This window comes from Streptomyces sp. NBC_00459 (assembly GCF_036013955.1).
GTDB lineage: Bacteria > Actinomycetota > Actinomycetes > Streptomycetales > Streptomycetaceae > Streptomyces.
The window spans coordinates 5,894,530-5,950,436 of the sequence record NZ_CP107903.1; the positions used below are offsets into that span (position 1 = coordinate 5,894,530).

Annotated in this window: 54 protein-coding genes (2 of these 54 only partly in view); 29 read left to right on the plus strand and 25 right to left on the minus strand. The window is 70.5% G+C overall.

Annotated elements, in window-relative coordinates:
• Positions 1–79 carry the end of a Bax inhibitor-1/YccA family protein gene (locus OHN74_RS26130; RefSeq protein ID WP_327697031.1) on the plus strand. It extends 824 nt beyond the left edge of the window, so the window shows 79 of its 903 coding nt (coding positions 825–903); the start codon falls outside the window, past its left edge; its stop codon occupies positions 77–79.
• Between the two features lie 121 nt (positions 80–200).
• On the opposite strand, the gene OHN74_RS26135 is transcribed toward OHN74_RS26130, so the two are convergent.
• Positions 201–431 carry a DUF4287 domain-containing protein gene (locus tag OHN74_RS26135; protein ID WP_189145577.1) on the minus strand — a complete coding sequence of 77 codons (231 nt, stop codon included), beginning with the start codon at positions 429–431 and terminating at the stop codon, positions 201–203.
• Positions 432–535: 104 nt separating this feature from the next.
• Between OHN74_RS26135 and OHN74_RS26140 the strand changes: the two genes are divergently transcribed.
• Positions 536–847, plus strand: a complete 312-nt coding sequence (locus OHN74_RS26140) for a hypothetical protein (protein WP_327697032.1) — start codon at positions 536–538, stop codon at positions 845–847.
• A gap of 93 nt (positions 848–940) precedes the next feature.
• Here OHN74_RS26140 and OHN74_RS26145 read toward each other — a convergent pair whose 3' ends face one another.
• From OHN74_RS26145 to OHN74_RS26155, 3 genes are all read right to left on the minus strand, one after another.
• Positions 941–1,738 carry a hypothetical protein gene (locus OHN74_RS26145; protein WP_327697033.1) on the minus strand — a complete coding sequence of 266 codons (798 nt, stop codon included), beginning with the start codon at positions 1,736–1,738 and terminating at the stop codon, positions 941–943.
• 307 nt (positions 1,739–2,045) lie between these two features.
• Positions 2,046–3,266 carry an acetyl-CoA C-acetyltransferase gene (locus tag OHN74_RS26150; protein WP_327697034.1) on the minus strand — a complete coding sequence of 407 codons (1,221 nt, stop codon included), beginning with the start codon at positions 3,264–3,266 and terminating at the stop codon, positions 2,046–2,048.
• A gap of 259 nt (positions 3,267–3,525) precedes the next feature.
• Positions 3,526–4,569, minus strand: coding sequence for an SGNH/GDSL hydrolase family protein (locus tag OHN74_RS26155; protein WP_327697035.1), 1,044 nt, complete (start codon positions 4,567–4,569; stop codon positions 3,526–3,528).
• Between the two features lie 150 nt (positions 4,570–4,719).
• On the opposite strand from OHN74_RS26155, the gene OHN74_RS26160 reads away from it, so the two are divergent.
• A complete protein-coding gene (locus tag OHN74_RS26160) occupies positions 4,720–6,111 on the plus strand; it encodes a cystathionine beta-synthase (protein ID WP_327697036.1) in 1,392 nt (463 codons plus the stop codon).
• A gap of 439 nt (positions 6,112–6,550) precedes the next feature.
• Here the strand turns inward: OHN74_RS26160 and OHN74_RS26165 are convergent, their stop codons facing one another.
• Positions 6,551–6,994 carry a hypothetical protein gene (locus OHN74_RS26165; RefSeq protein WP_327697037.1) on the minus strand — a complete coding sequence of 148 codons (444 nt, stop codon included), beginning with the start codon at positions 6,992–6,994 and terminating at the stop codon, positions 6,551–6,553.
• A gap of 199 nt (positions 6,995–7,193) precedes the next feature.
• Between OHN74_RS26165 and OHN74_RS26170 the strand changes: the two genes are divergently transcribed.
• The 3 genes from OHN74_RS26170 to OHN74_RS26180 all read left to right on the plus strand — a co-directional run bounded on the left by OHN74_RS26170 (position 7,194) and on the right by OHN74_RS26180 (position 10,400).
• On the plus strand, positions 7,194–8,747 hold the full coding sequence (locus OHN74_RS26170; protein WP_327697038.1) for an aromatic amino acid ammonia-lyase: 1,554 nt from the start codon (positions 7,194–7,196) through the stop codon (positions 8,745–8,747).
• 65 nt (positions 8,748–8,812) lie between these two features.
• Positions 8,813–9,694, plus strand: a complete 882-nt coding sequence (locus OHN74_RS26175) for a MurR/RpiR family transcriptional regulator (protein ID WP_327700276.1) — start codon at positions 8,813–8,815, stop codon at positions 9,692–9,694.
• A gap of 112 nt (positions 9,695–9,806) precedes the next feature.
• The gene (locus OHN74_RS26180; RefSeq protein WP_327697039.1) at positions 9,807–10,400 is read left to right on the plus strand and encodes a hypothetical protein; all 594 of its coding nucleotides are present in this window, start codon (positions 9,807–9,809) and stop codon (positions 10,398–10,400) included.
• 31 nt (positions 10,401–10,431) lie between these two features.
• Here OHN74_RS26180 and OHN74_RS26185 read toward each other — a convergent pair whose 3' ends face one another.
• The 5 genes from OHN74_RS26185 to OHN74_RS26205 form a co-directional block, all read right to left on the minus strand.
• Complete coding sequence (locus OHN74_RS26185) at positions 10,432–10,806, minus strand: hypothetical protein (RefSeq protein ID WP_164318636.1); 375 nt, start codon at positions 10,804–10,806, stop codon at positions 10,432–10,434.
• 26 nt (positions 10,807–10,832) lie between these two features.
• Positions 10,833–11,357 (minus strand): roadblock/LC7 domain-containing protein, encoded by a 525-nt coding sequence (locus OHN74_RS26190; protein WP_327697040.1) that lies wholly within the window; start codon positions 11,355–11,357, stop codon positions 10,833–10,835.
• A 37-nt stretch (positions 11,358–11,394) separates the two neighbouring features.
• Positions 11,395–12,264, minus strand: coding sequence for a transcriptional regulator (locus tag OHN74_RS26195; RefSeq protein WP_327697041.1), 870 nt, complete (start codon positions 12,262–12,264; stop codon positions 11,395–11,397).
• Positions 12,261–12,692 (minus strand): hypothetical protein, encoded by a 432-nt coding sequence (locus OHN74_RS26200; protein WP_327697042.1) that lies wholly within the window; start codon positions 12,690–12,692, stop codon positions 12,261–12,263. Before OHN74_RS26200 ends, OHN74_RS26195 begins: the two co-directional genes overlap by 4 nt.
• Before the next feature lie 241 nt (positions 12,693–12,933).
• Positions 12,934–14,349 carry a diaminopimelate decarboxylase gene (locus tag OHN74_RS26205; RefSeq protein WP_327697043.1) on the minus strand — a complete coding sequence of 472 codons (1,416 nt, stop codon included), beginning with the start codon at positions 14,347–14,349 and terminating at the stop codon, positions 12,934–12,936.
• 187 nt (positions 14,350–14,536) lie between these two features.
• On the opposite strand from OHN74_RS26205, the gene hutU reads away from it, so the two are divergent.
• The 4 genes from hutU to hutI all read left to right on the plus strand — a co-directional run bounded on the left by hutU (position 14,537) and on the right by hutI (position 20,278).
• Entirely contained in the window at positions 14,537–16,201 is a 1,665-nt protein-coding gene (gene hutU / locus OHN74_RS26210) for a urocanate hydratase (protein WP_327697044.1), read from the plus strand.
• Between the two features lie 170 nt (positions 16,202–16,371).
• A complete protein-coding gene (locus OHN74_RS26215; protein ID WP_327697045.1) occupies positions 16,372–17,583 on the plus strand; it encodes an allantoate amidohydrolase in 1,212 nt (403 codons plus the stop codon).
• A complete protein-coding gene (locus OHN74_RS26220; protein WP_327697046.1) occupies positions 17,580–18,941 on the plus strand; it encodes a formimidoylglutamate deiminase in 1,362 nt (453 codons plus the stop codon). Before OHN74_RS26215 ends, OHN74_RS26220 begins: the two co-directional genes overlap by 4 nt.
• Before the next feature lie 59 nt (positions 18,942–19,000).
• Positions 19,001–20,278 (plus strand): imidazolonepropionase, encoded by a 1,278-nt coding sequence (gene hutI / locus OHN74_RS26225; RefSeq protein WP_327697047.1) that lies wholly within the window; start codon positions 19,001–19,003, stop codon positions 20,276–20,278.
• On the opposite strand, the gene OHN74_RS26230 is transcribed toward hutI, so the two are convergent.
• The 3 genes from OHN74_RS26230 to OHN74_RS26240 form a co-directional block, all read right to left on the minus strand.
• Positions 20,266–21,144: a hypothetical protein gene (locus tag OHN74_RS26230; RefSeq protein ID WP_327697048.1), complete on the minus strand. Its 879-nt coding sequence runs from the start codon at positions 21,142–21,144 to the stop codon at positions 20,266–20,268. The two genes, hutI and OHN74_RS26230, sit on opposite strands and share 13 nt — an antisense overlap.
• Before the next feature lie 164 nt (positions 21,145–21,308).
• A complete protein-coding gene (locus tag OHN74_RS26235; RefSeq protein WP_327697049.1) occupies positions 21,309–22,913 on the minus strand; it encodes an RICIN domain-containing protein in 1,605 nt (534 codons plus the stop codon).
• A gap of 189 nt (positions 22,914–23,102) precedes the next feature.
• Positions 23,103–24,023, minus strand: a complete 921-nt coding sequence (locus tag OHN74_RS26240; protein WP_327697050.1) for an RNA polymerase sigma factor SigF — start codon at positions 24,021–24,023, stop codon at positions 23,103–23,105.
• A gap of 301 nt (positions 24,024–24,324) precedes the next feature.
• Here OHN74_RS26240 and OHN74_RS26245 point away from each other — a divergent pair, with 301 nt between their 5' ends.
• The 6 genes from OHN74_RS26245 to OHN74_RS26270 all read left to right on the plus strand — a co-directional run bounded on the left by OHN74_RS26245 (position 24,325) and on the right by OHN74_RS26270 (position 29,674).
• Complete coding sequence (locus OHN74_RS26245) at positions 24,325–24,729, plus strand: STAS domain-containing protein (RefSeq protein WP_327697051.1); 405 nt, start codon at positions 24,325–24,327, stop codon at positions 24,727–24,729.
• A 182-nt stretch (positions 24,730–24,911) separates the two neighbouring features.
• Positions 24,912–25,409, plus strand: a complete 498-nt coding sequence (locus OHN74_RS26250; RefSeq protein WP_327697052.1) for an ATP-binding protein — start codon at positions 24,912–24,914, stop codon at positions 25,407–25,409.
• Positions 25,410–25,591: 182 nt separating this feature from the next.
• Positions 25,592–26,326 carry an LPXTG cell wall anchor domain-containing protein gene (locus OHN74_RS26255; RefSeq protein WP_327697053.1) on the plus strand — a complete coding sequence of 245 codons (735 nt, stop codon included), beginning with the start codon at positions 25,592–25,594 and terminating at the stop codon, positions 26,324–26,326.
• A 38-nt stretch (positions 26,327–26,364) separates the two neighbouring features.
• A complete protein-coding gene (locus tag OHN74_RS26260) occupies positions 26,365–27,234 on the plus strand; it encodes a hypothetical protein (protein WP_327700277.1) in 870 nt (289 codons plus the stop codon).
• Positions 27,234–28,361 carry a hypothetical protein gene (locus tag OHN74_RS26265; RefSeq protein ID WP_327697054.1) on the plus strand — a complete coding sequence of 376 codons (1,128 nt, stop codon included), beginning with the start codon at positions 27,234–27,236 and terminating at the stop codon, positions 28,359–28,361. The genes OHN74_RS26260 and OHN74_RS26265 overlap by 1 nt, the downstream gene beginning before the upstream one ends.
• 20 nt (positions 28,362–28,381) lie before the next feature.
• Positions 28,382–29,674 (plus strand): hypothetical protein, encoded by a 1,293-nt coding sequence (locus tag OHN74_RS26270; RefSeq protein ID WP_443060446.1) that lies wholly within the window; start codon positions 28,382–28,384, stop codon positions 29,672–29,674.
• A gap of 86 nt (positions 29,675–29,760) precedes the next feature.
• Here OHN74_RS26270 and OHN74_RS26275 read toward each other — a convergent pair whose 3' ends face one another.
• Positions 29,761–29,961: a hypothetical protein gene (locus tag OHN74_RS26275; protein WP_327697055.1), complete on the minus strand. Its 201-nt coding sequence runs from the start codon at positions 29,959–29,961 to the stop codon at positions 29,761–29,763.
• Positions 29,962–30,127: 166 nt separating this feature from the next.
• A complete protein-coding gene (locus OHN74_RS26280; RefSeq protein ID WP_327697056.1) occupies positions 30,128–30,286 on the minus strand; it encodes a hypothetical protein in 159 nt (52 codons plus the stop codon).
• Positions 30,287–30,493: 207 nt separating this feature from the next.
• On the opposite strand from OHN74_RS26280, the gene OHN74_RS26285 reads away from it, so the two are divergent.
• Positions 30,494–31,336: a helix-turn-helix domain-containing protein gene (locus tag OHN74_RS26285; protein WP_327697057.1), complete on the plus strand. Its 843-nt coding sequence runs from the start codon at positions 30,494–30,496 to the stop codon at positions 31,334–31,336.
• Positions 31,318–31,527, plus strand: coding sequence for a DUF397 domain-containing protein (locus OHN74_RS26290; RefSeq protein WP_327697058.1), 210 nt, complete (start codon positions 31,318–31,320; stop codon positions 31,525–31,527). The genes OHN74_RS26285 and OHN74_RS26290 overlap by 19 nt, the downstream gene beginning before the upstream one ends.
• A gap of 55 nt (positions 31,528–31,582) precedes the next feature.
• Here the strand turns inward: OHN74_RS26290 and OHN74_RS26295 are convergent, their stop codons facing one another.
• Positions 31,583–33,079, minus strand: a complete 1,497-nt coding sequence (locus OHN74_RS26295; RefSeq protein WP_327697059.1) for an oligopeptide:H+ symporter — start codon at positions 33,077–33,079, stop codon at positions 31,583–31,585.
• A 337-nt stretch (positions 33,080–33,416) separates the two neighbouring features.
• Here OHN74_RS26295 and OHN74_RS26300 point away from each other — a divergent pair, with 337 nt between their 5' ends.
• Both OHN74_RS26300 and OHN74_RS26305 read left to right on the plus strand, forming a co-directional pair.
• Positions 33,417–34,094 (plus strand): response regulator transcription factor, encoded by a 678-nt coding sequence (locus tag OHN74_RS26300; RefSeq protein WP_164409730.1) that lies wholly within the window; start codon positions 33,417–33,419, stop codon positions 34,092–34,094.
• A gap of 162 nt (positions 34,095–34,256) precedes the next feature.
• Positions 34,257–35,531, plus strand: coding sequence for an ATP-binding protein (locus OHN74_RS26305; RefSeq protein WP_327697060.1), 1,275 nt, complete (start codon positions 34,257–34,259; stop codon positions 35,529–35,531).
• A 16-nt stretch (positions 35,532–35,547) separates the two neighbouring features.
• Here the strand turns inward: OHN74_RS26305 and OHN74_RS26310 are convergent, their stop codons facing one another.
• Entirely contained in the window at positions 35,548–36,132 is a 585-nt protein-coding gene (locus tag OHN74_RS26310) for a GtrA family protein (protein ID WP_327697061.1), read from the minus strand.
• 154 nt (positions 36,133–36,286) lie between these two features.
• Here OHN74_RS26310 and OHN74_RS26315 point away from each other — a divergent pair, with 154 nt between their 5' ends.
• The 4 genes from OHN74_RS26315 to OHN74_RS26330 all read left to right on the plus strand — a co-directional run bounded on the left by OHN74_RS26315 (position 36,287) and on the right by OHN74_RS26330 (position 40,533).
• Entirely contained in the window at positions 36,287–37,447 is a 1,161-nt protein-coding gene (locus tag OHN74_RS26315) for a 5-(carboxyamino)imidazole ribonucleotide synthase (protein ID WP_327697062.1), read from the plus strand.
• Positions 37,444–38,001, plus strand: a complete 558-nt coding sequence (gene purE / locus OHN74_RS26320) for a 5-(carboxyamino)imidazole ribonucleotide mutase (RefSeq protein WP_327697063.1) — start codon at positions 37,444–37,446, stop codon at positions 37,999–38,001. Before OHN74_RS26315 ends, purE begins: the two co-directional genes overlap by 4 nt.
• A gap of 5 nt (positions 38,002–38,006) precedes the next feature.
• The gene (locus OHN74_RS26325) at positions 38,007–39,185 is read left to right on the plus strand and encodes a dipeptidase (protein WP_443060447.1); all 1,179 of its coding nucleotides are present in this window, start codon (positions 38,007–38,009) and stop codon (positions 39,183–39,185) included.
• A gap of 190 nt (positions 39,186–39,375) precedes the next feature.
• Complete coding sequence (locus tag OHN74_RS26330) at positions 39,376–40,533, plus strand: dipeptidase (RefSeq protein WP_327697065.1); 1,158 nt, start codon at positions 39,376–39,378, stop codon at positions 40,531–40,533.
• Between the two features lie 22 nt (positions 40,534–40,555).
• On the opposite strand, the gene OHN74_RS26335 is transcribed toward OHN74_RS26330, so the two are convergent.
• Complete coding sequence (locus OHN74_RS26335; protein WP_327697066.1) at positions 40,556–40,915, minus strand: VOC family protein; 360 nt, start codon at positions 40,913–40,915, stop codon at positions 40,556–40,558.
• Positions 40,916–41,027: 112 nt separating this feature from the next.
• Between OHN74_RS26335 and OHN74_RS26340 the strand changes: the two genes are divergently transcribed.
• The gene (locus OHN74_RS26340; RefSeq protein WP_327697067.1) at positions 41,028–41,537 is read left to right on the plus strand and encodes a CGNR zinc finger domain-containing protein; all 510 of its coding nucleotides are present in this window, start codon (positions 41,028–41,030) and stop codon (positions 41,535–41,537) included.
• A 186-nt stretch (positions 41,538–41,723) separates the two neighbouring features.
• Here OHN74_RS26340 and OHN74_RS26345 read toward each other — a convergent pair whose 3' ends face one another.
• Entirely contained in the window at positions 41,724–43,067 is a 1,344-nt protein-coding gene (locus OHN74_RS26345; RefSeq protein ID WP_327697068.1) for a UDP-glucose dehydrogenase family protein, read from the minus strand.
• 234 nt (positions 43,068–43,301) lie between these two features.
• On the opposite strand from OHN74_RS26345, the gene OHN74_RS26350 reads away from it, so the two are divergent.
• The gene (locus tag OHN74_RS26350) at positions 43,302–44,459 is read left to right on the plus strand and encodes an acyl-CoA dehydrogenase (protein WP_327697069.1); all 1,158 of its coding nucleotides are present in this window, start codon (positions 43,302–43,304) and stop codon (positions 44,457–44,459) included.
• An 81-nt stretch (positions 44,460–44,540) separates the two neighbouring features.
• Here OHN74_RS26350 and OHN74_RS26355 read toward each other — a convergent pair whose 3' ends face one another.
• Positions 44,541–45,869: an LCP family protein gene (locus OHN74_RS26355; protein ID WP_327697070.1), complete on the minus strand. Its 1,329-nt coding sequence runs from the start codon at positions 45,867–45,869 to the stop codon at positions 44,541–44,543.
• Positions 45,870–45,988: 119 nt separating this feature from the next.
• Between OHN74_RS26355 and OHN74_RS26360 the strand changes: the two genes are divergently transcribed.
• Complete coding sequence (locus OHN74_RS26360) at positions 45,989–46,537, plus strand: acyl-CoA thioesterase (RefSeq protein ID WP_327697071.1); 549 nt, start codon at positions 45,989–45,991, stop codon at positions 46,535–46,537.
• A 60-nt stretch (positions 46,538–46,597) separates the two neighbouring features.
• On the opposite strand, the gene OHN74_RS26365 is transcribed toward OHN74_RS26360, so the two are convergent.
• The gene (locus tag OHN74_RS26365; protein ID WP_443060448.1) at positions 46,598–48,076 is read right to left on the minus strand and encodes an LCP family protein; all 1,479 of its coding nucleotides are present in this window, start codon (positions 48,074–48,076) and stop codon (positions 46,598–46,600) included.
• Between the two features lie 153 nt (positions 48,077–48,229).
• Between OHN74_RS26365 and OHN74_RS26370 the strand changes: the two genes are divergently transcribed.
• Entirely contained in the window at positions 48,230–49,279 is a 1,050-nt protein-coding gene (locus tag OHN74_RS26370; protein ID WP_327697073.1) for a glycosyltransferase family 2 protein, read from the plus strand.
• Between the two features lie 90 nt (positions 49,280–49,369).
• Here OHN74_RS26370 and OHN74_RS26375 read toward each other — a convergent pair whose 3' ends face one another.
• From OHN74_RS26375 to OHN74_RS26390, 4 genes are all read right to left on the minus strand, one after another.
• Positions 49,370–51,040: an LCP family protein gene (locus OHN74_RS26375; RefSeq protein WP_327697074.1), complete on the minus strand. Its 1,671-nt coding sequence runs from the start codon at positions 51,038–51,040 to the stop codon at positions 49,370–49,372.
• Between the two features lie 144 nt (positions 51,041–51,184).
• Positions 51,185–52,942, minus strand: coding sequence for an LCP family protein (locus OHN74_RS26380; RefSeq protein ID WP_327697075.1), 1,758 nt, complete (start codon positions 52,940–52,942; stop codon positions 51,185–51,187).
• A 223-nt stretch (positions 52,943–53,165) separates the two neighbouring features.
• Positions 53,166–54,314, minus strand: coding sequence for an LCP family protein (locus OHN74_RS26385; RefSeq protein WP_327697076.1), 1,149 nt, complete (start codon positions 54,312–54,314; stop codon positions 53,166–53,168).
• Between the two features lie 216 nt (positions 54,315–54,530).
• The gene (locus OHN74_RS26390; protein ID WP_327697077.1) at positions 54,531–55,289 is read right to left on the minus strand and encodes a TIGR03089 family protein; all 759 of its coding nucleotides are present in this window, start codon (positions 55,287–55,289) and stop codon (positions 54,531–54,533) included.
• A gap of 138 nt (positions 55,290–55,427) precedes the next feature.
• Between OHN74_RS26390 and OHN74_RS26395 the strand changes: the two genes are divergently transcribed.
• A protein-coding gene (locus OHN74_RS26395) for a peptidoglycan recognition protein family protein (RefSeq protein ID WP_327697078.1) crosses the window boundary here: on the plus strand, positions 55,428–55,907 show its 5' portion. 936 nt of this gene lie beyond the right edge of the window; 480 of the gene's 1,416 nt are visible here — the first part of the coding sequence; its start codon is at positions 55,428–55,430; its stop codon lies off the right edge, out of view.

The window sequence follows — 55,907 nt, forward strand, 5'->3', positions numbered from 1 at the left end:
CTTCGGCCTCACGATGACGCTGGTCTGGATCTACATGGAGTTCCTGCGGCTGATCGCGATCCTGCAGGGCAACGACTAGTAACCGGTACGACGGCCGGTAGCTGTCGTACAGGCAACGGAAGGGCCCCGGGAGCACTCCCGGGGCCCTTCCGCTCGTCGTGGTGTCGGTGTGCGCCTCGGTCTCCCGGAGAGCTGTGCTCTCAGAGGAACTTGCGCGCGGCCCTCCTCAGGTCGTACTCGTGAATGATCGCCTTGGCGTGGCCGTACGCGAGATTGTGCTCGTGCCGGAGCCAGCTGACCTTCTCCTCGAAGCGGAAGAGGGAGGGGCCTTCGTCGACGGTGCGCAACCAGTCGGAGACTTCACGACCGGTGCAGTGGGGGATGCGGGCGAGCATGTTGCGGTGGGTCTCCTCGGAGAGGACGTGGGACATCGGCGCCTCCGGACGCAAAGGGGATGTAAGCCGGTCCTTCACGCCACGGTGCCTGAGGGTTGGGTCGTTGGCAACAGTCCGGTTGCGACGCGTAGTCTCGCGGCGTGCTCGATACCTCGCCTTTGACGCTTGCAGTGGATCACTTTGCCGACCGGTTGCGGGCGGCGCCGCAGAGTCGGTTGCAGAGGGGAGCCGCGGCGGAGGCGTTGGGGCTGGCCAGGGAGTTGGCACGGCGTGCCCAGCTGTTGGAGTCGCCGGGGGACGAGCCTCGGACCATGCCTGATGTGGGGATGTTCGCCGCGGCGGATCAGGTGACGGTCGCCGCGCACGATCTGGCGATGGTGTTGCGGGGGGAGGGTGAGCTGGCCTCGGTGCTCACCCTGGTCGCGGAGGCTCAGCAGCGGGCCGGGGTCTGACCGGTTCGTTCTCGGCCGGCCTTCTGCCGGTGGAGTCGAAGAGCTCGGCTCCCCTCGCTCCTGCACCTGCGAAACACACGGCACGCACCACGACTACAGGGACGCTATGACCCTGTCCGCGAGTACGTACACCGTTTCCTCGCCGCATTCGAAGGTCAGGGCGTAGGCGCCCGAGATGCCCGAGCCGCCGAGGAGGACCGGGGCCTCGCCCGTGCGCAGGGCCGCGGAGAGGCGTTCCGCCGTCTCGCGGTGGCCCGGGGTCATGCAGAGGGTCGTGCCGTCGGTGAAGACGTAGACGTCGAGGGTGCCCAGGGGGCCGGGTCGGACGTCGGCCAGGGCGGTGCGCGACTCGGCGAGGTCCTCCAGGCAGGCGACCGTACGTTCGTGGTCGTTCACGATGGGCGACTGGGCCGGTACGAAGTCGGGGTGCGAGGGGTGCCGGCGCCGGGCGGCGGCCAGTTCGGCGGACTCTCCCGCGAACTCGTCGGTGTCCGTGCTGGACTCGGTCACCGGCTCCAGGGACTCCAGGCCCGCGAAGTCCGCCGAGCGCGGCAGGAACAACTCGCTGTCGGGGAGGCCGAGCAGGGAGGGGGCGTCGGAGGCGTCACGTGCCTCCTGGGCGGCCCAGAAGGCACGCGCCTCGGCGAGCTCCCGCTCCCGCTCCTCGGCGAGCGCCTCGGCCACGGCGGCGCGTATCCGGTCGGTGTCGCCGGGAGTGCGGGCCTGCGGCACGAGACCGTGCGCGCCGACGGCGAGACTCTGGGCGGCGAGCTCGGCATGCAGGGCCGCGATCTGTCGACGCAGCCCCAGCAGGGTGCGCAGAACGGCGACGCCCACAGCCGTGGTGATGGTGGCTGTGGCGAGCAGCAGAGCAAGAGGCGTAGCGCTCACTGACGTACTCCCGGTTCAAAGTCGACCCCCGACTTCCTACATCAGCTTGAAGGGTGGACTAACCACCTGTCAGTGCGTAACGTCACGAAACGGACAGGACTTTGGGCCCGGGGTTTGGTATCGAACCTGCCTTGACCTGCGCAAATACCTCGCCAGAGCGAGATAGGTCACATCCTGGGGGAGATTGGATCACAAAACGGCCCAGAACCCCGGTGGTTACAGGGTTCCGGGCCGCTTTCTCACTCGGTGCGTCCGCTCGACTACCGAAACGATTCCGCCAGTTGGGGACCGACGGCGGTGCGATGGCTCAGCTGAGGCGCTCGATGACCATCGCCATGCCCTGGCCGCCGCCGACGCACATCGTCTCCAGGCCGAACTGCTTGTCGTGGAACTGGAGGGAGTTGATGAGCGTGCCGGTGATCCGGGCGCCCGTCATGCCGAAGGGGTGGCCCACGGCGATGGCGCCGCCGTTGACGTTCAGCTTCTCCAGCGGGAGGCCGAGGTCGCGGTAGGAGGGGATCACCTGGGCGGCGAACGCCTCGTTGATCTCGGCCAGGTCGATGTCGTCGATGGTCAGGCCGGCGCGGCGCAGCGCCTGCTGGGACGCCTCGACCGGGCCGAGGCCCATGATCTCGGGGGAGAGGCCGGAGACACCGGTGGAGACGATGCGGGCCAGCGGGGTCAGGCCCAGCTCGGCGGCCTTCGTGTCGCTCATGATCACGACCGCCGCGGCGCCGTCGTTCAGCGGGCAGCAGTTGCCCGCCGTGACCAGCCCGTCCGGACGGAACACCGGCTTGAGTCCCTGGGTGCCCTCCAGGGTCACGCCCGCACGCGGACCGTCGTCCTTGCTGACGACCGTGCCGTCGGGCAGCGTCACCGGGGTGATCTCGCGCTCCCAGAAGCCGTTCTTGATGGCTTCCTCGGCGAGGTTCTGCGAACGGACACCGAACTCGTCCATGTCCAGACGCGTCACGCCCTTGATGCGGGCGAGGTTCTCGGCGGTCTGCCCCATCGAGATGTAGGCGTCCGGGACGAGGCCGTCCTCGCGCGGGTCGTGCCACGAGGTGCCCTCCTGCTCCGCGACGGCGGCGGTACGGGCCTCGGCCTCGGCGAAGAGCGGGTTGCGCGTGTCGGGCAGGGAGTCCGAGTTGCCCTTGGCGAACCGGGAGACCATCTCGACACCGGCCGAGATGAAGACGTCGCCCTCGCCCGCCTTGATGGCATGCAGTGCCATGCGGGATGTCTGGAGCGACGACGAACAGTAACGGGTGATCGTGCAGCCCGGCAGGTAGTCCATGCCCATCTGTACGGCGACGATCCGCCCGAGGTTGTTGCCCTGCTCGCCGCCGGGCAGACCGCAGCCGAGCATCAGGTCGTCGATGTCCCGCGGGTCCAGCTCGGGGATCTTGGCCAGGGCGGCCTGGATGATCGTGGCGGTGAGATCGTCGGCGCGCAGCTCCTTGAGGGAGCCCTTGAAGGCGCGTCCGATGGGGGAGCGGGCGGTCGAGACGATGACGGCTTCCGGCATGACGGCTCCATTGGCGACGAGGGTGTAGGCGGACCTGTAAGCAGACCTGGTTTGGAAGTTACCCGTACGTATGGCGTCGGTCACGGGTGTGGCGGTGTGACGCGGGCCGCACTTTTCTAAGCGCTTGCTCAGGAGGTCGGGGTGAGGGTGGCTCGCTGCCCCGTCGCGGCGGGGCCGCACATCCCTGCGGCCCCGCGCCGCGTTCGGGGTGCGGGGCCGCATCAGGTACGGCTGCGGCGCTTCCACGCCCTCGCAGGCCTCAGCCGCTCGACACTCCCCTCGGGGTGGTCGGGGCGGGGGACGGGTCCGTCGCCGGGACCCGCCGCCGACGCCTGCGCTTGAGGAGTGCCCAGGGTCCTCTGGGCCCCGTGGGCATGGCCGCCGTGACCTCCGTGCCCGGCTCCGACGCCGCCTCCGCCGCCGCTCGCGCCACCGGCAGGAAGCCCTCGCGGCGGGACGCGTCCGGGCGCTCCTCCTCCGCCGGCCACAGGCCCAGCGCCGCGCACACCGTCGGGAGGACCGCCATCGCCGCCGTCGCGTAGCCCTCGGCGGACGGGTGGTAGTTGTCCGGGCCGAACAGTTCGCGCGGGTTGGCCTCGAACTCGGGGCCGAGCAGGTCGCCCAGCGACACCGTGCGGCCCCCTTGCTCGACGACCCCGATCGTCTGTGCCGCCGCCAGTTGCCGGGACGCCCGCCGGGCCAGCCAGCGCAGCGGCTGCTGGACGTGCTCGACGGTGCCCAGGTCGGGACAGGTGCCCACGACCACCTCGGCACCCGCCGTACGGAGTCGGCGTACCGCAGACGACAGATGGCGGACCGAGCGCGTCGGGGGCATCCGGTGCGTGACGTCGTTCGCGCCGACCATGATCACGCAGACGTCCGGGATCCGGTCGGAGGCCGCGACGGTCAGCGCGACCTGGCGGTCCAGATCGTCGGACTGGGCGCCGGGCAGCGCCACGTTGCGCAGTTCCACCGGGCGTTCCGCGAACGCCGACAGGCCGGACGCGAGCAGCGCGCCCGGGGTCTGGCGGGCCCGGTGGACGCCCTGGCCGGCCGCCGTGGAGTCGCCCAGCAGGACGAGTCTGAGCGGGGGCTCACCGGGGGTGGCGTACCCGCGTCCGTACAGGCCGTCCGCGCTCGGCGCGTGCGGGCCGCCGCCGTTGCCCACCTGGCGTTTCGCCATCCGTACCTCGGCCAGCACCAGTCCCACGGCCGCCGCGCTCATCAGGCCGATCCCGCCACCGCCGTACGCAGCGCCGGCCGCGATCCGGCGGGCCACCCTTGCCCTGGACATGCTCGTCATGCGTCGCCGCCACCTCCTCGTAGCCGTACACCCACTCCTTGCCCCGTACCGACGGTCCGCCAATCGTGACGTGAGGTGAATGCCGGGGCGGAGCCTTAGGCTGGCGGCACCAATGACGACCACTTTTATGTGCGGCAACCGGAGACAACGGTGCAATTCCACGACTCGATGATCAGCCTCGTCGGCAACACCCCGCTGCTGAGGCTCAACAGTGTGACCGCGGGCATTCAGGCGACCGTCCTCGCGAAGGTCGAGTACTTCAACCCCGGCGGGTCCGTGAAGGACCGCATCGCCCTGCGCATGATCGAGGCGGCGGAGAAGAGCGGGGAGCTGAAGCCCGGCGGCACGATCGTCGAGCCGACCAGCGGAAACACGGGTGTCGGGCTGGCCATCGTGGCCCAGCAGAAGGGGTACAAGTGCATCTTCGTGTGCCCCGACAAGGTCTCCACCGACAAGATCAACGTGATGCGCGCCTACGGCGCCGACGTCGTGGTCTGCCCCACCGCCGTTGACCCCGAGCACCCGGACTCGTACTACAACGTGTCCGACCGGCTCGTGCGCGAGACGCCGGGCGCCTGGAAGCCCGACCAGTACTCCAACCCCAACAACCCCCTCTCGCACTATCACTCCACCGGCCCCGAGCTGTGGGAGCAGACGGACGGGCGGATCACCCACTTCGTGGCGGGCGTCGGCACCGGCGGGACCATCTCCGGGACCGGGCGCTATCTGAAGGACGCCAGTGACGGGCGCGTCCAGGTCGTCGGGGCCGACCCGGAGGGGTCCGTGTACTCCGGGGGGTCCGGGCGGCCGTACCTGGTGGAGGGGGTGGGCGAGGACTTCTGGCCCACCGCCTACGACCGGACCGTCGCCGACGAGATCGTCGCCGTGTCCGACAAGGACTCCTTCCAGATGACCCGCCGGCTCGCCAAGGAGGAGGGCCTGCTGGTGGGCGGCTCCTGCGGGATGGCCGTCGTCGCCGCGCTGCGGGTCGCCGAGCGGCTCGGGCCGGACGACGTCGTCGTCGTGCTGCTGCCCGACAGCGGGCGTGGCTACCTCAGCAAGATCTTCAACGACGAGTGGATGGCCGACTACGGCTTCCTGGAGGACACCGGGCCCTCCGCCCGCGTCGCCGACGTCCTCGACTACAAGGAGCACGGCCACATCCCCTCCCTCGTCCACATGCACCCGGACGAGACGGTCGGTCAGGCCATCGAGGTGCTGCGCGAGTACGGCGTCTCGCAGATGCCGATCGTGAAGCCCGGCGCCGGTCACCCCGACGTCATGGCGGCGGAGGTCGTCGGATCGGTCGTCGAACGCGAGCTGCTCGCCGCGCTGTTCACCCAGCGGGCCTCGCTCGACGACCCGCTGGAGAAGCACATGTCGGCGCCGCTGCCGCAGGTCGGTTCCGGTGAACCGGTCGGCGACCTGATGTTCGTCCTGGGCGCCCACGACGCGGCGATCGTGCTGGTCGAGGGCAAACCCACCGGAGTGGTCAGCCGGCAGGACCTCCTGGCCTTCCTGGCCAAGGGCGGCAACCAGTAGCGAAACGTCCGGTGAACGGAGCGTGTCGGAGCGGAACTTGCGGTGTACGTCGCGATGCCCCGCTCCGATTCCTTTCGGACGGAGACTTCGCGGAAGTGGTACGAGGGTGTCACGTCCGCGCAGCACACGCTTAACACAGGACCGGCAGAGTAGTGGGTGTCGGCAAGGGCGGGAGCGGCTCCCCGCCCCGGCCGGCACCGAAACGGCGTCACGGACCTCCGGAGCGGCTCCCGGACCTCCACCGACGCCTAGGACGCGCAAGCCCGGCCCTGACCCGGCACGCGTCCCTCGCGGGGACCGCCGTCGTCCCGCCCTCCGGGCAACCGGGGGTGCGGCGGTCCCCGCGCAAGCTTTTTGTGCGGCCTACGGTGCCGTTCTCCCTGAGCGCGACGACTCACAGGCAGTCAGCCGACAGCTGTCGACCGACAGCTGAGAGCCGTCAGTCCTCCCAGTCGCCGTCCCGGCCGGACCTCTTGTGGCGGCCGAAGAGCCACGCCGAACTGCCGGCCGCCTGGAACGCGTTGACTCCCACGATGCCGCCCCACGCGACCAGCAGGCCGGGGAGGCCCGAGATGCCGGCGCCGATGGCGGACAGGGGTATCGCCAGGACGAGCGAGACGATGGCGAAGCCGAAGCGCTCGCCGAAGGTGTCGGTGGACTTCGGGCCGCGTGAGTCACGCGCCACCACCATCTGCTGTTCGGCGAGCTGCCGCCGTACCCGGCGCTCCACCGAGCCGTCGATCCGCTGGTCGACCTTCTCCAGGAACGAGTCGACCAGCGCGGACTCGTACTCCTCGCCCAGCTCTCTGCGGGCCTGCAGGGTGGCGCTGAGTTCCTTCTTCAGGTCGGCGTCGTGCGCGCCCGTGGTGTCCATACCGGTCATGCACACCACGGTAGGGAAACGGCACCCGCCCGGCACTGGGGTTAGCCCCCCTGTTGCCCCTGGGCCGGGCCCCAGGGGACGTCGAACCGCATCGTGAGATGTGCCTTGCCCAGCCTGTATAACAACATGCAGAGTGTTTGTTGTTTGAATATGTTGCCCATGCTCATGCCCATGCTCTGGTGACGGGAGTCCGCGTCTTATGTCGTCTCGGATCGTGGATGTGCCGCCTCCGGCGTCCACCGGCATCGTCGTCCTTGACGGTGTCGGCCTCGGTGTCGAGGACGTCGTGCGCCTCGCGGACGGGGCCGCGCGGCCCGTCCCGGGCACCGACGCGATGAAGCGCGTCGAGGAGGTCTGGGACGTCGCCCGCCGGATCGCCGCGACCGGCCGCGTGTACGGCCGCTCCACCGGCGTAGGCGCCAACCGCAACGAGGCCGTCCCGACCGAGGCCGCCGCCGACCACGGACTGCGCCTGCTGCGCAGCCATGCCGGTGCCATCGGCAGGGAACTGCCGGCCCGGCAGGTACGGGCGATGCTCGCTGTCCGCGCCAACCAGCTGCTGGCGGGGGGCGCCGGACTCCGGCCCGGAGTGGTCACCGCCCTGTGCGAGGCGCTGGAGAACGGGGCCCACCCCGTGATCAACGAGTTCGGATCGGTGGGCACCGGGGACATCGCGGCGCTGGCTCAGATGGGGCTCGCGCTGGCGGGGGAGCACGAGTGGATCGGGCCGGCGACGACAGCGGCGGGATCGCCTTCCCGCGGGTGGAGTGTCGCCGGAGCCCCCGAGCCCCAGGCCCTCGACAACAACGACGCCCTCGCCCTGATCAGCAGCAACGCCCTCACCCTCGGCCAGGCCGCGCTCGCCCTGCACGAACTGCGCGGGCTCATCGCCGCCACGCAGGTCGTCGCCTCGCTCTCACTGCACGCCGTCGACGGTTCCCACGAGGCGTACGCGGCGCCCGTGCACGCCGCCCGTCCGCACCGGGGTTCGGTCGAAGTTGCCCGCCGGATGCGCGAGTTGATCGGCTCTGCGGCCCGGCCCACCCCTCCCCTCGGGCGCATCCAGGACCCGTACGGCTTCCGGTGTCTGCCGCAGATCCACGGGCCCGCGCATGACGCGGCGGACGCCCTGGAGGGGGTGCTCGCCATCGAGATCAACGCCGCCGCGGAGAACCCGCTCATCTCCCCCGAGGACCTGACCGCCTACCACCACGGCGGCTTCTACCAGGCCCAACTGGCCCTCGCCCTGGACCACTTCAGACTGGCCGTCACCCAGGTGGCGCGGCTGTCCACCTCGCGCCTGTCCACCCTCAACGAGCCCGCCTTCACCCGTCTGCGCCCCTTCCTCGCCGACCACGAGCCCGCCGCCTCCGGGGTGATGATCCTGGAGTACGCGGCCGGCGCGGCCCTCGGTGACCTGCGGGCCTTCTCCGCGCCCGCCTCCCTCGGGCACGCTGTACTCTCCCGGGGCGTCGAGGAGCAGGCCAGCTTCGCCTCGCTCGCCGCCCGCCAGACACTGCGCGCGTGCGACGCGTACCGTCTCGTGGTCGGCTGCGAACTGGTCGCCGCCGTACGCGCGCTGCGCCAGCGCGATCTGCGGCCGGACCCGGACCTGCCGGCCGGACGGGCGCTGGAGCTGGCCGAGTCCGTCCTGGACGACGACTCGGCCGACCGGCCGCTCACGGACGACGTGACAGTGGCTGCGGCACTGCTGGACCGGTTCACGGAGATCTGGAGGGGGAGCGCGGTATGAGCACGCCGAGTGCGGACGACAGCAGGGGCGCCGGTACGGGCACGGACACGGGTCCAGGTACGGACATGGGTGCAGAGGAAGCGGTGGGTGCGTCCGGTGCGGGCGGACATCTGCCCGACAGCCCCGCCGCCCGGCTCCAGGCCCTCTTCGAAGGGCACCGGCTCACCCCGACGCAGCGGCGCATCGCGCACAGCATGGTGCGCCGGGCCTCCGAGGTGCCCTTCCTCTCCAGCGTCGAGCTGGCCGAACTGGCCGGCGTCAGCCAGCCGTCCGTCACCCGTTTCGCCGTCGCCCTAGGCTTCGACGGTTACCCGGCGCTGCGCAGGCATCTGCGCGAGGTCGCCCCCGCCGAACAGAGCGCCGAGCCGGTCTCGTGCAACGAGTACCAGCAGGCCGTCGAGGCCGAGATCGAGAACCTGAAGCACCTGGCCGAGGTGCTGGCCGACCCGCGCCCGGTGCGGCGGGCGGGCCAACTGCTCGCGGCCTCGCGTCCCTTGCCCGTCCTCGGGCTGCGCGCCGCCGCCTCCCAGGCGTACGGCTTCGCGTACTTCGCCGCCAAGGTCCATCCGGACGTACGGCTGCTCCACGAGGGCGGCACGATGATCCACGACCGTATCGACGCCGCCGTACGGGCGGGCGCCACGACCCTGCTGTGCTTCGCGCTGCCCCGGCATCCCCGCGAGGTCGTCGACACCCTCGCCTATGCGAGGGCGGCGGGGCTGACCGTCGTCACCGTCGCCGACTCGGCGTTCGCGCCGGTCGCCAAGGTCTCCGACCTGCTGCTCCCCGCCGCCGTCGGCACCGGCCTCGCCTTCGACACCGCCTGCGCGCCGATGCTGCTCGGCCGGGTCCTGCTGGAGGCCATGTGCGACGACCTGCCCGACGCCCAGGCGCGCCTGGAGGAGTTCGACACGCGGGCGGCGACCCGGGGGCTGTTCGTCGAGTAGGAGTCTTCAGCGACCCTGGCGGTTCTCAGACTCGTCTCACGTTCGCTCGCTACTCTCCCGCTCCGACAGAACTGTCAGCACTGTGCCGGGATGGACGAACCGGGAGGCGGATGTGGCACGCGGAGTTCGCGGAGGGCAGGGCCTGGCTCGGGTGGCCGTGGTCGTACGGGCCGGAGTGACGCCCCTGTGGTGGTACGGAGTGTTCGCGGCGGGCATCGGCGTGCTGGTGCCCGGGATCACCGGCCGCCGGATCGGGGTGATGGCGGGGGCCGCGCTGTTCATCGTCGCGGCCGGTGCCGTGGCGTGTCTGCGGCGCGGGCGCTACTCCGCGCTCGCCGCCGGTGCCGCCCGGGCCGGCAGGCACGACGTGCTCCAGGACCGCGCGGTGACCGTGCGCAACTGGCGCCGCGGTCACCGCTGGTGGCTGCTGCTCGCCTTCGCCGCCGCGCTGGCCGGCTCCCTCGCGGTGCCCGCGGCGGGCGGAATGCTGCTCGCCGGGGCCGGTACCGGGCTGCGGCTGAAGGCCGCCTGGCTGGGCCGCCGCGAGCGCGCCGACGACGTACTGCTGTGGGTACGGGTGGACTGGCTGGGCCCGCGTTCCGGCGCCCCGGCGGGCAAGCCGGTCAAGGCCTACCGCGCCACGGGAATCGCCGCCGGCGACGCCACCCCGGGCGGGGCGCGCCGCCGCGGCGACGTACTGGTCTAGCTTTCTCGTCGCTTCGGGCGTGGGGAGGGTCTCAGACCTCGATCTCCGCCTCGATCCGTTTCAGCTGGTGGCGGGCCATCGCCAGGTTGGAACGGTTGATGTCGAGCACCAGGTAGAGGAAGAGGCCGTTGCCGCCGCGCCCCTTCATCATGCGGATCAGGTGGTACTGGCTGGAGAGCGTGATCAGGATGTCCTCGATCTCGCCCTTCAGGCCGAGGTGCTCCATGGTGCGCATCTTCGCGCGTACGACGTCGGTGTTGCCGGCGGCGGCGACGTTCAGGTCGAACGTCTTGCTGCCGCCCATGGTGCCCAGGGCCATGCCGCTGGTGTAGTCGACGAGTGCGACTCCGGTGGCGCCCTCGATGGAGGTCAGCGCCTCTTTCAACGCGGTCTCTGTGGTGGCCATGACGGTGTTCCTCTCCTGCTTCCGGTTCAACTATCCGTGGTGGTACGCGCGTTGGGCGTGCCTGTCGGTGTGCGTGGCGCGCGTGGGGTTCTGGTTCGGGTGGGCATGGGTTCGGGTGTCGTAGGGGGTGCGATGGCCGGCCGGTCCGGTCCGGCCACTGCGGGTGCCGGCGCCGCCTCGGCCGCCGCGTCCACCAGCTCGCCGATACGGAGGCCGGCCCGGCGGCCCTCCAGGTGCAGCCGGCCGACGTTGACACGGTCCTGGGCGAGCAGCGTCAGAACGGCGGTACGGCCCGCCGCGTACGTCGCCACGTAGCCGTACACCCCGCGCACCAGCAGCTCGCGGAAGTCGCCCTGGCCGGTGGCGTCCGCCATCCGCACGGCGACGCTGAGCGCTGTGGCGGTGAGCGCCGCGACCGTCTCCGGTTCGACACCCGGGGTGTCCTGCACGAGGACGAGACCGTCGACGCTGGCCGCGAGGGCGCCGGTGAGCTGGGGGACGCGGGCCCGCAACCGGCGTAGTTCGTCCATGACTTCGGCCTCGGCTGCCATGAGTGTCTGTCTCCTCTCGGCACGCGGGCGCTGCCGTTCAAAGGGCCTCCAGCGCATCCCTGAGCCTCTTCAGCAGCGTGATGTTGGGGTCGGCGAACGACGGCGGCAGTGTCCCGGGGGGAGCCGGGGGAGCCGAGGACTCGGACGGTGGTGGAGGAGCGGGGGCCGGGGGTGGCATGGCCTCCGGGGCTATGACTCCCGCGGCTGCCAGGCGCCGTACGTCCACCAGGGTGTGGAAGGCCGGACGAGCCAGCGCCAGGGCGATGTCCGCCGCCGTACGGACTCCGTTCACCAGGGCCAGTACGGCGTGCTGGCGGGCGGTGACCGTCGGCGCGGCCGGGCTGCCCGAGAGGAGCAGTGGGGCGCTGTCGGGCGCCGGGTCGGGCCAGATGCGGTGCAGCAGGGCGCGTCGGCGCAGGGTCTCGTGCTCGACCGCCGCCACCGGCACCGGGCGCACCGGGCCGAGCCAGTGCGTGTCCCCGTACTTGAAGTGCCCCGGCGTGCCGCTGGGCGCGAGGGCGAAGTACGCGGCGTCGTACAGCGCCCCCAGGTGGCACACCTCCAGGGCGCCCACGCCGATCCGGCCGCTCTCGACCAGGAACCGCCCGACCCGGTGCAGCTCGCCGGCCGCGCCGACCGCGTCCCGCCAGCCGTCCGCGTCCAGCGTGCCGTGCGCGGTGAGCAGCACATCGAGGCCCGGTACGGCCGGGCTCTCCGCGTGCACCACCTGGCCGTCGGTGAGGTAGAGCGAGCCGCGTTCGCGGACCAGGACTCCGGTTGCCCGTTCGGTGGCGAGCCGGCCGAGCATCGGTGAGACCCCGCCCCACGCCCGCTGCCGGGCCGCCGCCTTGTCCCGCACCGGCAGGCGCGGCGGCGGGGTCGTCAGATTCGTGTGCAGAGTCGTCATCCCAGCACCAGCCGTCCCGCCATCTCGCCGAGCCGGATGCGGGCCAGCGCGAGATTGCCCTCCGCGCGGGCCAGCCACAGGTGCAGGAACACACTGCTGTCGAAGCTCGTCGTGACGAACCGCAGAACGTGGTAGCTGTCGCGGTTGCTGATGATCAGGTCCTCGACCGGAGGATCCTGCTCCCGCCGGCCGACGGTGAACTCGTCGGCGTCGGCACCGGTCTCGTACTCCTCCTCCGGGGCGAACGCCCGGTGCTCGACGGCCAGCCGGGCCAGCTCGGCCGCCTCGGCCGCCATCGTCTCGGGATCACCGCCCGGGGACTCCCCGACGGTGCCCAGTGCCAGCCCGCTGGTCCAGTCGACCAGCGCGGCGCCCCGGGCACCGGGCAGCCGCATGGCTTCCAGTAAGCACTCGTCGATTCCGGGCACCCTTGGCCCCTCCCACCTGTCCCGCTCGCGTCTGTCCGGCTGGTGTTCGGTCGCTCCGCCTGACGTTCGGCCGATGGATGTTCGGCCAACCGGCGTTCGGCTGAGTGACGCAGACGCTACGCAACGTGTGCGCGAGGAGTGAGAGATCTGGCATTTTCCAGTGGAACATGCGCCAGATGACTAAGGTAGGTCGACTGACCCCGTTTTCAGGGCAGTTGACCTGCATGTCCCCGGGAGTCCGTCAAGGGCGCGCGGAGGGGGAGCCGGTGGGATGGAGGGTGGTGAGCGCGGACGCGTGCGCCCCGCCGGATTCGGCCACGATCTCCGCGACGCTCTGCGGCTCCCGCACGACCGCGAAGGCGACCCCTTCGCCCCCGCCCCCGTCCATGCCCTCGGCCGGGCGTCCGCCCGCGCTTCCGCCCGGCACGAAGCCGTAGATCCCGGGACGGGCAAGGGAGTTGTACGCGTAGTGGTGCGCGAAGTAGTACGCGCCCGTGTCCAGTGCCGCCGCGTAGTCGCCCTGTTCGAGCAGCGGCAGCGCACGCCCCTCGGCCAGCAGGTCGCCCGAGAAACAGGCGGGTCCTGCCACGTCCTGCACCACGTCCGCCCCGGACTTGGGGAGCCCCTTCCCGTCGTACGCGGCGATCCTGAGCGGCCATGACGCCGGTGCGTACACCGTCCGTGTCGCGACCTGGACGCCCGCGTGCGTGACCGCGACCGGTCGGCCGCCGGCGCTCTTCGCGTACTCGACGCGCGCCACCACCGTGCCGTGCTTGGCCAGCAGCGACCGTCCGAATTCGGTCACCAGCCCGTACCGCCCCCCGAACAGCCCCGGCACCGCGTCGCTCAGCAGCCGCGCGTACTGCGTGTACGTCGGACTCGTCGCGTCCGACGCGAAGTTGACCGGCAGTCCGCCGCCGATGTCGATGGTGTCGATCTGCTGCCGCCCGACCCGCCGGTTGATCTCCTCGGCGAGCGTGTACGTCTCCGCCACGCCCCGCACCATCAGCGACAGCGGGATGCCCTGCGACCCGGTGTGCGCGTGCAGCCTGGTCAGCCACGGGCGCTCGGCGTACGCCCCCACGATCCACTCGCGCGCCCCTTCGTCCAGCAGTGCGACCCCGAACTTCGAGGTCGCGGTGGCGGTGGACGTGGCCCCGATCGACCCTCCGCCGATCTGCGGGTTCACCCTTAGTCCGATTGGGGACCGACTGGCCGCGGACCGCATCAGCGCGTCGATCCGGTCCAGTTCCTGCGGGTTGTCGGCGTTCACGGCGATGCCCAGCGCCAGTGCCTCGCGCAGCTCGGTGGGCGTCTTGGCGGGCGAGTCCAGCACCGTCAGCCGCGGCGGCACCCCCGCGGCCCGCGCCAGCGCCAGCTCCCCCGGACTCGCCACCTCGGCCCCGATCCCCTCCGCGTGCAGGAGCCGCAGTACGGGCACCAGCGGGGTCGCCTTCACCGCGAAGGCGTGCAGGACGGGCGTGCCGGGCGCCACGACCGCGTCGAAGGCGGCGCGCAGCTCGGCGGCGGACTCCCGGATGCCGATGACGTCGAGCAGGCCGACGATGGGTGCGTCGGCGCGGAGCAGTCCCTGCTCCACGGCGGCGCGTACGGCCTCGTCCCGGCGGCCCGTGCGATCGGAACCGTTGTTCTCCATTACGTCCCCCGTGGTGTCGAGCTCAGTTGCCGCGTGTCGATGGCTGCCGCTGGGTGCCGCTGGGTCAAGCCAAACATCCGCGGCGCGCGCGTGCTGGCGCGAGAAGGTATTGACTAGTTCTATTCATGAAGTCAGGATATGAATATCCACTGCAATTGTCCGCTGTCAGTCCGCTGGGAGGCAGACCATGTCAGGACCCCGCCCCGTACGAGCCCCGCGCGGTACGGAACTGAGTGCCCTGGGATGGCAGCAGGAGGCCGCCCTGCGGATGCTGCAGAACAACCTGGACCCCGAGGTCGCCGAACACCCCGACAAGCTCGTCGTCTACGGCGGCACCGGCAAGGCCGCCCGTGACTGGCGCTCCTTCGACGCCATGGTCCGCACCCTGCGGACCCTGAAGCAGGACGAGACGATGCTCGTCCAGTCGGGCCGCCCGGTCGGTGTCATGCAGACCCACGAGTGGGCCCCGCGTGTCCTGATCGCCAACTCCAACCTCGTCGGCGACTGGGCCAACTGGGAGGAGTTCCGCCGCCTGGAGGCCCTCGGCCTGACCATGTACGGGCAGATGACGGCCGGCTCGTGGATCTACATCGGCACCCAGGGCATCCTCCAGGGCACCTACGAGACCTTCGCCGCCGTCGCCGCCAAGAAGTTCGATGGCACCCTCGCCGGGACGATCACCCTCACCGCCGGCCTCGGCGGGATGGGCGGCGCCCAGCCGCTCGCCGTGACGATGAACGACGGCGTCGCGATCTGTATCGACGTCGACCCGCGCGCCATCGAGCGCCGCATCGAGCACCGGTACCTCGACGTGAAGGCGGACTCCCTGGAGCAGGCCCTCCAGCTCGCGGTGGAGGCGCGTGACGCCCGCCGCCCGCTCTCCATCGGCCTGCTGGGCAACGCGGCCGAGCTGCTCCCGCGCATGCTCGCCGAGAGCGCCCCCATCGACATCGTCACCGACCAGACCTCGGCCCACGACCCGCTCTCCTACCTGCCGGTCGGCGTCGACTTCGACGACCTGGCGTCCTACGCGGCGAAGGACCCGGCCGGTTTCACGACCCGGGCGCGCGAGTCCATGGCCCGGCACGTGGAGGCGATGGTCGGCTTCATGGACGCCGGTGCCGAGGTCTTCGACTACGGCAACTCGATCCGCGGCGAAGCCCAACTGGCCGGATACGAGCGGGCGTTCGCCTTCCCCGGCTTCGTGCCCGCGTACATCCGCCCGCTCTTCTGCGAGGGCAAGGGCCCCTTCCGCTGGGCGGCGCTGTCGGGCGAGGCGTCCGACATCGCGAAGACCGACAAGGCGATGCTGGAGCTGTTCCCGGAGAACGAATCCCTGCACCGCTGGATCAAGATGGCGGGGGAGCGGGTCCACTTCCAGGGTCTGCCGGCCCGCATCTGCTGGCTCGGCTACGGCGAGCGGGACAAGGCCGGCGAGCGCTTCAACGACATGGTGGCGAGCGGTGAGCTGGCCGCGCCGCTGGTGATCGGGCGCGACCACCTGGACAGCGGGTCCGTCGCGTCTCCCTACCGGGAGACGGAGGCCATGCTCGACGGCTCCGACGCGATCGCCGACTGGCCGTTGCTGAACGCGATGGTGAACGTCGCCTCGGGCGCGTCCTGGGTGTCCATCCACCACGGGGGCGGGGTCGGGATGGGGCGGTCGATCCACGCGGGGCAGGTGTCGGTGGCCGACGGCACGAAGCTGGCGGGGGAGAAGATCCGGCGGGTGCTGACCAATGACCCCGGGATGGGTGTGATCCGGCATGTGGATGCCGGGTACGACATCGCGGAGTCCGTTGCCGACGAGCGGGGTGTGCGGGTGCCGATGCGCGAGGGGGACGAGGCGTGAGCCAGGTGGAGGGCGGGCGCGGCGACTCTTCGGTGGGGGCTGGGGATTCGTCACCGCCTGCCGGTTCGGCTGTGCCCACCCTCCCCCACTCTCAACTTCGTTCGAGCGGGGGGACCCCCATCGCCCCGCGAAACGACTGCCCACAGTCTGTCGGCGCCTCCTTCCAGGAGATGTGGCGTGACCTCACCCCCATCGGGCGTCACCCCGACTCACGCGGCTATCGCCGTTACGCCTGGACGGGCGTCGATCTCGAATGCCGGGCCTGGTTCAAGGAGCAGGCCGAGAGCCGCGGGCTGGCGTACGAGATCGATCGGAACGGGAACCAGTGGGCCTGGCTCGGGGATCCCGGCGCCGGGGATGCAGTTGTCACCGGGTCGCATCTTGACTCCGTGCCCGACGGCGGGGCTTTCGACGGGCCCCTCGGTGTCGTCTCCTCCTTCGCCGCACTCGATGAACTCCGGTGCAGGGGTGCGCAGTTCGGCAAGCCTGTGGCCATCGTCAACTTCGGGGACGAAGAAGGTGCCCGGTTCGGGCTCGCCTGTGTCGGGTCGCGGCTCACCGCCGGGGCCGTCGGTGTCGAGCAGGCCCGGCTGCTGACCGACGGGGACGGCATCACCCTGCCGCGCGCCATGGAGGCCGCCGGGTACGACCCGGACACCATCGGGCCGGACCCCGAACGGCTCGCCCGTATCGGCGCGTTCGTCGAACTGCACGTCGAGCAGGGCCGGGCGCTCGACCTGAGCGGCGACCGCGTCGGCATCGCCAGTGCCATCTGGCCGCACGGACGGTGGCGGTTCGACTTCCGCGGCGAGGCCAACCACGCCGGTACGACCAGGCTCGTGGACCGGCGTGACCCCATGCTGTCGTACGCCGAGACGGTCCTCGCCGCCCGGCGCGAGGCGCAGCTCGCCGGTGCCGTCGCCACCTTCGGGAAGATCAGCGTCGAGCCCAACGGGGTCAACGCCATCCCCTCTCTCGTACGCGGCTGGCTCGACTCCCGCGCCGCCGACCAGCACGCCCTCGACACCGTCGTCTCCGGCGTCGAGAAGGCGGCCCGCGAGTACGCCGAGGCCCACGGCGTCGATCTCGACGTCGTCCGGGAGTCGTTCACCCCCGTCGTCGAGTTCGACCACGCCCTGCGCGACGAACTCGCCCGACTGCTGGGCCAGGACGGAAAGGGCACCGGACTCACCGTCCCCGTCCTCGGTACCGGTGCCGGACACGACGCCGGGATTCTGTCCGGGAGCATCCCGACCGCCATGCTGTTCGTGCGCAACCCCACGGGCGTCTCGCACTCCCCGGCGGAGTACGCCGCCGAGGACGACTGCGTGGCCGGGGTGACCGCACTCGCCGACGTACTGGAAGGGCTGGCCTGCACGTGACGCACCCCCCATCACGGACGTACTGGCTGGAGCACGCCTGGCTCGACACCAACGTCGAGCCGGGTGTCGCCCTGGATGTGCGGGACGGTCGGATCGCCGCCGTCCGGACGGGGATCGACGCCCCGCCGCCCGGCGCCGAGATCCTGCGCGGGCTCACCCTTCCCGGGCTCGCCAACGCCCACAGCCACGCCTTTCACCGCGCCCTGCGCGGCACCGTCCAGGTCGGCTCCGGCACCTTCTGGACCTGGCGCGAGATCATGTACTCCTTCGCCGACAAGCTCACCCCCGACAGCTACCACGCCCTCGCCCGTGCCGTGTACGCCGAGATGGCCCTCGCCGGCATCACCGCCGTGGGCGAGTTCCACTACGTCCACCACGCCCCGGGCGGCACCCCGTACGCCGACCCGAACGCGATGGGCGAGGCCCTCGTCGAGGCCGCCGCCGACGCCGGTATCCGCATCACCCTCCTCGACACCGCCTACCTCGCCGCAGGCATCCTGAACAAGCACAGCGGCCAGGCCCCGAACCGCCACCAGCTCCGCTTCTCCGACGGCACGGCCGACGCCTGGGCGGAACGCTGTTCAGTTCTCAAGGAACGGGATCACGCGCGGATCGGTGCCGCCATCCACTCCGTAAGGGCCGTGCCCGCCGGCCAGTTGGCGACCGTGGCACGCTGGGCGGAGGAACGGCGTGCCCCGCTCCACGTCCATCTGTCCGAGCAGACGGCGGAGAACGACGCCTGCCAGGCCGCACACGGCTGCACCCCCGCTCAACTCCTCGCCGACCACGGCGTCCTCGGCCCCCGCACCACCGGCGTCCACAACACCCACCTCACCGACGACGACATCGCGCTCCTCGGCGGCAGCGGCACCGGCACCTGTATGTGCCCCACCACCGAACGCGACCTCGCCGACGGCATCGGCCCCGCCGTCGCCCTCCAGCGCGCGGGCTCACCCCTCTGTCTCGGCTCCGACAGCCACGCCGTCATCGACCTGCTCGAAGAGGCGCGAGCCATGGAGCTGAACGAGCGCCTGCGCACCCGCACCCGGGGTCACTGGACAGCGGCGGCACTGCTCCGGGCAGCCTCCGCCGACGGGCACGCGGCCCTCGGCTGGGCCGACGCGGGCACTCTTGAGGCGGGTGCGCTCGCCGACTTCACGACGATCGCCCTCGACTCGGTCAGAACTGCGGGGCCGGTGCCTCGCCTGGGAGCGGAGACCGCGGTATTCGCAGCGTCGGCAGCGGATGTGCGCCATACGGTCGTGGCTGGCCGGCACGTCGTTCGCGACGGGGCGCACACCCTCGTACCAGAGGTGCCGCAGGCGCTGGCGGTCGCTGTCGAAGCCCTGCGCGGCTGACCCCGGTACGCGCCCCCGTACGTCCCCCCGCCCGCAGGCCCGCCATCCACGAGGACGCGATGAACAGCACCAGCACGCCGAGCAGTCCGGGCAGCCCGAACCGGACGAACAGTGCCACCGGCAGCACGACCGACACCACCACCGGCACGACGACTGTCATCACGAACATCGGCAGCCTGGTCACCAACGACCCCTCTCTCGGCGACGGTTCTCCCCTTGGACTGATCCTGGACGCGGCCGTCGTCATAGAGGGCGACCGCGTCGTCTGGACCGGTGAATCCAGCAAAGCACCAGCCACTGACAATCGGGTCGACGCAGGTGGCAGGGCCGTCCTCCCGGGCTTCGTGGACTCCCACTCCCACCTCGTCTTCGCGGGCGACCGGACCCAGGAGTTCAACGCCCGTATGTCGGGGCGCGGCTATACGGCAGGGGGTATCCGTACGACCGTCGCCGCCACCCGCGCCGCCACGGACGCGGAACTGGAGGCCAACCTCACCCGCTACCTCCGCGAGGCCCTCCACCAGGGCACGACGACCTTCGAGACCAAGTCGGGGTACGGCCTGACCGTCGAGGACGAGGCCCGCGCCCTGCGCATCGCCGCCGCCCACACCGACGAGGTCACCTACCTCGGCGCCCACATCGTGTCCCCGGACTACGCCGACGACCCGGCCGCCTATGTCGCCCTGGTCACCGGCGAGATGCTCGACGCCTGTGCCCCGTACGCCCGTTGGGTCGACGTCTTCTGCGAGAAGGGCGCCTTCGACGGCGACCAGGCGCGCGCGATCCTCACGGCGGGCAAGGCGAAGGGACTGCACCCGCGCGTCCACGCCAACCAGCTCTCGTACGGCCCCGGCGTGCAGCTGGCCGTCGAGCTCGACGCCGCCAGCGCCGACCACTGCACCCACCTCACCGACGCCGACGTGGACGCCCTGGCGAACGGCGACACGGTCGCGACCCTGCTGCCGGGCGCCGAGTTCTCCACTCGCGCCCAGTGGCCGGACGCCCGCCGTCTCCTCGACGCGGGCGTCACGGTCGCGCTCTCCACGGACTGCAACCCGGGCTCGTCCTTCACCTCCTCCGTGCCCTTCTGTGTCGCGCTGGCCGTACGGGACATGGGCATGACCCCGGACGAGGCGGTCTGGTCGGCCACGGCGGGGGGCGCGCGGGCCCTCCGCCGCACCGACGTCGGCCGCCTCACGCCCGGGGCGTACGCCGATCTGGTGCTCCTGGACGCCCCGAGCCACGTACACCTGGCCTACCGGCCGGGGGTTCCGCTGGTCGGCGGGGTGTGGCGGCGGGGCGTCCAGGTGGTGGGAACCGCTGGTCAGAGGCCGTAGCGGTTCTTCAGGTGGCGCCAGAAGTCACGGAACATCCACTTGTCGAACTCCGTGATCTGTGTGGCGCTGCCCGCGTTCATGATGAAGCAGCACTGGCCGGTCGGGGTCCAGTCGTAGAAGTCGTCGAGCCCGAAGGTGTGGCCGACCTCGTGCAGGTAGATGTGGATGTTCTCCTGGTCCAGCGTGTTGGTGAAGTACTCCTGGCCGACCCGCTGGCCCCAGTCGCCGCCGAAGCCGCCCGACAAGCCCTTCGTCAGCCACAGCGACTGGTCGTAGTGGCGGGACGCACCGCCCGGGCACCTGGAGTAGTTGCCGTCCTGGTGGAAGAAGCGCCCGCAGTCCGGAGCGCACTGCGGGGCACCGCCGCCGTCGAGGTTCCCGGCGTAGATGTCGACGGAGTTGTCGGTCCACTGGAGCGTCGAGCGGTTCTTCACCGCCCAGCCGACGATGTTGACGGGCACGCTGGTGTACGGCCAGGCGTTGTGCCCCTTGCCGTTGTCCACCATGGCCGCCATCCACTTGCCGAACTGCTTCTTCAGCGCGGTGTGGATCCGGTCGCGCAGGGCGGTGCTGACAGGTGCGTCCGACTCCCAGCGGACGCAGTAGTTGATGCTTCCCCGGTTGGCCATGACCTGGTCCCAGCCGTAGTTGCGGAAGCCGTAGAGGTTCGGATAGGTCGACGAGACGTGGTTCCAGACCTCGTTCAGCGGCTGTACGAGGTTCGCGGGCGGGTTCCAGTCCTCGGCGGCCTCGGCCCGCGCCGCCGTCACGGCGGGAGCGGCGAACGCCGCCGGCAGACCGGGGGCGGCGATCAGCGCGGCCAGTGCCGCGAGGATCGCCAAGAGACGTGCGACGTGCTTGCGCATCGGTGAACTCCCTTTGTGGGGAACGGGATTCACCCTCGGGTCGCCACCGGCCGCACACCGGGTTGCCGACGCCGCCCCGGCGGCATTTCACTCCCTCCCCGTCCGGCCCCGGCCGGCGGAGTGAAACGCGCACCCGTCGGGGGAGGTTGGCGGATACGGACTTTTCAGCTAACGCCCGCGCGCCACCGCTGCCCCGACCCGCCCGTCAGCGGTGCGAGGGTCAGGCCGCCGTCGACGTCCGGAGTGAGCCCCGTCGCGATGGCGATCGCCGGGCGGATCACACCGTCGTCGTCCACGGTGAAGCGCAGGTTGTCGCCGTTCTCGCTGTCGCCCACCGACGCGCACTCCCAGATGCCCACGCCCTTGTCCACATCACCCCGGCTGTCCAGACAGAAGTCGGTGTCGGCGGACGAGCGCAGCAGCCCCGAGCCGGCGTCCACCGACCAGCGTTGGGTCGCGGACGACGCGGAGCAGGGCGCCGTGAGAACGTCGGTGCCCTTCTCCAGCACACCGCCCCGGATGTCCAGACAGCGTCCGGAGGCGACGTTCACCACCTGGGCGTACGTGGCACCCGGGGCCCGGAAGACGGGCTTCGGCGTGGGTGTGGGCGTAGGGGTCGGAGTCGGGGACGGGGTCGGAGTGGTCGGCGGTCGTGAAGTCGGCGCCGGGGAAGGGGAGCCGGTGGCAGCCGGCGAGGAGGGGAACGTCGCCCCGGGGACGCTCGGTACCGCGGTCACCGGGAGCGTCCCCGCCGCGCTCTGCGGATCCGGCGAGCCGCCGCCCCGCGAGAGCAGCACGATCAGCAGCGGGACCAGCGTCACGCCCAGCACCGCCGAGGCCAGCACGAACCGCCGACGGGACGGCCGGGCCGGAGTCCAGGGCCAACTGCCTTCCGGCTGAAGGGCGTTGGCGCGCGTGACCGTCGGTGCGTCTCGCGCGTACGCCGGGCCGCTCCACGGCAGCAGGCCCTCCCCCAGTGCGGAGCGCGGGTTGTCGCGCAGGGCGGAGAGTTCCTCGTAGGCCACCGAGCAGTGCGGGCAGATGACCATGTGGGAGTTCAGGTCCGTGCTGTGGCGGGGGTTGACCGGGCGGACCGACTCCTCGATCAGCCGGCGGAAGTCCTGGCAGCGCGGATCGTCGGAGACGGCCAGCCGGAACCGCAGACAGGCCTGTGCCAGGGCCTGGAGGGCCGAATCCGTCTCGTGCGTCACGTCCTCGCGCGTCAGGCCGAGGAGCGCGGCGGTCCGCTCCTCGGGTTCGCGCTCCACGATGCCGTACCAGATGAGGCCCTGGGTGCGGGACGGCAGCGACTGGAACGGGCCCAGCATGGGCGGGGGCGGGATCAGCCCCGCTCCGCCCGCCGCGCTCTGCGTGCTCTGTGCGTTCTGCGTGTTCGACGGGCTGAGTGTGTTCAGGACGAGGAGCAGGCTCGGGTCGAGTCCCGCCGCGCGTTCGTCCGTCGCCCAGGTGGCCGCCAGATCGGCGGTCAGCAAGAGGAGTTGGTGGCGCCAGGGGACGCTCGGCTCGGTACCGCGTGCCGTGTCCCGGGCCGCCGCCGTGAACGCCTGGGCCGCCAACTGCCCTGCCGTGGAGTCGCTCGTCGTGCACAGGCGGGCGTAGGCGAGGACCGATGCGCGGTGGCGGGCGCGGAGCTCCTGCAACGCCGGGTACGCGGTGGGGGAGTTGGTGCGCAGCAACTCGGTGAGGTGTGCGTCGGACGCGCCGACGTACACCCCGTCCACCCCGCCGTGGTCGGTGTCCTGGGACATCCGTCCGCCTCCTCGCACCCCCGACTCAGCCCCCGTCCTGACGTACCGGCCAGTCTGAGGGTGGTCCGGGTGACGCAGGGGGTCTTTGGGAAAAGAGGGGAGGGGTTTCCGTAGGTAACCGGAGAACCCCTCCCGAGCGGCCGGGCCACGATGTCCGACGGCGGATCCCTGACCGTTGTCCCTCGACGGTCAGTCCTCGACGGTCAGGCCCTTTCGCAGGCGCTGCAACGTTCGTGACAGCAGCCGCGACACATGCATCTGGGAGATGCCCAGCTCTTCACCGATCTCCGACTGGGTCATGTTGGCGACGAACCGCAGCGAGAGGATCTGCCGGTCCCGGGGCGGGAGCCCGGCGATCAGCGGCTTCAGGGACTCGACGTACTCGATGCCCTCGATGCCGTGGTCCTCGTAGCCGATGCGGTCCGAGAGCGCGCCCTCGGAGTCGTCCTCGTCGGCCTGTGCGTCGAGTGAGCTGGCGGTGTAGGCGTTCGAGGCCGCCATGCCCTCCACGACCTCGTCCTTCGAGAGGTCGAGGCGTTCGGCGAGCTCGGCCACGGTGGGGGCGCGGTCGAGCTGCTGGGCCAGTTCGTCGCCGGCCCGTGCCAGGTCCAGCCGGAGCTCCTGGAGCCGGCGCGGTACGCGGACGGACCACGACGTGTCACGGAAGAAGCGCTTGATCTCGCCGACGATGGTCGGCATGGCGAACGTCGGGAACTCGACGCCGCGGCTCAGCTCGAACCGGTCGATCGCCTTGATCAGGCCGATCGTGCCGACCTGGATGATGTCCTCCATGGGTTCGCTGCGCGAACGGAAGCGGGAGGCGGCGAACTTCACCAGTGCGAGGTTGAGCTCGACGAGGGTGTTGCGGACGTACGAGTAGTCGTGGGTTCCTTCTTCGAGGGACTCCAGCCGCGCGAAGAGGGTTTTGGACAGGGCTCGGGCGTCGACCGCCCCCACCTCGTCGAACGGCGGGATCTCGGGGAGCCCGTCCAGGGCGTCGGGAACTCGCGGGCCCGGGAGGTGCTGGGCCGGCTGGTGGGAGTCCGTGTGTTCCGGAGGGGGTGTCGACGTCGCCCTCTGGGTATGGGATGCGTCGAGCCGGGGTGACATGGTGTCCTCCATGGTTCTCGGCACAAGGCTGCCGAAGCCGGTGCGTGCGGTGCGGTGTGCGGCGCCTCCAATGCCGGCCGTGTCGGGTATGTGTCCAGGGCCGGCTCGCTACAGGAACCGGCCCTGTACTAGCCCTACCCGCTTTCCGGAGCCCGCCGCAAGTGCGGTCTCTTCCTGTATGTCCGTATATGGGCGTTAGTTCGGGTGTCGAAGAGTGTGAGGAAGGCGTAGTGTTCGTGGACGTCAGTCGGGGGCGCGAGCGTGCGCCGGTAAGCAGACACGAGCTCGGGAGAGAGACGGCATGGACCGCGAGACGGTCGGCAGCGCACAGTCTGGCCGGCTTCTGGTGGAGGTGCGCCACGAGGGCTCCAGTGCCGTCGTGACGCCGACGGGTGAGCTGGATCACCACACCGCCGACCTGTTGCGTGAACCGCTTGAGGACTGCCTCGCGAAGGGCATCGTGAGGCTGGTCGTCGACTGTGCGCGGCTGGAGTTCTGTGACTCCACGGGCCTCAACGTGCTGCTCGGCGCCCGCCTCAAGGCGGAGGAAGCCGGTGGCGGGGTGCATCTCGCCGCGATGCAGCCGGTGGTCGCGCGGGTGTTCGAGATCACGGGCGCGGACGCCGTATTCACCGTCCACGAGTCGCTCGCCGACGCCCTGGCCGACGAGCCTCCAGGGGCCCCTGGGGCCCGTGAATCCTCCTGACCTTTCCGGCCGAGTCTCCTTGGCCGGCCGGGCGGGTTCGTGAGCGCGCTCTTTTTGGGGGGTGTTCTGTCGGTTCCGCCGGGCAGGAGACATCCTGAATACGCACACAATGACGTGCGTAAGGAACTGTGGTGAACGAAGACCGTGTACGTGAACTGGTGAATCGGTGAGGTGAAGCGCTGATGAGCACCACCCGGCCCGACTCGCCGGGCTCCCCGGAGTCCTCGGCGGGCTCCCCGGAGTCCTCCGAGTCCGGCGGCGCTTCCGGGGGGCGTCAGACCCGCAGACTGAGTCTCGTGGGCGAGAGCGGTGTCGTTCCGCTCGCCCGTGACTTCGCCCGGCAGGCGCTCTACGCGTGGGGCTGGCTGCCCGCCCCGACCGCCGACCGGCGGGCCGCCGCCGAGGACGTGCTGCTCGTCGTCTCCGAACTCGTCACCAACGCCTGTCTGCACGCCGAGGGCCCGGACGAGATGTCGCTCACCTGCGACAACAAGGTGATCCGCGTCGAGGTCTCGGACAGGGGCGCGGGCCAGCCCGCCCCACGCACCCCGCACCGCGCCGGGCGCCCCGGCGGCCACGGGATGTTCATCGTGCAACGGCTGTGCCTGGACTGGGGAGTCGTACGGACCCCCGGCGTCGCGGGCAAGAAGGTCTGGGCGGAACTCGGCGCTCCGGCCTAGTTCCCGCCGTTCCGGCGCTGGAGCACCGCTCGGATCAGGCCGAAATACCGGCGATCCGGTGTGTGCTGTGTCTTCCAACTGTTGGTCCCCCGGCGTACCTTGACGGCCGATCCGCGATCTGATGTGCCGTCAGAAACGCAGCCAGGGCCGCCAGGAACGACCGCCAGGAATGGGGGACGACGATGTCGTACCACCGGACATGCCGCCGAACGCACCCGAAACGAAGCGCCGCGCTCGCGTCCGTCGCTGCCCTGGCCGGATCCGCGGTGCTGCTGGCCGCCCCCGCCGCCCGGGCCGAGGTCGTGGACGTCAACTACCGGTGCGACACGCCGATCGGCATCAAGAGCGCCCTCTCGTCCATCGACATCAAGGCGGTCGGGAGCGGCGGCTCCTACACGGTCACGATGTCCTGGCAGAAGGGCGTCTCGTCCAGCCCGGTGGAGCTGGGCAAGGGCGCGATGAGCCCGAGCGCCACGATCAAGCTGGGCGGCGCGGACAGCGGCACCCTGAGCGTCAGCGGGCCCGCGAACCAGGAAGCGCTCCCCGCCAACACCCCCATAAAGATCAATGACCTGAGCGGTACGTACAAGCCGTCGAAGAACGGCAAGGTCACCTTCACGGCGGGCGTCCTGACGATCAAGGCCGCCGGTACGACGACCACGTGCACGCCCACCAACAACCCCGAGCCGTCCCTGACGCTCGACGTCACGGGGGCCTCGGGCGGCGGTACCACCGGCGGCACGAGCAGCAGCGGGGGCACCGGTGCCGATCTCCCGCAGACCGGCCCCGAGGACTCCTTCGTCGCGCTGGGCACGCTCGGCGGCACCGTGCTGCTCGTGGGCGCGGCGGGCACGCTGTGGCTGACGCGCAGGAACCAGCCGGGGACGGTACGACGGCAGCCGACGGCACGCCGCTGAGGACCGTACGAGACCCGTACGACTTCCGGGAGCCGCCGATGCGTGTCCTCTGCCCCAGCCTCAGTCACCAGCGCCTCCTCGGGCTGCTCGGCCTCGTCGCGCTGCTGTCCGCGGGGACGCCGGCCGTGGCCGACGAGGGCTGGTCCGTCACGCCCCTGGGCACCGGACGGCCGTACTTCTACGCCGAGGGCGCCCCGGGGACGGTTCTCCAGGACACGCTCTCCGTCCGCAACCCGACGAAGCGGAACCTGAACGTGCGGCTGACCGGCGGCAGTTGGCTCACGCTGGCCGCCCCCGGGGTCGACATCCCCGCCCGCACCCGCGCCGACGTGCCCTTCACCGTGCGCATCCCCGAGGGCACGCCTCCCGGGGACCGCACCGCCACGATCACCGCCCGAGCGTCGGGCCGGAGCGCGACGGTGCGTGTCCAACTGCGGGTCAGGGGCCCCCGGTTGCCCGCGCTGACCGTGGAGAACGTGACGGTACGAGGCGACCGCATCGCCTACGAGCTGGTCAACCGCGGCACCACCGACCTGACCCCGACGCTTGCCGTCCACGCGGACGGTGTCCTCGGCCCCGTCCTCGACCGGGCCCCGCGCACCCTCCCGGTACGGCTGCCTCCTGGCAGGCGCCTGGCCCTCACCGAATCCTGGTCCGGGCGACCCGGGTTCGACGCGGTCGACGTACGTCTGACGGTCACGGCGGCGGGCGGGACGGTGCGTGACGAGGCGGGCGCGTCGGTGCGGTTCGTGCCGTGGGGCGGGGTGGCGGGGGTCGCGGGGGTGCTGTCGGCGGGCGGGGCCCTCGTGGCCGTACGACGGATCGGGCGCCGTCGGCGCGATGAACGGACGCACAGGCGCCCCGAGTTGGCGGCGAAGTCGGATGAGCTGACGGGGGCGATGACGTGATGCGGCGGATTCCTGCACTGATCGCGGTGCTGGCGATCGCTCTCCTGATGGTGCCCACGGTCACCGCGGCAGCGGCGGACGGGCCGACCGTCAAGGTCTCCACGTCCCAGGCGGGGACCGGTGGCTCGATCGTGGTCACCGGGGCCGGCTGGCAGCCGAAGACACTGCTGATGATGCTGATCTGCGGCCGGTCCACGCCGGCCCGCGGAGTGATCGGCGGTACCAACTCCTGTGCCAACGCGGACGCGAGAGCCGTCACCACGGACACCCTGGGCGGCTTCAGCAAGAGCCTGCCGGTGGTCGAACCGCCGGTGCCGTGCCCGTGCGTGGTGCATGTGGCGACGGTGACCGGAGGGTCGCAGGCGGCGGCCGACGCGGTGTTCCAGGTGGCGGGCCACCCCGTGGAACCGTTGCCCGAACAGGTCGGTACGGGCCGCCTCTCGGTCCTCACCGACCCCCGGCTCGACGGTTCGAGCGGGCTGCTGACCTGGTTCGGGGCGCCGCCCACCCGGACCCTGGCGGTCACCGTCGGCAACCTCGGCACGGCGGCGGTCAAGGACCCGGTCTTCCGGATCGGCACCTCCCACGGGGTGTTCGCCCCGCAGTGGGAGGAGCAGCAGTGGCGCGGCACGATCCAGCCGGGCGGCAAGGCCCGCGTAGAGGTGCCGGTCAGCCTGGTGAGCGGGGCGCACGGTGACTACAGGGTCTCGCTGAAGTACGGCGACAAGGTGCTCGCGGAGCAGCCGTGGGGCGTGGGCCGGCCGTGGGGCGTGACCCTCTTCTGGGTCCTGGCCGGTGTCGTCGTACCGGCGGCGCTGTTCCGCGTCGGGATGGCTGTGGTGGACCGGGTACGGCCCCGCGGACCGGGCGGCGCCGGCGGGCCGGTGTCGGCGCGCCGTGGCAGGGCACTGCGGATGCCCGAACTGACGCTGCGCATGCCGAGGGTGGGCGCGCGGGAGGACCGCGAACAACCCGCGCCGGCGACCGCTTCCACCGCCCTGCCGTGGTTCACCCCCGAGGCCACCCCGGGAGCGGGAGCGGGAACAGGGGCGGTCGTGGACACGGGCATCGACACCGGCGCGGGCACTGCGACGACCAACACGACGAAGACGAAGGGGAACACGTGAGAACCCAACGGAGACGGAGCGTGGGCGCGGCAGGGGCCCTGTTGCTGCTCGGTGGAGCGGGCGGTGTGCTGCTGGGCATGGCCGCGGCGGGGCCCGCCCAGGCCGCCGAGGTGTCGTACGCGACCAAGTGCATACCGCCGGCGGCCTCCGGCCTCGACCCGGTCAACGGCACGACCAAGGTGGAGATCACCGCGCCCGCGACGGCGAAGGTCGGCGACGAGGTCGACGTGGTCTGGAAGTTCACGCAGGCCGCTTCCAAGAACCCGGATCTCATCCCCCTGCCGGCCGACTCGGTCCAGCCGAGCGGGGTGTTGAAGGTGGCCGGGGCGCAGACCGCCGGCATCGCGATGGTCGGCCCGCGCGAGAACCCGGCGATCCCCAAGGGCGGGGCGATGGTCCTGTCCGACATGAAGGGCAAGGTGAAACTGACGGCGGCGGGGGACGTGACGCTGACGCCGGACGCGTACACGATCAACGTGTACGAGACGGACACGAAGTGTGCGCCGACCGGGACGGTGCCGTCGGCGGCGACGATCAAGGTGACGCCGGGGGACAGCAGTTCACCGTCGACGTCGTCATCACCGTCCACGTCGACCTCACCCACGCCCACCCCGACGGATTCCGAGTCCGAGTCCGCGACCCCCACCCCGACGGAGTCGGACGACGAGAGCGAGTCGCCGAGCAGCACACCGAGCGCGACTCCGACAGACGACGGCCAGACGGACTTCACCGGGAAACTCGTGCAGGTCCCGTACAGGTGCGTGACGCCCATCGGCGACAAGGACGTGACCTCCCCCATCCAGATCAACGCCAAGAAGAACGGCGGGAGTTACGACATCACGGTCCAGTTCAAGGGCTCGGTGATGAACAGTCCGGCAGACCTCCCGGCGGACTCGGTGAAGCCGTCCATGGAGGTCGTCCTGGGCGGGTCCGACACGGGCACGGTCCACGTCGAGGGCCCGGCCAACACGGACCCGATCAAGACGGGCGACGCCATGACGATCTCCGACATGACCGGCACGTACAAGCCGGGTGCGACCGGTGAATCGACGCTGTCACCAGGCGTGTTGACGGTCAGCGCCCTCGGCACGACGACCACCTGCACCCCGACCACGTCGATGGTCTCCCTGACCCTGGACACGGAGGAACAGGCGAGCGGAGCGTCGGGCGGTACGTCGACCACCGGCGGTCTCGCCAACACGGGCGCCGAGAACGACGGCGCCCTGAAGGCGCTGGGGCTGGTGTCCGGCACGGTGATCCTGGCGGGCGTGGCGGTGTTCACGTTCATGCCGGGACGGCGGCGCCTGCGCTGAACGGTGAACGGTGACGTCAGGACCCCGCCCCGGAGCGTGTTGCCGTGGGCGGGGTCCGGCGTTCTCCGCCGCCTCCGATGTGCTGCTCACGTGCTGCTGTGGGTGTCCAGCAGATGGGCCCGGAGCCGTACGTTCGCGTCGCTGACCGCGCTGTAGTCGAACGCGGCCTGCGCGGCGCTCCGGCGTGCGGCGAGCTCCTGACAGGTCTCGCAGCCGTCCGTCGGTGAGGGCGGGCGGTACTCCTCGTAGGAGGGGTAGAGCGGCGGGCGCGGTGGGCGCGGTGTCATGGCGCACACCCTCGTCCGTGTCTGCCGTGCTCCCTCAACTCCCGCTCACAGTCGATGACTTCGCCCGTACGACCGGCTTCGCGGGCCGCGTCCCGCTGCGCGGCCAGCGCCTCGCACACGTCGCAGGGCGGCGCCGGAGCCGTCGCAGGGGGCGTGGCGGCCGTGTTCACACCGACCACCGTGCGAGAGCCGCCTCCAGGGACCGCAGGACCTCGGGCGTCGGCGCCGCCCAGGCGCCCGACGGGGTCCAGGAGGGGGCGGGGACGGCGCGGTGGGCGGTGGTGCGGGGGCGGCGGGGGAGACGGGGGAGGGAGGTCGTCGTCATCGGGTCACTCCTCGGGTGGAGGTTCCGGCGTAAGCCTGTGCTGTGTGCGGTCGCCGGATTACGGTGCGTGTTCAGGTATGACGAGCATGCCGTCTCAAAGGGGCGGAAACGTCGTGGACAGGGCCGGATTTCCACGTTCGGCGGGACGGATTTCCACGGCTCCGTACAGCTACCCACATCACCCACAGTCGCCGTAGGGGAGTCGAGATGTCGCAACGACGGACCGTGACGAGTCGCAGCCAGGAGCCGCGTGCGCGCTTCGCCGAGGAACTGAAGGCGTTGCGGGAGAAGAGCGGGGACAGTCTGCGCCAGCTGAGCGAAAAGGTGGGCTGGGACTTCTCGCTGTTCGGAAAGATGGAGAACGGCCACACGCTGGGCAGCGCCGACGTGGTGCAGGCACTTGATCAGTACTTCGGCGCGGACGGGTTCCTGGTGACCTTGTGGGAACTGGCACTGGGAGATCAGGCTCAGTACAAGGATCAGTACCGGACGTACTTTCAGTTGGAGTCCGAGGCGCTCAGCCTGTGGCACTTCGGGTTGAGCAGTGTCCCTGGGGTCTTGCAGACACAGGAGTACGCGGCCGAGGTGCTCGCGGCAGGCGGCATTGAGGGTGAAGAACTGATCCTTCATGTCGAGGCGCGCCTCAACCGCGGCGCGAGGCTCGTGGCGGAGGGCGCGCCACGTTTCCGCACGATTCTGTACGAGTCGGTGCTGCGACTGATGTTGCGGGACGAGAAGGCATGGCGCCAGCAACTGGAACATCTGTTGGCGATGTCCGTGCGCCCGAACGTGACGGTGCAGGTACTGCCATTCAGTGCCGGGCCGTTCGCTCTGATGAACAACTACGTGATGTTCCTGGGCCTCGCGGATGGCCGTGCCGTGGCTTACACCGAGAACGACCTCCATGGTGAACTCATCGAAGAGGGAAGCCAGATCGAGCGTCTGCAGTCTGCATACGATGCAACGCGCGATCTGGCGTTGTCCCCCGCCGAGTCGCGGAAGTTCATCGGGGAGATGCTGGAGGAAGCACGATGCGATCCATCGACATGAGCGCCGTCGCGTGGCGGAAGAGCAGCTACAGCAACACTGACGCCGGCGAGTGCCTCGAAGTCGCCGACAACCTCCCCGTCGTCCCCGTCCGGGACTCCAAGACCCCCGACGCCCCCGCCCTCATACTCCGGGCCGCCGCCTGGACCTCCTTCGTCACCGCCGTACGCCACGGCCAACTCCCCACCGGCTGACGGACGTACGCCCGTCAGCCGGTCACGGCGGCCGGAACGGCCGAGCGCGGCTCGATCAGTTCACTTTCCCCATCAGCGCCTTCACCCTGCCCCGGTACGTCCACACCGCGGCGCCCGCCACCACCGCGAGCACCGCCTCCAGGGCCACCACGCCCATCCGGTCGAGGTTGACGCCCGCGACGGAGAGCAGGCCCGTCGTCGCGTCGCCCGCCGTGACCGCCAGGAACCAGACGCCCATCATCTGGGAGGCGTACTTCGCCGGCGCCATCTTGGTCGTGACCGACAGGCCGACCGGCGAGAGGGTCAGTTCACCGACCGTCTGGACGAAGTAGATCGCCACGATCCACATCGCCGCCGCCTTGTGTCCGTCCCCGGCGATCGACAGCGGGGCCAGGAAGAGGAAGAACGAGGCGCCGACGAGCACCAGGCCCGACGAGAACTTCACGATCGTGCTCGGCTCCTTGCCGCGCCGGTTCAGCGCCAGCCAGAACCAGGCGAAGACCGGGGCCAGCGCCATGATCAGCACCGGGTTCACCGACTGGTACCAGGAGACCGGGAACTCCCAGCCGAGGACGGTGTTCTCGGCGTTCCGGTCGGCGAAGATCGACAGGGTCGTGGCGCCCTGGTCGTAGATCATCCAGAAGACGGCGGCGGCCACGAAGAACCAGATGTATGCCGACATCGACGACTGCTCGGACTCGTCGAGGTCCTTGTCGCGCTTGATCCGGGCGAGCACGACCACCGGGACGACCAGGCCGAGCAGGATCAGCGGAACCATGACCCAGTTCAGCGTGTAGTGGCCCGAGAAGCCGACGAACGCGTAGAAGACGGCCGCGACGCCCGCCCAGATCGCCGCCCTGCGCAGCGTCGTGGACTTCTCCGCGGCGGACAGCGGCGTCGGGACGACGTTCGAACGCGCGTCCAGATGGCGGCTGCCCAGCAGGAACTGGGCGAGACCGAGCGCCATGCCGAGCGCGGCCAGGGCGAAGCCGAGGTGCCAGTTGACCTTCTCGCCGATCGTGCCGATCACGAGCGGTGCGGCGAACGCGCCGGCGTTGATGCCCATGTAGAAGACGGTGAAGCCGCCGTCGCGGCGCGGATCGTCCGGGCCGTCGTACAGGTGGCCGACCATGGTGGAGATGTTGGCCTTCAGCAGACCCGAGCCGATCGCCACGAGGCCGAGTCCCGCGTAGAAGGTGCCCGCCGTCGGCAGGGCCAGCGTCAGATGGCCGAGCATGATGACGCCACCGGCCACGGCGACGGTCCTGCGGGGTCCCCAGACGCGGTCGCCGAACCAGCCGCCCGGCAGGGCGAGCAGGTACACGAGGGAGACGTAGACGGAGCCGATCGCGGTAGCGGCCGGCACGCTCAGGTGCAGACCGCTCGGCGCTATCAGGTACAGCGGGAGCAGGGCCCGCATGCCGTAGTACGAGAACCTCTCCCACATCTCGGTCATGAAGAGGGTGGCCAGTCCGCGGGGGTGGCCGAAGAAGGATCGTGGGGAACCGGGGGTGTCCGGTGTCAGGGATTCCTTCGTCAGGCTGGACGCCATGGGTCGTTCCTTGCTGGTCGGGACGCGCAAAAAAGACCTTCAGCGGAAAACTCGCCAAAGGTCCACAGGTGCCACTAAGAGCTTCCTTTCACCATACGACAGTTCACAGTCGTAAATGGAAGGACTTGAGACGTGAATCACAGGTGATGGGCACGCATCAGTCACTCATTCCAAGGTAAGAGACAGAAATTCACCGCAGAGGCACAGGTTCAGGCGCTGACGTGGGGCGGGCAGCGGCTGTGTCGTCCCGGGTGCTCTCGTCCTAGCGTCCGAAGGTAAGAATCAAGAACGCCTGGTCACACCCCAGACGGCGTCCAGGGCGGTCTACCATCAGGTCATGACCCGTGTACTGCTCGCTGAGGACGACGCGTCCATCTCGGAGCCACTGGCCCGCGCACTGCGCCGGGAAGGTTACGAGGTCGAGGTGCGCGAGGACGGACCGACCGCGCTCGACGCAGGCATCCAGGGCGGTATCGACCTGGTCGTCCTGGACCTGGGGCTGCCCGGCATGGACGGCCTCGAAGTGGCCCGTCGGCTGCGTGCCGAGGGACTCACCGTCCCGATCCTCATCCTGACCGCGCGCGCCGACGAGGTGGACACGGTCGTCGGCCTCGACGCGGGCGCCGACGACTACGTCACCAAGCCCTTCCGGCTCGCCGAACTTCTCGCCCGCGTCCGGGCCCTGCTGCGGCGCGGCGCGTCCGAGCCGCAGCAGCCGCCCGCCACGCACGGGGTGCGCATCGACGTCGAGTCGCACCGCGCGTGGATGGGTGAGGAGGAACTCCAGCTCACCGCCAAGGAGTTCGACCTGCTGCGGGTGCTCGTGCGCGACGCGGGGCGGGTCGTCACCCGCGACCAGCTGATGCGCGAGGTGTGGGACACGACGTGGTGGTCGTCGACCAAGACGCTCGACATGCACATCTCGTGGCTGCGGAAGAAACTGGGCGACGACGCGGCCAACCCTCGGTACATCGCGACTGTTCGGGGCGTCGGTTTCCGGTTCGAGAAGAGCTAGGCGACTACGCGCGTAACGTTCCGGGGCTTGTGTGTCGTGCGTGGCTGTCGGCCTGCGGGGACTTCTCGCGCGGTTCCCCGCGCCCCTGGAGTGCCCCTGCGGGGCGCCCGGGGCGTGCCCCCGGGCGTGCTCGTCGTTCATCTGCCATCGCCCGGAGGGGCCGTGCGTCGTCGTCTTATCCAGTCCACCCTTGCCGTCGTGCTCGTGGTGATCGCCGTGTTCGGTGTGTCTCTCGTCATCGTCGAGACCCGGACGATCAGCGCGAGTGCCCAGGAGCGGGTGGACTCCGAGGCCGTGCGGCTGGCCAGCATCGTGGACAGCCGCATCCTCGGGGACGAGCAGATCAACTCCAAGGTCCTCCGCGGCCTTGTCACCGGCGACCGGTACGCCGTCGTGCGCATCCCCGGCCGCGCGCCGATCGAGGTCGGCGACCAGCCCGTCGGTGACGTCATCTCCGCCGAGGAGGACGGCGAGGAGGGCGAGACCGTCCGGGTCGAGGAACCCCGTTCCTCCGTGACCCGCGAGGTCGGCCGCACCCTGCTGATCATCGGCGCCGTCGCGCTGCTCGCCGTCATCGCCGCGGTCCTGCTCGCCGTACGGCAGGCGAACCGGCTCGCCTCGCCGCTCACCGACCTCGCGGAGACCGCCGAACGCCTCGGCTCGGGCGACCCGCGCCCCCGGCACAAGCGGTACGGCGTCCCGGAGCTCGACCGGGTCGCGGATGTGCTGGACAGCTCGGCGGAACGTATCGCCCGGATGCTCACCGCCGAACGCCGGCTGGCGGCGGACGCCTCGCACCAGCTGCGTACGCCCCTCACCGCTCTCTCCATGCGCCTTGAGGAGATCACCCTCACCGACGACCCGGACACGGTGAAGGAGGAGGCCACGATCGCGCTCACGCAGGTCGAACGCCTCACCGACGTCGTCGAACGGCTCCTGACCAACGCCCGCGATCCGCGCACCGGCTCCGCGGTCTCCTTCGACCTCGACGAGGTCATCCAGCAGCAGCTGGCCGAGTGGCGCCCCGCCTACCGCAGCGCGGGCCGGGCCATAGTCAGCTCCGGCAAGCAGCATCTGCAGGCCGTCGGCACGCCGGGGGCGGTCGCCCAGGTGCTGGCCGCCCTGATCGAGAACTCCCTCATGCACGGCGGCGGCACGGTCGCCCTGCGCACCCGCGTCATCGGCAACCAGGCGGTGATCGAGGTCACGGACGAGGGACCCGGCGTCCCGGCCGACCTCGGCGCCCGGATCTTCGAGCGCGCGATCAGCGGCCGCAACTCCACGGGCATCGGCCTCGCGGTCGCCCGCGACCTCGCGGAGGCCGACGCGGGCCGCCTGGAGCTGCTCCAGGCCCAGCCGCCGGTCTTCGGCCTCTTCCTGTCCCGTACCCCGCTGAAGAAGCCGCTGGGGGACGAGGGGGAGCGGACGGTCCGGTAGACGGTGTCGTGGGCTGTCAGCCGACGTGCTGGCGGTGCGTCCGGCGCTCGGGAATCGTGCGTCCCTCCGGAAGGGACACCGGGTCCGCCTCTTCGAGGAACGACTCGGCGCTGGCCACAGCCTCCCGCGCCGGAAGCGTACGGAACACCCACGTGCGGTACGACCAGAAGCGGAACAGGGTCGCGACGCCGATCCCGACGAACTTGAAGACGTTGCTCTGCAGCGGGCTGTCCAGGCCGAAGCCGTACGTCGCCGCGTAGAGCACGCCGTTCTCGATGACCAGTCCGACCGCGCTGAACAGCAGGAACAGCGTCAGTTCCTTCGTGCGGCCGCTCTTGTCGCGGTCCCGGTACGTGAAGTAGCGGAAGCCGATGTAGTTCGTGCAGATCGCGACGACCGTCGCGGTCACACTGGCGCGGACCACCGGGAGGTCGGTCGCGGTGCGCACCAGGTTGAACACGAGCAGGTTGACGAGAAGCCCCGCCGTGCCCACCGCCCCGAACTTCGCCACCTCGGCCGCGAACTGGTCGAATCGTCGGCGTACGGCGCTCCGGGGCGTCGTATGAAGCCCGTCGGAACCACTCTTGGAACCACGTTCCATGGTCTGTCGGCCCCCGTCTGTGGGATCGCAGTGTGGGATTTCGTCAACCCAGCCATGCTAACCACCCCCTCTGGGGGTTGCCTGTGCGCATCGAGTCACAGGCGTGTAATGCGTGCCATTCAGGCCGGGATGGCCGGGCCGATACTCTTGGCGGGTGACGTTCCCGGTAGTCGGCATGGTCGGCGGGGGGCAGCTCGCTCGTATGACACACGAGGCGGGCATCCCGCTCGGCATCAGATTCAAGCTCCTCAGTGACACCCCGCAGGAATCCGCGGCGCAGGTCGTCGGTGATGTCGTCATCGGCGACTACCGCGACCTGGAGACGCTGCGCGCGTTCGCGCAGGGGTGCGATGTGATCACCTTCGATCACGAGCACGTCCCGACCGAGCATCTTCGGGCCCTGGAGGCGGACGGCATCCCCGTCCGCCCCGGCCCCGACGCGCTCGTGCACGCCCAGGACAAGGGCGTGATGCGAGCGAAGCTCGACGAGATCGGGGTGCCGTGCCCGCGCCATCGCATCGTGCGCGACGTCGAGGACGTGGTGGCCTTCGCGGCCGAGGGCCTCCCCGAAGGCGCTCGGGGCGACGGCTTCCCGGTCGTCCTCAAGACGGTCCGCGGCGGCTACGACGGCAAGGGCGTGTGGGTCGTCCGGTCCGCGGCGGACGCCGCCGACCCCTTCCGGGCCGGCGTGCCGGTCCTGGCCGAGGAGAAGGTCGACTTCGTACGGGAACTGGCGGCGAACGTCGTCCGCTCCCCGCACGGCCAGGCCGTCGCGTACCCGGTCGTCGAATCCCAGCAGGTCGACGGCGTGTGCGACACGGTCATCGCCCCGGCGCCCGGCATCGCGGAGGAGCTGACCCTCCAGGCCACCGAACTGGCCCTGCGCATCGCCAAGGAACTCGACGTGGTCGGCCACCTGGCCGTCGAGCTGTTCGAGACCCGGGACGGCCGCATCCTCGTCAACGAACTGGCGATGCGCCCGCACAACTCGGGCCACTGGACCCAGGACGGCGCGATCACCAGCCAGTTCGCCAACCATGTCCGCGCGGTCCTCGACCTCCCGCTCGGCGACCCGCGCCCGCGCGCGAAGTGGACGGTCATGGCGAACGTCCTCGGCGGCGACTTCCCCGACATGTACTCCGCGTACCTGCACTGCATGGCCCGCGACCCCCAGCTCAAGATCCACATGTACGGCAAGGACGTGAAGCCCGGCCGCAAGGTCGGCCACGTCAACACCTACGGCGACGACCTGGACGACGTGCTGGAGCGCGCTCGTCACGCAGCCGGCTATCTGAGAGGCACGATCACCGAATGAGCCCCGTTGCAGAACCCGGTGCGGGCCCCCTCGTGGGCATCGTCATGGGTTCCGACTCCGACTGGCCCGTCATGGAGGCCGCCGCCCAGGCCCTGGACGAGTTCGAGATCGCGTACGAGGTCGACGTCGTCTCCGCGCACCGCATGCCGCACGAGATGATCGCGTACGGCGAGCACGCCGCCGAGCGCGGTCTGAAGGCGATCATCGCGGGCGCGGGCGGGGCGGCCCACCTGCCCGGCATGCTGGCGTCGGTGACCCCGCTCCCGGTGATCGGCGTCCCGGTCCCCCTCAAGTACCTCGACGGCATGGACTCGCTGCTGTCGATCGTGCAGATGCCGGCCGGTGTGCCGGTCGCCACGGTCTCGGTCGGCGGCGCGCGCAACGCGGGCCTGCTGGCGGCGCGCATCCTCGCCTCGCACGACGAGGAACTCCTCGGCCGGATGCGGGAGTTCCAGCAGGATCTGAACGACCAGGCCACCGAGAAGGGCAAGCGGCTGCGCGCCAAGGTCGAGAGCGGCGCGGGCGGCGGCAGCGGCTTCGGTTTCGGGAAGTGACGTCGGTGAGCTCCCTGGAGCAGGCCCGGGAACTCCTGCGCGAGTTCCCGGTCGTCGACGGCCACAACGACCTCCCGTGGGCGCTGCGCGAACAGGTCCGCTACGACCTCGACGCCCGCGACATCGCCACCGCCCAGAACGCCCACCTGCACACCGACATCCCGCGGCTGCGCGAGGGCGGGGTCGGTGCGCAGTACTGGTCGGTGTACGTCCGCTCGGACCTGCCCGACGCGGTGCCCGCGACCCTCGAACAGATCGACTGCGTACGTCAGTTGATCGCGCGCTACGGAGCCGAGCTGCGGCCCGCCCTGACGGCCGCCGACATGGAGGCGGGCCGGCGTGAAGGCCGTATCGCCTCCCTCATGGGCGCCGAGGGCGGTCACTCGATCGCCAACTCCCTCGGCACCCTGCGGGGGTTGTACGAGCTGGGCGTGCGCTATCTGACCCTCACCCACAACGACAACGTGGCGTGGGCGGACTCGGCGACCGACGAACCGGGCGTCGGCGGGCTGTCGGAGTTCGGCCGCGAGGTGGTCCGGGAGATGAACCGCCTCGGCATGCTGGTCGACCTCTCGCATGTCGCCGCGACGACGATGCGGCACGCGCTGGACACCTCCGTCGCGCCGGTGATCTTCTCCCACTCCTCCTCGCGCGCGGTGTGCGACCACCCGCGCAACATCCCCGACGACGTGCTGGAACGCCTGCCCGGCAACGGCGGCATGGCCATGGTGACCTTCGTGCCGAAGTTCGTCCTCCAGGCCGCTGTCGACTGGACGGCCGCCGCGGACGACAACATGCGCGCCCACGGCTTCCACCACCTGGCCACGACCCCCGAGGCGATGAAGGTCCACCGGGCCTTCGAGGAGTCGAACCCGCGCCCGGTCGCCACGGTCTCGACGGTCGCCGACCATCTGGACCACATGCGCGAGGTGGCCGGCATCGACCACCTGGGCATCGGCGGCGACTACGACGGCACGGCGTTCACCCCGGACGGCCTGAACGACGTCTCCGGCTATCCGAATCTCATCGCCGAGCTGCTCGACCGGGGCTGGTCGAAGGCCGACCTCGCCAAGCTGACCTGGGGCAACGCGGTACGGGTGCTGGGCGCAGCGGAGGACGTGGCACGCGAGGAGCGGGGGAGGAGAGGGCCTTCCAACGCCACGTTGGAGGAACTGGACGGGTGACGCGCCGACGCTGAACGTCCCGGGGCCGGCGTGTACTCCGCCCCGGGGGCGCCGAGCGCACGCGCGCCCCCGGGGCGGCATACCCCCGAACGCCCCACCCACCAGGAAGCCCCCTCGGCTCCGTGCGACGGTGACCGTATTGCGATCACCAGGTAGATCACGACGTGGATCACGACGTACGGAGCCCGCCATGGCCGACCTGCAGGACGAACTGCACACCACAGCCGAGGTCGGGGAACTCGACCAGCCGGCCCCGCCGCCCGTTGCCCTGCCGGAGCTCGACGAGTACCCCGGCGACATCGGGGCGGCACTCGACCTGTCACTCCTGTCCGATCCGGACGCCGCCCGTCTCGACCGCGCGCACGCCATCCTCGCCGCACACCCCGTCGCCGACGGCTACAGCGGGCTGCCCTGGGCGCTGCGGCATCTCTCCTGGTACGACCTGGAGCTCGGCGAGGGCACCGTCGACACCGATGTGCCCCGGATGCGGCGCGGACACGTGGGCGCGCTGTTCTGGGCGCTGCACCTGCCGGAGGGACTCACCGGCGACCGGGCCGTCGGCGCCACCCTGGAGCAGCTCGACCTGGTCAAGACGGTGGCCCGGAGCCATCCCGAGGGGTTGCGGCTCGCGGGCACCGCCGGACAGGTCACCGACGCCCGCAACTGCGGACGGGTCGCCGTCGTCCTCGGGCCCGCCGCGGCAGCCGCCCTCGACGACTCGATCGGCATCCTGCGAGTGCTGCACTCCCTGGGCCTGCGCGTGCTCACCCTCGCCGGTACGTCCTGGGCGAGCGAGGCCGGGCTCACCCGGTTCGGCGAGGAGGTGGTCCGCGAGATGAACCGGCTCGGCGTGCTGGCCGACCTCTCGGGCGCGTCCCCGGCCACCATCGGCCGCGCCGTCACGATCTCCAGGGCGCCGGTCCTGTGCACCCGCTCCGCGGCCCGCGCCCTGCGCCCCCACCCCGCCAACCTGCCCGACGAGACGCTCGCCGAGCTGGGCGCGGCCGGCGGCCTGTGCCTGGTGCCGCTGACGGCCGAGCAGACCGGGCCGTCCGTCCGTGACGTCGCCGACCATCTCGACCATGTCCGTGCGGTCGCGGGCCCGGAGTGCGTCGGCCTGTCCGGCACCTACGACTCCGGCAGCGCCCACCCCCAGGAACTCGGCGACGCCTCCTGCTACCCGAACCTGATCGCCGAACTCCTGCGCCGCGGCTGGACGGAACCCGACATCGGACTCCTCACCTGGGGAAACGTCCAACGCGTCCTGCGCAGCGCCGACTTCACGGCCAAGGCGGCCCAGCAGCGCCGGGAGCCGTCCACGGCACGGATCGCGGAGCTGGACGGCTGACCTTCCTCTTCTTCAGCCCTGTTCAGCCCGCGCAGAGGCAGAACGGGTGCCCCGCCGGGTCCGCGTACACCCTGAAGGAGCGGGCCCGGTCCTCCGTGTCCAGCGGCTTCGCGCCCAGCGCCAGCACCTCCCGCTCGGCCGCGTCCAGATCGGCCACGGTCACGTCCAGATGGAACTGCTGCGAGGCGTCGGGCGCCGGCCACTTCGGCGGTACGTGGCCCGGGGCGGCCTGGAAGGCCAGCTTCGGCCCGTCCGGGATCCGCAGGTCGATCCAGTCCTCCTCGACCTCGGGCGTGCCGCCCAGCAGTCCGGCGTAGAAGGCGGCGAGCACGCCGGGGTCGGGACAGTCCAGGACGACGGTGTCGAACTTGGCGATGGCCATGGCTTCCTCCGTTGTTGCCGCTGTTACCTGTTACCCGTTGATGGGATTCATACGGTAACGGTTACCGGATGCCCGTGCATAGGAGGTAACGCGAAGAGGTACCGTCGGAGGTATGAGCGAGAACGGGTCCGCGCCCGGAGGGCTGGCCCTCGTGGAGGCACTGGTGAACACCAGGGACCTGGAATCGGGCCGGGACGCGCTGGACACCGCCGAGGGGCGTGCCCCGCTGGGCATCGCGGAGATCGGCGCAGGGGAACTGGCGGCCGTGAAGGAGCTGCGTGAGTCCCTGCGGGCCGTCTGCCTGGCCCACGCCGGGCATCCACCGCACGACACGGTCACTCCCCTGGGACAACTGCTGTCCCGCGCCCCGTTGTTGGTGACCGTCGACGAACGGGACGGCTCGGCCCGCCTGACCGCCGCCGAGGAGGGCCCGCTGCTCTCCCGCGTGGCGGCGGCCGTCGCGGAGGCGCTCACCGACGGCACCTGGCTGCGCCTGAAGGCCTGTGAGCTGCCCGAGTGCCACTGGGCGTACTACGACCGCAGCCCCGCCGGGCGCCGCCGCTGGTGCTCCATGTCGGTGTGCGGGGCGCGCGCGAAGATGCGGCGCTATCGCGCGAAGTAGAGGGTCCGGGCGCAGCGGCTGCCCGGGATTCGGGATGCGGGTCCCGGAGGGTGGCCGGGGTGTGGAGAATGGGGCAGGCGCCGGTCCGGCCGACTGAGCCTCGGCCGGACCGGCGTCCTTCGTCGGCCGGACTCCGGCAGCCGTGAGCGGCCGACGGGCGGAAGCGACCGTCAGCCGTGGCGCCCGTCAGGCGGTGGGCCGCCCCATCGCCCGGTACGTCCAGCCGGCCTTCCGCCACACCGCCGGGTCGAGGGCGTTGCGCCCGTCCAGGACGAGCCGGTGGGCCACCGCCTCGCCCAGCACCGCCGGGTCCAGCTCGCGGAACTCCCGCCACTCGGTCAGGTGCAGTACGGCATCCGCGCCCCGCACAGCCTCCAGGGCCGTGTCGGCGTACGCGAGCGTCGGGAAGAGCCGCCGGGCGTTGTCCATGCCCTTCGGGTCGTACACCGTCACCTGGCCGCCCTGGAGGTGGATCTGCCCGGCGACGTTGAGGGCCGGCGAGTCACGGACGTCGTCCGAGTCGGGCTTGAAGGTGGCGCCGAGCACCGCGACCCGCTTCCCGAGGAACGGACCGCCGCCCAGCGCCTGCCGGGCCAGCTCCACCATCTGGCCGCGCTGGCGCATGTTGATCGAGTCGATCTCGCGCAGGAAGGTCAGCGCCTGGTCGGCGCCCAGCTCACCCGCACGTGCCATGAACGCCCGGATGTCCTTGGGCAGACACCCGCCCCCGAAGCCGATCCCGGCCCGCAGGAACTTCTTGCCGATCCGGTCGTCGTACCCGATCGCCTCGGCGAGCTTCGCCACATCCCCGTCGGCGGCCTCGCAGACCTCCGCCATCGCGTTGATGAACGAGATCTTGGTGGCCAGGAAGGAGTTCGCCGACGTCTTCACCAGCTCGGCGGTCGGGAAGTCCGTGACGACGAACGGCGTCCCCTCCCCGATCGGCGTGGCGTACACCTCGCGCAGCAGCTTCTCGGCCCGCTCGCTCCGTACGCCCACCACGAGCCGGTCGGGGTGCAGGGTGTCCTGGACGGCGAAGCCCTCGCGCAGGAACTCCGGGTTCCAGGCCAGCTCGGCGTCCGCGCCGGCGGGCGCCAGTCCGGCGATCGTCCGGGCGAGCCGGTCCGCCGAGCCGACGGGCACGGTCGACTTGCCGACGACGAGGGTGGGGGCGGTGAGGTGCGGGGCGAGGGACTCGATCGCGGAGTCGACGTACGACATGTCGGAGGCGTACTCGCCGTGCTTCTGCGGGGTGTTCACACAGACGAAGTGGATGTCCCCGAAGGCGGCGACCTCGGCCCAGTCCATGGTGAAGCTCAGCCGTCCGGTGGACCCCTCGATCCCCGCGACATGCCTGCGCAGCAGGTCGTCGAGCCCGGGCTCGTACATGGGGGCCTGCCCGCGCCGCAGCAGGTCGATCTTCTCCTCGACCACGTCCAGCGCCAGCACCTCGAATCCGAGCTCGGCCATGGCGGCGGCGTGGGTGGCTCCGAGGTATCCGGTGCCGATCACGGTGATCTTGAGAGCCATGGGTGCTCCTGGAGGTGTGGCGTGGGGGCGGTCGTGCGTGCGATGGCGAGCATAGTCGCGGGCCTGCCGAGGGCTGTCGTGGCCCTTCACCGGGCAGAATCCCACCCGGAATCCACCCTGTCGCCAAGCTCACGTATCACTCGGGTTGGCAGGCCCTTAAAATTTGGATTACCTACTGGGTTACTTAACGGTAGTTAGCGTCAGTCATACAGCGTCTTTGGAGCGTGAGAGACCTTGGCCGGATCGGCTGATTTCGACCTGTACCGCCCGTCGGAGGAGCACGACATGCTCCGTGACGCGATCCGCTCCCTGGCCGAGGCGAAGATCTTGCCGTACGCCGCGGCGGTGGACGAGGAGGCCCGCTTCCCCCAGGAGGCCCATGACGCGCTGGTGGCCAACGATCTGCACGCGGTGCACGTACCGGAGTCGTACGGCGGCGCGGGCGCGGACGCGCTGGCGACCGTGATCGTGATCGAGGAGGTCGCGCGGGTGTGCGCCTCCTCGTCCCTGATCCCGGCGGTGAACAAGCTCGGCTCCCTGCCCGTGATCCTCTCCGGCTCGGAGGAGCTGAAGAAGAAGTACATGACACCGCTCGCCAAGGGCGAGGGCATGTTCTCGTACTGCCTCTCGGAGCCCGACGCGGGCTCGGACGCGGCAGGCATGAAGACGAGGGCGGTCCGCGACGGCGACTTCTACGTCCTCAACGGCGTGAAGCGCTGGATCACCAACGCGGGCGAGTCCGAGTACTACACGGTGATGGCCGTGACCGACCCGACAAAGCGCAGCAAGGGCATTTCGGCCTTCGTGGTCGAGAAGTCCGACGAGGGCGTCTCCTTCGGCGCCCCGGAGAAGAAGCTCGGTATCAAGGGCAGCCCGACCCGCGAGGTCTACCTCGACAACGTCCGCATCCCGGCCGACCGCATGATCGGTGAGGAGGGCACGGGCTTCGCCACCGCGATGAAGACCCTGGACCACACCCGCATCACGATCGCCGCGCAGGCCCTGGGCATCGCGCAGGGCGCCCTCGACTACGCCAAGGGGTACGTCAAGGAGCGCAAGCAGTTCGGCAAGCCGATCGCCGACTTCCAGGGCATCCAGTTCATGCTCGCCGACATGGCGATGAAGATCGAGGCGGCCCGGCAGCTCACGTACGCGGCGGCGGCCAAGTCCCAGCGCGGCGACAAGGACCTCACCTTCCAGGGCGCGGCGGCGAAGTGCTTCGCGTCGGACGTGGCGATGGAGGTCACCACGGACGCGGTCCAGTTGCTGGGCGGCTACGGCTACACCCGCGACTACCCGGTCGAGCGCATGATGCGCGACGCCAAGATCACACAGATCTACGAAGGCACCAACCAGGTCCAGCGGATCGTGATGGCCCGCAACCTGCCGTAACCGGTACGGCTGCCGGTCACGCGTTCGCCCCTGCCCGACGGATCGGGCAGGGGCGAACGCGTGTACGGCCGACCGCTGTGCTCAGTTGCCGGAGACCGTGACCTTCTCGTCGTTCTTCAGCTCGTTCACCAGCGTCTTCACCTTCGCCTTGTCCCAGACGAGGTTGCTGCCGGTCGAGCCCGAGATCGGCATGTTCATGGACTTGCCGTCGCCGCCCGTGACGCCCTTCATCGCCCAGAACATGTCGCCCAGGTCGAACAGGCTCATGTCCTTGTCGACGATCAGGGTGTCGAGGCCCGCGCTCATCGTCGGGTACAGCTTGAAGGGGTTCAGGATCGTGCCCGGCGTCGCGGTCTGGCTCGCCAGCGCCGCGAGGAACTTCTGCTGGTTCTTCGTACGGTCGAGGTCGCTGCCCGCGAGGGCGTACCGGGTACGGACGAAGGCCAGGGCCTGCTCGCCGTTGAGGGTCTGCTTGCCCGCCGTGAAGTTGGCGCCGGACTTCGTGTCCTTCATCCCGCCCTTGGGGATGGTCAGCTCCACGCCGCCGACCGCGTCCACGATGTTCGCGAAGCCGGCGAAGCCGATCTCCACGTAGTGGTCGATGCGCAGGCCCGTGTTGAACTCGACCGTACGGACGAGCAGTTCCGGCCCGTCCGTCGCGTACGCCGCGTTCAGCTTCGTGTGCTTGCCGGTGCCCTTGTACGTCTTGCCGGACTCGGAGCCGACGAACGTCGGGATCTCCACGTCCGAGTCACGGGGGAGGGAGATGAGCGTCGGGCCGTTGTCGCCGGTGTGCAGGATCATCATCGAGTCGGTGCGCTTGCCCTCGGCGGACCCGGTGTGGAGCGCCTTCTTCTCCTCGGCCGACATGCCCTCGCGGCTGTCGGAACCGACGATCAGATAGTTGGTGCCCTTGCCCTCGTCCGGCCGGTCGATGACCTTGGACAGGTCGACCTGGCGGTTCAGCTTCCCGTCGGCCCAGAAGTACGTACCGACGGACACCACGACGAGGAGTGTGACCACCGTGATCGCGGTCCACTTGATGCGCTTGCGCCAGTCCGGGGCGGAGCGGGGCCCGTGGCCGCCGCTTCCCATGGCACCGGGGCCGCCCGGCCCGCCGCCCTGGCCGCCGGCGTGCGGAGCGCCGCCGTAGACCTGGCCGGTGTTGTACCCGCTGTCATAGCCGTTGCCGTAAGGATCCTGGCCTTGGCCCTGGTCACCGGCGTACGGCTGCTGCTGCGGCACCCCGCCGCCGTACGGCGGGGCGGCCGGGTTCTGGCCTCCCGGGCCGCCTTGGCCGCGCTGGACCTGCCGCATCACGCGCGCACCCTCGGGCTGTGCGTTCGCGCTGCCGCGTCCGTAGCGGTTGTTGCGGTTGTCGTCGGACCACGCATCGGGCCAATCGTTCATGCGGACCAGTGTGCAGTGCTGGGCTGTGCCCTATACAAGGGTCGAAGGAATTTAGGAACAGGCCTGTTGCCAAGCTGACACAAATCGCCCATGTGTACGTCGCGCATAAGGTGGACGCCATGACAGACCAGGCCACCGGGGCAGAAGAGGCACCCCCGGGCAAGCCGACCTCCGCCTCCCGGACCACCCTCAGCCACATCATGACGAACGCCGACACCAACCTCCTGGGCACGGTGCACGGCGGTGTGATCATGAAGCTGGTCGACGACGCGGCCGGCGCGGTGGCCGGCCGGCACAGCGGCGGGCCCGCGGTCACCGCGTCGATGGACGAGATGGCGTTCCTGGAGCCGGTGCGGGTGGGTGACCTGGTCCATGTGAAAGCCCAGGTCAACTGGACCGGCCGGACCTCGATGGAGGTCGGGGTACGGGTCCTGGCCGAACGCTGGAACGAGTCGACGCCGGCGACACAGGTCGGCTCGGCCTACCTGGTCTTCGCGGCGGTCGACGCCGAGGGCAAGCCGCGCATCGTCCCTCCGGTCCTCCCGGAGACGGAACGCGACGAGCGCCGCTGTCAGGAGGCCCAGATCCGCCGCACGCACCGGTTGGCGAGGCGGCGGGCGATCATGGAGCTGAGGGAACGGAGAGCGGCGGAGGGCCTGGACGACTGATCGACGGAGTGGAAACGGGTGGGTGGGAAACCCGGTCTGGGCCGCACCGGCCTCGCCGACTCACCGACACTCCACCTCGTCCCCCGTGGTCACCCCGAACTCCCCGACCCGAACCTTCCGCACCCCCTGGTGGTCCGCCCCGACAGTCACCTTCAGCACCGCCCCCTGCCCCCGCACCACCCGCAGCGAACTCCCCGGCAACGCGGCAGCCAGCGACCTCGCGGACCGGTCCCACCGGGGGTCGTACGCGATCACCGTCCGCGTCACAGCACCCCGCTCCCGCGCGTTCACCGGCACCCGGGTCGTCCGGAACCCCGCTGCGGCCAGCGCCCGGTCCACCTTCTGTCCCAGCCCCACCGTGCGCGTCCCGTTCTCGACCTGCACCCGGATCTGCTGCGGCGCCACCTCGACCCGCACCGGCGCCCCGCTCCGACCGCCGCCGCGACCGCCCTTCCGCACCGACAACGGCTCGTCCTCCCGCAGCGCCCGGAACAGCCGTCCCGCCTTCGCCTCGTCCCACTTCAACGTCGAACCGATGCCCTTCACGGCGTACCCCATCCGCCCGATCGGCACGGTCGTGAACTCGGACGACGACGGGGAGAAGTTCCGCATGGCCCGCCCGAGGTCCAGCAGCTCACCCGTGCCGAACTCCTTGTCCGCCCGCACCGACCCGAGCACCGCCCGGGTGATGTCCCGGAACTTCATCGGGTTCAGCAGCACTCCGGACGACGTGGACTGCGCGATCAGCGCCGCCATGAACCGCTGCTGGCGCTGCATCCGCCCCAGGTCGGAGGAGCCGTCGGCGTGCCGTGAACGCACGTACTGCAACGCCTCCCCGCCGTTGAGCTCATGCTCCCCGGCAGTCAGGTTCAGCCCGGTGTACGAGTCCTTCAACGGCTTCGTCGTACAGATCTCGACGCCGCCCAGCACATCGACCGTCTTCATGAAGCTGGTGAAGTCGATCTCCAGGTAGTGGTCGATCTTGACGTGCGTCATGTGCTCCACCGTCCGCACGGTGAGGTTCGGACCGCCCTCCGCGTACGCCGCGTTCAGCTTGATGACATGTCCGCCGTGCCGCTGTCCGGTCGTCCGGTCGGTGTGCGGGGGCGTCACCGCGTACGAGTCGCGCGGCAGGCTGACCACACTCGCCCGCTCCCGGTCCTCCGAGATGTGCACGATCATCATCGTGTCGGTGCAGTGGCAGGGAGCCCCGCCGAGCCGGTACTTGCGCCGCTCCGCCTCGCTGATCTTCTCCCGGCTGTCCGTACCGACCAGCAGCACGTTCATGCCGTGACCGGCCCGAGGACGGTTCTTCATGTCCTTGAAGGGGTCGACCCGGGCGATGTCGGCGTCGAGGCTGGTGACCACCGCGTGCCCGATCCCGGCCGCTGCGAGCACCACGACGGACAGCGTCGTCACCGCCCGCATGGCCCAACGGGGCTTCTTCCGCCGTACGGGGGGACGCGGACGCCCGGACGACGGCCGTGGCCGGCGCTGCGGGGAACCGGGGGAGCGAGGGGATGCGGGGGACGCGGGCATGGGGGAACACCTCCGCGAAGGCAGACCGGGGGGAGGGGGGAGTGGGCCGAACGTGGGATCCGTGAGCACCGTAGGCCCATACGATCTGCGGCCCGGGTCAGGGAGCGGGCGGCGCGCGTCGGTGTCCCCCGTTCGCGGTAACGTGAGCCCCCTATGAACGCCAAGCCCGACGTGCAGCTGCCCGCCGTGTCCGTGATCATGCCCGTCCTCGACGAGGAGCGGCATCTGCGCGGAGCCGTCCAAGCGATCCTCGCCCAGGAGTACGCGGGCGAGATGGAGGTCGTCATCGCCCTCGGTCCGTCCACGGACCGCACGGACGAGATCGCCGCCGAGCTGGTCCGCGAAACGGCCGGTACGAGCAAACGCGTCCACACGGTCCCCAACCCGACCGGCCGTACGCCCGCCGCGCTGAACGCCGCGATCAAGGCCTCCCGCCACCCCGTCGTCGTACGCGTCGACGGACACGGCATGCTCTCGCCCGACTACATCTCGACCGCCGTACGTCTCCTCGACGAGACCGGCGCGCAGAACGTCGGCGGGATCATGCACGCCGAGGGCGAGAACGCCTGGGAGCACGCGGTGGCCGCCGCGATGACCTCGAAGATCGGGGTCGGCAACGCCGCCTTCCACACGGGAGGCACGGCCGGGCCCGCCGAGACGGTGTACCTCGGTGTCTTCCGGCGCGCCGCCCTTGAGCAACAGGGCGGCTACAACGTGGAGTTCATCCGCGCCCAGGACTGGGAGCTGAACTTCCGGATCCGGGAGGCGGGCGGCCTCATCTGGTTCTCGCCCGAGCTGCGGGTGTCGTACCGCCCGAGGCCCTCCGTGCGCGCGCTGGCCAAGCAGTACAAGGACTACGGCCGTTGGCGCCATGTCGTGGCCCGCTACCACGAGGGTTCCATCAACCTGCGCTACCTCGCCCCGCCCACCGCCGTGCTGGCGATAGCGGCGGGCGTGGTGCTGGGCGCCGTACTGACACCGTGGGCCTTCCTGGTGCCCGGCGGCTACCTCGCGGCCATCGCGGCGGGTTCGGTCCCGGCCGGCAAGGGCCTCTCGCTGAAGGCCCGGCTGCAGATCCCGGTCGCCCTCGCCACCATGCACATGTGCTGGGGCTGGGGCTTCCTGACGAGCCCGAAGTCGCTTGCCCGCAAGGTGATCGCGGCTCGTCGGCCGGCGGTGCTGGACGGCGCGAACGCGGCCTGAACGACAACGAGTCGGGGGCCTGCCGTCAGTCAGTGACTGACGGCAGGCCCCCACTTGTTCCTCCGCACCCGTGACGGCCTCCGAGGCCGACTACCAGCGATAGGGGGAGTAGACCTCCATACAGGCGCCGGTGTCCGAACCGACCACCTTGTCGGCGGTGGCGGGCAGTTGACCGGCCTTCGGCGCGGTCTGCTTCGGATAGGCCTTGCCCTCACGCCAGTCGGCGCCCACGGTCACCGTCACACCCGAGACGTCCGTCGACTTCTTCACCGAACTCGCCGGAATCCCGAGGGACTTGGCGACGAGCTGGGCGTCGCCCGCCAGGTCGGCGCTCGGGTAGTTCACGACCGTCTTCTCCACGGACAGCGAACCGGACGTGTCCGCCCCCGCGTTGGTGAAGCCCTTGGCCGAGAGGATCTGGCTGATCGCGGTCGCCCGGCCGCCGACCGCGCCGAGGGTGGCCGTCCGGGTGCCGTTCCGCACGAGCACGCCGATCTGCCCGGGATCGGCCGCCGGGTCCGTGGAGGCGGTCGCCGAGGCCGCTGCCGTCGGGGCCTTCGTCGCCGCGCTGCCGCCCTTGTCGTCGAAGGCGATGTCGTCGCGGAGCATCGTCCACATCGTCTCGGCGTCGGCGTCGGCCGTCACCAGATGGTTCGCGTTCTGGGAGTCCACGACGGTCGGGATCGTCGTCATCGTGATGCGGTCGGTCGGCACCGACTTGAGCTGCATGCCCAGGTCGTACAGCTCCTTGACCGTGCCCAACTCCTCGGACACCGTCAGGGACTTGGTGGCCGCCTCGGCCAGACCGGTGAGCCGTCCGGCGTCCGTGAAGACGTTCTGCGCCTTCAGCGTGCGGATCATCGAGTTCATGTACATGTGCTGGGCCTTGGCACGCCCCAGGTCGCTGTAGAAGGCATGCCGGGTACGCAGCCACTGCAGCGCCTGCTTGCCCTGGACCTTGTGCTTGCCGGCCGTGAGCTTGAGCCCGGAGCCGCCGGACACGTTGGGCAGCGGGCGGTCCCACACGTTCTGCTTCACACAGACCTCGACACCGCCGATGGCGTCGGCCATCTTCACCACGCCCGCGAAGTCGATCGTCATCCAGTGGTCGATGTAGACCCCGGTGAGGTTCTCCCAGGTGGCCAGCGTGCAGCCGGCGCCGCCCCGGGCCAGCGAGGTGTTGATGATCGCGTTGGTCGCCGCGAACTTCTCCCCGGTGTCGGGGTCCGTGCACTTCGGTATGTCGACGCGGGTGTCGCGCGGAATGCTCACCACGGCCGCGCTCTTGCGGTCGGCGGAGACGTGGAGCAGCATCTGGACGTCGCCCAGCGGCGGGTTGCCCCGGTTGGCCCTGTCACCGCCCAGTGCCACGTTGGCGTCGGAGCCACGGCTGTCCGAGCCGATCAGCAGGATGTTCAGCGGAGTCTGCCCGGCCGCGTTCGCCTCGGTCTTCTCCGCCTTGGAGTCGCCGGTGCTGCGCTTGCCCTTCTGGATGTTGCTGTTCAGGTGCTCGTAGTACAGGTATCCGACACCGGCGGTGGCGAGTATCAGCACCGAGAGGGTCGCCGCCGACCAGCGCAGCACCTTGCGCCTGCCGGGCCGCCGCTGTCTTCCCGCCGGACCGCCACCGTTACCGCTACCGCCACCGCTGTCGCCGCCGGAGTCGCTCTCCTGCTCGTGCGAGCCGTCCCGCTGCCCCGGAACCCGAGCAGGCCGGACGCCTGGTCGCGTCCCCTCCCCGTGCACACTGCTCTGCGTCATTCCCCTGCCTCCCCACCCTTGCGCCGCCGTCGAACAGGCCTGCCGCGCGTCCTGTGAGACGCAAGGCAGGCCTGTCAGGTCAACCGGCGCACCAAAAACATCTGGCGCAGACGCCCATTGATCAATTCGAAGTGCTCAGCTTGTTCAGCTGGCGCACTGCACCTTGTTCGCCGTGGACTGTCCCTCCACGGTCGGTGCCTTCGCCGGCGCGGTGAGCGAGACGCCGGCCCCCTTGAAGTCCTTGCCCAGGGTCAGCGTCATGGTCGGCAGCCCCTGGGCGTTCGTCACACTCTTGCCGGGCTTCATCGCCGAACCGGACAGCCCCATGATGGCGGCCAGCCGTCGGGCCTGGTCGGCCTGGTCGGGCGCGTACTCCAGCGTCGTCTTCGCGATCTCCGCCGGAGCGTTGCCCGCGTTCTCGGACTTCGTCACGCCCTCATCATTCTGCAGGTAGTTAAGAACAGCCTGTGCGGAGCCGCCGACGGCACCGCCGTTCAGGATCCGGACCCGCACGTCGGCGGCGGCGGACTTGGTGCCCTTGAGGCGGGCGGCGACGGCAGCCGCCTCCTTCGCCTTCTGCTGCTTGACCGTGGTGAACGACACGTCGTTCGCGATCGCGTTGAACACCTCGGGAGCCGTCGGACCGACGACGACCGTCGCCCGGACCTTCTCCGCCGGGTTGTCGACCACCGGGACGGTCATGAAGGTGATGTTCTTCGTCGGCACCTTCTTCAGTTCGAGCGCGACGTCCTTCAGCGTGGAGACCTTGCCGAGGCCGGTGTCCACGGTCAGCGCCTTGGTGGCCGCCTCGGCGAGCTTCAGCAGCTTGGCCGGGTTGGTCAGGGTGTCGCTGGAAGCCATCTTGCGCATCAGCGAGCTGAGGAACTGCTGCTGCACCTTGATCCGGTCCAGGTCGCCCTGGTTGCCGAAGCTGTGCCGCGTACGGACGAAGGCGAGCGCCTGCTCTCCCTCGACCGTCGACTTGCCGGCGGGCAGATTCAGCTTCGATTCCTTGTCCTTGACGGCCTTGGTCACGCAGACCTCGACCCCGCCCACCGCCGTCGTCAGCGTCTTCACCGCGTTGAAGTCGGCCATCATGAAGTGGTCCGGAGAGATGCCCGTGACCTCCTTCACCGTGCGCATGGTGCAGCCGGGGTCGCGCCCGTCCTGCCCGAGGCTGGTGTTGAAGCGGACGTTCTGGGTGCCCCGGATGATCTCCTCGGTCCCGTCGGACTTGATCGTCGGACAGTCCGGGACGTCGACGATCAGGTCGCGCGGAATGCTCAGTGCGGTCGCGTTCGTCCGGTCCTTGGAGACGTGCAGCAGGATCGTCGTGTCCGCGTGCCCGACGCTGCCCGCGTCGCCGTACTTCTCGTTGCCCGCACCCGTGCGCTTGTCCGTGCCGATGATGAGGATGTTGAAGGCCTCGTCCTTGCTGAAGCCGGACTTGCCCGCCGTTCCGACATCCGTCGTCTGGACGTTGCCCTCAAGGTGCTTGAGGTACAAGTAGCCACCGGCGGCGGCGGCCACCATGACGAAGGCCATGGTCCCGCCCGTCCAGAGCAGCACCTTCTTGGCCTTCGACTTCTTCTTCTCCGGGGCCCGTGAGCGGCGTCGCCCGGGCAGTGGCTCCTCGGGCGCACCGCGGCGCCGTCTCGGCGGCGGTACCTGCCCGGGCGTGCCGGGCACCCCGTGCGTCTCTCGCTCGCGCTCCCGCTCCGGTGCCGCCGAACGCCCGCGTCCCGCGCCCGCGTTGGCAGGCGCAGCTCGACGAGGTCCCGGGACCGCTGATTGCGGTGCGGAGGGAGTCAGTCGCAGTTCGTATTCGCCGGTGCTCGGGTTGAGCACCCACTGGTCTGCGGGGTCGATGTCGTCCGCCCGCCCACGGCCTTGCGCGTCCACGGTTGTCTGCATCCTCCGTCGGGGCCACGCGGCGCCTTTCCCCCTCCAAGGCGCTCGGGTCTCGGTCAGCCGGTGTGCACACGACACGTGTCCTGACGCACCGGATCGCTCACACTATCCGTCCAGTTGGGCGTCAAGCGACGACGGTGACAAATTCCACGTCCCTACACCTGGGCAATCCACCCATTTTCTTGAACTAAAGTGCGCCGACTTGGCAAGCGCTTTACCCGCAGGTGCCCCGGGTGGCCGTGTTGCCGCGGAATGCGGGTACCGGAACGGGTTCGGAGGGCGGGGTGACGGAATCACCCCGAACCGGCATTTCCCTCGTGACGGTGATCGGCGCGTCCGTGCGCAATCGCTCGAACAGCCGCCCGGCGTCCGGCTCGACAAGCTGGTCGCGATTTGCGTCGTAGGCGTACGACTCCCGTGGAACGGTCAGGAACTGCACACGTTCGGCAGGAATGTCGCGCACACCGCGCACCAATTCGTACAAACCGCGCAGGCTGGCCAGGGCGGGGTCCGTGGTGAGCGAGGACGTGGCGGCGTCGAGCAACGGATAGAGCTTCACCGGGTTAAGCAGGACCTCGTCGCTCTGCACCTTGTTGACGAGCGCGCCGAGGAAACGCTGCTGCCGGTCCATGCGGGCGGTGTCGCTCCCGTTGCCGAGGGACTTCCGCGCCCGCACATAGCCGAGCGCCTGCTCGCCGTCGAGCGTCACCCGCCCGGCGGGCAGCCGCAGTCTGGCCTCCCGGTCGTCGACCGGCTTCGCCAGACACACCTCGACCCCGTCGACGGCGTCGACAATGTCCTTGAAACCATGGAAGTCGACCACCATGTGATGGTCGATCCGAATGTCCGTCAGCATTTCCACGGTACGGATCGTGCAGGCCGAACCCCCCTGCTGGAAGGCCTGGTTGAACATCGTGAACATGGGTTCGCCCCGACTCCCGTCCGGCCGCAGGCACCTCGGTACGTCCACCATCAGATCGCGCGGCAGGGACATCGCGGTGGCGCTGCGCCGGCCGGCGGCGAGATGCAGCAGGATGGCCGTGTCCGACCGCTCGGTCCCGGAGTCCCGCCCGTACTTCCGGTTCCCGTCCCCGGCCCGCGAGTCGGACCCGATCAGCAGGATGTTCCGCGCCCCGCGCACGAGCGAGGTGGGCCGTTCCTTCTCGTACCGGGCGAGTTCGGCGGCGGCGTCATGGTCCGGTGTGATGTTCCCGTCGAGCTTGGCGTAGACCCCGAGCCCGATCCCGACGGTACCGACCGAGACGACACCGACCCCGAGAACGGCCCGCCGCAGCCAACGCCGCCGCCCGCCGACAGCGGTGACCCCGGCGCCGGGCCCGAGGGTGCCTGAGGTCTCGGTCACGGCTGGGCGCCCCCTCGTGGTCGTACGAGCACGTGCTCCTACGACCATGACGCGAAGGCGGCCCCGAAGGACCCCGCTGATGGGCCGAACGACTGAATGCCGGGCCGGGGGACGAACCCGGGGGCGCGGGGCTGCGACATGCACGGCTCCGCCGTGTGAGCGCGACAGGCCCCCACCGGGACACACCCGGAAGCCCGGAGGCAACGCCCCCGTCCGCTATCCGCGGCGCGTAGCCGTCACCCGCTCGTCCTCGACCCGCTTCGCCACCGCGTCCTCACTCGCCCGCTCCAGATGCCTGCACAGCACCACAGACCCCCCGGTGGCAAGCGGCGAGTACAACCCCGCGCTGACCCCGTCCCACGTGTCGTACCCCAGCCCCGACAACAACCGGGACCCGGGCCCCGTGAGCCCGAACCCCACCGCATCCGCCGCGGCCCGCTCCACGACCTCCGCCCCCGTGAACTCCGCCCCGGCCACGATCAACGCCGCCGCCTCCGGATCCACTGGCGCGTACGGCGCGAACCGGTCCCCCTGTCCCGGTACCTCCACCGCGTAGTCGGCGAAGCCGGCCGGTGCCTGCGGGAACCGCCCGCCCAACGGCCGCAGCGCGAGAGCGATCCGCTCACCGGAACACGCGCGCGCCGCGTCCAGCGTGTCCGGCCCGCTGACGACGATGTCGGCAGCGCCGGGCTCGCCCGCCATGTCCGCGACGACACCCACCGACGAACACGCCAGCAGCCACACCGCCGTCTGCCAGTGCGCGGGCAGCAGCAGCGCGACCCGGTCACCGGGTTCGGCGGACAGCTCGCCCTGGAGGAGATTGGCGGTCTTGGCCACCCAATTGGCGAAGGTGGCCACGGACAATTCGACACGTTCACCCGTGGCGTCGTCGTAGAAGGTCACCAGGGGGCGGGCGGGGTCCGCGGCGAGCGCGGAACGCAGCAGGTCGGCAGGGGTGCGGTCGGTGGCGTTCACCCGCGCAAGAGTACGCAGGAGCGCGCGTGGCCGTGGGCGCGGCCCGGCTGTCGGAGCCACCGGTTCGGGTGAACGGGCCAGACGACCCGTCAGTTCATCGTTGGACAGATATGTATGACTATGTCCAGGATCAGGGGCATGCGTGGATATCTTTCTTCTTCCATCGGCGTCGTATGTGCAACAGCCCTGGCGCTTCCGTTGACCCTGCTCACCACCCCGGCCCCGGCCTCGGCGAGACCCGCCGAGGCAAGACCGGCACAGATGGTCCCGGCGGCCCCCGCCGCTTCCGCCGTCCCCGGCAGCACCCAGTCGCTCCCGCTCGCCCCCAGCCCCGGCGACCGCACCATCGGCCCGGCCGCCGAACAGGGCCTGTACCGGCCGGACGTACGGCACTTCTCGCTGGTCGGTGTCGTCTGGGACAACCCGGACACCGAGTTGTTCGGCCAGGTGCAGGTCCGTACCCGGGAGGCCGCGAGCGGTCACTGGTCGGGCTGGCAGGACCTGGAGACGCACAACCACGAGCACGCGGCCGACCCCGACACCGCCGAACGCGTCTCGGGCCGGGTCCGCGGCTCCACGGCACCGCTGTGGGTGGGCAGATCGAACGGCGTGGAGGTA

What these genes read in the sequence shown, in the direction of transcription:
- OHN74_RS26135 (WP_189145577.1), bottom strand. Translation starts at nt 431, where the DNA reads ATGTCCCACGTCCTCTCCGAGGAGACCCACCGCAACATGCTCGCCCGC.
- OHN74_RS26150 (WP_327697034.1), bottom strand. Translation starts at nt 3,266, where the DNA reads ATGCCGGAAGCCGTCATCGTCTCGACCGCCCGCTCCCCCATCGGACGC.
- OHN74_RS26155 (WP_327697035.1), bottom strand. Translation starts at nt 4,569, where the DNA reads ATGACGAGCATGTCCAGGGCAAGGGTGGCCCGCCGGATCGCGGCCGGC.
- OHN74_RS26165 (WP_327697037.1), bottom strand. Translation starts at nt 6,994, where the DNA reads ATGACCGGTATGGACACCACGGGCGCGCACGACGCCGACCTGAAGAAG.
- OHN74_RS26170 (WP_327697038.1), top strand. Translation starts at nt 7,194, where the DNA reads ATGTCGTCTCGGATCGTGGATGTGCCGCCTCCGGCGTCCACCGGCATC.
- OHN74_RS26175 (WP_327700276.1), top strand. Translation starts at nt 8,813, where the DNA reads ATGGGTGCAGAGGAAGCGGTGGGTGCGTCCGGTGCGGGCGGACATCTG.
- OHN74_RS26185 (WP_164318636.1), bottom strand. Translation starts at nt 10,806, where the DNA reads ATGGCCACCACAGAGACCGCGTTGAAAGAGGCGCTGACCTCCATCGAG.
- OHN74_RS26190 (WP_327697040.1), bottom strand. Translation starts at nt 11,357, where the DNA reads ATGGCAGCCGAGGCCGAAGTCATGGACGAACTACGCCGGTTGCGGGCC.
- OHN74_RS26195 (WP_327697041.1), bottom strand. Translation starts at nt 12,264, where the DNA reads ATGACGACTCTGCACACGAATCTGACGACCCCGCCGCCGCGCCTGCCG.
- OHN74_RS26205 (WP_327697043.1), bottom strand. Translation starts at nt 14,349, where the DNA reads ATGGAGAACAACGGTTCCGATCGCACGGGCCGCCGGGACGAGGCCGTA.
- hutU (WP_327697044.1), top strand. Translation starts at nt 14,537, where the DNA reads ATGTCAGGACCCCGCCCCGTACGAGCCCCGCGCGGTACGGAACTGAGT.
- OHN74_RS26215 (WP_327697045.1), top strand. Translation starts at nt 16,372, where the DNA reads ATGTGGCGTGACCTCACCCCCATCGGGCGTCACCCCGACTCACGCGGC.
- hutI (WP_327697047.1), top strand. Translation starts at nt 19,001, where the DNA reads ATGAACAGCACCAGCACGCCGAGCAGTCCGGGCAGCCCGAACCGGACG.
- OHN74_RS26230 (WP_327697048.1), bottom strand. Translation starts at nt 21,144, where the DNA reads ATGCGCAAGCACGTCGCACGTCTCTTGGCGATCCTCGCGGCACTGGCC.
- OHN74_RS26235 (WP_327697049.1), bottom strand. Translation starts at nt 22,913, where the DNA reads ATGTCCCAGGACACCGACCACGGCGGGGTGGACGGGGTGTACGTCGGC.
- OHN74_RS26240 (WP_327697050.1), bottom strand. Translation starts at nt 24,023, where the DNA reads ATGTCACCCCGGCTCGACGCATCCCATACCCAGAGGGCGACGTCGACA.
- OHN74_RS26245 (WP_327697051.1), top strand. Translation starts at nt 24,325, where the DNA reads ATGGACCGCGAGACGGTCGGCAGCGCACAGTCTGGCCGGCTTCTGGTG.
- OHN74_RS26250 (WP_327697052.1), top strand. Translation starts at nt 24,912, where the DNA reads ATGAGCACCACCCGGCCCGACTCGCCGGGCTCCCCGGAGTCCTCGGCG.
- OHN74_RS26255 (WP_327697053.1), top strand. Translation starts at nt 25,592, where the DNA reads ATGTCGTACCACCGGACATGCCGCCGAACGCACCCGAAACGAAGCGCC.
- OHN74_RS26260 (WP_327700277.1), top strand. Translation starts at nt 26,365, where the DNA reads ATGCGTGTCCTCTGCCCCAGCCTCAGTCACCAGCGCCTCCTCGGGCTG.
- OHN74_RS26265 (WP_327697054.1), top strand. Translation starts at nt 27,234, where the DNA reads ATGCGGCGGATTCCTGCACTGATCGCGGTGCTGGCGATCGCTCTCCTG.
- OHN74_RS26275 (WP_327697055.1), bottom strand. Translation starts at nt 29,961, where the DNA reads ATGACACCGCGCCCACCGCGCCCGCCGCTCTACCCCTCCTACGAGGAG.
- OHN74_RS26280 (WP_327697056.1), bottom strand. Translation starts at nt 30,286, where the DNA reads ATGACGACGACCTCCCTCCCCCGTCTCCCCCGCCGCCCCCGCACCACC.
- OHN74_RS26285 (WP_327697057.1), top strand. Translation starts at nt 30,494, where the DNA reads ATGTCGCAACGACGGACCGTGACGAGTCGCAGCCAGGAGCCGCGTGCG.
- OHN74_RS26290 (WP_327697058.1), top strand. Translation starts at nt 31,318, where the DNA reads ATGCGATCCATCGACATGAGCGCCGTCGCGTGGCGGAAGAGCAGCTAC.
- OHN74_RS26295 (WP_327697059.1), bottom strand. Translation starts at nt 33,079, where the DNA reads ATGGCGTCCAGCCTGACGAAGGAATCCCTGACACCGGACACCCCCGGT.
- OHN74_RS26300 (WP_164409730.1), top strand. Translation starts at nt 33,417, where the DNA reads ATGACCCGTGTACTGCTCGCTGAGGACGACGCGTCCATCTCGGAGCCA.
- OHN74_RS26310 (WP_327697061.1), bottom strand. Translation starts at nt 36,132, where the DNA reads ATGGAACGTGGTTCCAAGAGTGGTTCCGACGGGCTTCATACGACGCCC.
- purE (WP_327697063.1), top strand. Translation starts at nt 37,444, where the DNA reads ATGAGCCCCGTTGCAGAACCCGGTGCGGGCCCCCTCGTGGGCATCGTC.
- OHN74_RS26330 (WP_327697065.1), top strand. Translation starts at nt 39,376, where the DNA reads ATGGCCGACCTGCAGGACGAACTGCACACCACAGCCGAGGTCGGGGAA.
- OHN74_RS26335 (WP_327697066.1), bottom strand. Translation starts at nt 40,915, where the DNA reads ATGGCCATCGCCAAGTTCGACACCGTCGTCCTGGACTGTCCCGACCCC.
- OHN74_RS26340 (WP_327697067.1), top strand. Translation starts at nt 41,028, where the DNA reads ATGAGCGAGAACGGGTCCGCGCCCGGAGGGCTGGCCCTCGTGGAGGCA.
- OHN74_RS26345 (WP_327697068.1), bottom strand. Translation starts at nt 43,067, where the DNA reads ATGGCTCTCAAGATCACCGTGATCGGCACCGGATACCTCGGAGCCACC.
- OHN74_RS26355 (WP_327697070.1), bottom strand. Translation starts at nt 45,869, where the DNA reads ATGAACGATTGGCCCGATGCGTGGTCCGACGACAACCGCAACAACCGC.
- OHN74_RS26360 (WP_327697071.1), top strand. Translation starts at nt 45,989, where the DNA reads ATGACAGACCAGGCCACCGGGGCAGAAGAGGCACCCCCGGGCAAGCCG.
- OHN74_RS26365 (WP_443060448.1), bottom strand. Translation starts at nt 48,076, where the DNA reads ATGCCCGCGTCCCCCGCATCCCCTCGCTCCCCCGGTTCCCCGCAGCGC.
- OHN74_RS26370 (WP_327697073.1), top strand. Translation starts at nt 48,230, where the DNA reads ATGAACGCCAAGCCCGACGTGCAGCTGCCCGCCGTGTCCGTGATCATG.
- OHN74_RS26375 (WP_327697074.1), bottom strand. Translation starts at nt 51,040, where the DNA reads ATGACGCAGAGCAGTGTGCACGGGGAGGGGACGCGACCAGGCGTCCGG.